We start from the raw sequence: 55,564 nt of genomic DNA, 5'->3' as shown, positions 1-55,564 counted from the left end.
GTGCATCACTGATCTTTTGAATGGCTTCCAGCTGATGACCGCAGGAAGCGCATTGGTAGTCGTACATGGGCATGGGGCGTCTCGGCAATCAGATAACGGCATCACTGCTGCCCGAGCCCGGGACGGGCCATGCAGCAAAGAGCGGGATTATATCCGTTAAATCGAGCCTTTGCAGCCGTGGACCGGTCAGCGCCCCAGCCCATGCCGTCTCGCCAATCCACCGAGACGTCCGGGCAAGCCTAGAGGGCCCGGGACAAACCGCCCAACGTCAGCAGATGGACGACACAGACCACGCGAATCAAACCACTGAAATTCTTCACCCCGCCGTAGCGCAGATGAACCTCCATGTCCACATTGGACAGCAAGGCATTGACTGTACATTCATGGGTATTGGCAATATCGGCCAGTACCTTCCAATAAACCTCCTCCAGACGCAAGCAGGTGGCAAAACCATTCAAACGCACCGAACGCGAAACTGGCTTCGCCAATCCAATATCGAAATCCAGCAACAGGGGATCCACCCGGGTCTTGCGCAAACAACCGGAACTCCCCACCTCATGCCCTACCCACTGAACCATTTTCATCGCACTCCGTCGCTGCACACCTTTGAATAAAGGCGCTCCTGGCAAACCTCCTGACATAAAACATTAAGTAAAAAACCCTATCCAGCAGACTGCACCACAGCCTCCGTAGGAAGAGTCCATTAATAAGGAAGAACAACGAAAAGACTGGGGCCGCGACCAGGCGAAGGCCTGCGCCATCGCGAAGATGCCGGGCTCGCCGGCACGCGGTGCGAATGAAGCGCGACGGCTTCATCCGCACCGGCGCGGGCTCAGCCTTCGAGCAGGGCGCGCAGCATCCAGGCGGTTTTCTCATGCACCTGCATGCGCTGGGTCAGCAGGTCGGCGGTCGGTTCGTCACTGACCTTGTCCAGCAACGGAAAGAGACCCCGCGCCGTGCGGGTGACCGCTTCCTGGCCTTGCACCAGTTGCTTGATCATCTCCTCGGCACTCGGCACCCCTTCTTCTTCCTTGATGGAGGACAGACGGGCGTAGGTGGAATAGGTCCCCGGCGCGGGAAAACCCAGGGCGCGGATACGTTCGGCGATCAGATCGACGGCCAGGGCCAGTTCGTTGTATTGCTCTTCGAACATCAAATGCAGCGTGCGGAACATCGGCCCGCTGACATTCCAGTGAAAGTTGTGGGTTTTCAGGTACAGCACGTAGGTGTCCGACAACAGACGGGAAAGACCTTCAACAATGGATTTACGGTCTGCTTCGCTGATACCGATATCAATAGCCATATGTATCCCCTTGGTCAGAATGGATCATCGTCTTCGCAGGTGCAGGACCACTCTAGCAAGCGCCTACGACTCGCGCAGCCGCGACGACTGCGACAAATCCGCCACGGCGACCACCGGCAGGCGTCTGGCCCGCGGGCCGCGTCGGCACCGGCCCTGCCCCACCGCAAACTCTCCGACAGCGGCCCGGCGCCGAAGTTTGAGAAGGCATGGGCTTTGCTGTTAAATAGAGACTGTGTCGTGGCTGTCGATTCTCTGGCAGCGGCGCATAGGCGGATGCCCACACGTGCCCAACGCCTCACCTTTTTTCCAGAAGCGAACCGTGTGCCACCCGCTCTTCCTTGTGATCCGTCTTGAGTGAGTCAATCAAAATGTTGAAAATCGTCCACCTGCTAACGGGCGCCGTTGCCCTGCTGCTGTCCTTTATCCCCAGCCTGCGATCCGAAGCCCTGCCTTACCTGCAACAACCCGATGCGCTGTACCTGGCATTCTTCGGCTTGCTCAACCTGACCCTCGCGCCAGTCATTCCTTACTGGAACAAGGGTCCACGGCATCAACTGCAAATCCTGGTCAGCATCCTGCTGATCATCGCCGTGGCACTACAAATCCTCACCCTGCTCGCCCCATTGACCCTGATCGGCGGCCAACCCGCCGTGCTTCCGAGTCTGCTGGCCGCCGTGATTGCCGTATTGCTGCACCTGGCGGTGAGTTTCTACAAGAAATCTTCCCCGGCGGCGGCTTCCCACAACTACGACATGAGCAATCGCGATACCGGTACCGTGAAGTGGTTCAACACCTCCAAGGGTTTCGGCTTTATCTCGCGGGATTCCGGCGATGATATTTTCGTGCACTTCCGCGCCATCCGTGGCGAAGGCCATCGCGTCCTGGTCGAAGGCCAGCGCGTGGAGTTCTCGGTGATGAACCGGGACAAGGGCTTGCAAGCCGAGGACGTGATCGCGGCCCTGCCGCGCCGCTGATCGGCCACAAAAAAACGCGAGGCAGCCTGACTGCCTCGCGTTTTTTTATGCCTACGGATTGCTGTCAATAATGCGGCGGTGGTGCTTCTTCCTCAAAGGAATCGAACTGCCCCATCATTTCTTCATGACGCTTGAGCAAAGCGGCCATCTGCAGTTGCAGGCGCTCGACCACCCGTTGCTGCGCCACCAGCACATCATTGAGCGCCTGGATGGTGTCATCCTGAAACGCCTGGCGACTTTCCAGTTCGGTCATGCGATCTTCAAGGTTCATACGTCCGCCTGTACAAAACGCGAATCATGCTGGAACGCCACGCGCAACTGCTCGCGAATCACCATGACCTCCTCCTCGGTATAAGGCCGGGCCGGCTGCTTGCCCCAGACCGGTGCCGGCCAGGCCACATCGTCACGGCGACGAACGATCACATGCATATGTAACTGACTGACCACATTGCCCAAGGCCGCGACATTCATCTTGTCCGCCTTGAAGGTGACCTGAAGCAGTTGCGCCAGCTCCGTGGTCTCGCGCCACAGCTGCTGTTGATCGGCAGCCTTCAGTTGGAACACTTCACTGATATCCGCGCGCCGTGGCACCAGGATGAACCAGGGATAGTTCGCATCATTGGACAGCAGCACGCGGCACAACGGCAGGTCGCCCATCGGCAAGGTGTCTTGTTGAAGGCGCGAATCGAGAACGAACACCGTGAATACTCCTGCGTGACGGATAGGTTTGCGCCCGGCAAAAGCCAGGCGACAGGCCGTCAGGATACCCGTGATCGGCCACCGATTCACGGCCCTCGGCCGCGATGGTGGCAAATGGGCGAATACGGGGCAGCGCCTGCTCCAGAATGGAACAGGGCGCACTTTTTCAGGATAACAAACACCACAAAATTACACAGCAGCCAGAAAAAAACCCAGCCGGCCATAAAAATGTCACTTTTTTCTGAAATCCTCTGCCTACGTCATGGAGGGTGAGAGCTGACTCCAGGGACAAAAAAGCCGCCTTGCCTGCAGCCAATGTCCGCATCGAAACTGTAAATCGGCTTTTTGCACCAAAACCGCACACTACGACTACTATCAGTGCACGCTTCAGTCACCGACTACCCAGTCGGAGTGTGGACCGGTAACGTTTTGGGCTTTCCATGGATTTTCAAAGGATTAGCAGCACAAGGAAAAGCACTACGTCAAGCGCTGGCGTAAACGCCAACCGCCCTAGGTTTCACAAGGGTTTCAGCCTGATGACGGTGCCAGGTAAATTTTTTCTCACGATTTTTTCACTTTGTGCATGCTTGTTGCATTGGTAAGTGAATAGTCGCGACAGAGGGTCGGCCCGGACGCTGAAGCCCCTGCGACACCGAGACAACGCAGTGCAGTGCGCCCATGGAGAATTCAGGGCTTGAACATAGATCATTTGCTTCTATGCTCATTCCGCTGAAAACAGCGCTGAAGTTGTGCAGCCGCTGTACAAAGGCTGTGAATTTGCGACATGGAGCTAGCTTTTTGCGACAGGCTCGTAAAGAAGCCGCAAGGATAGGTGTGCAAGTATCGCCAAGTTTGTCAGCGTGATATAAGTTTGCGCCGACACAAAAAAGAAAGAGCCGCCCAGACAAAAATACAGGTGGGACGGCAGTACTCTTCCTAAAACCAAAGGAGCAAATCACGATGCGCGTGATGAAGTGGAGCATGATCGCCCTGGCTGTTACCGCAGCAGGTTCCCAAGTGGCTATGGCCGACCCGTTCGTAACCCCTCAGTCTGACGCCAAGGGTTTCGTTGAAGGCGCTTCGGCTGGTGTGGTTCTGAAGAACTACTACTTCAATCGGGACAAGAAAGATGGTGGTGTCGACCAAAAAGACTGGTCCCAAGGCGTGCTCGGCAAAGCCAGCTCTGGCTTTACCCAAGGTACCGTTGGTGTAGGTGTCGATGTCTTTGGTGATGCCGGTTTCAAACTTGACGGTGACAACACCCATGTGGGTAGCGGCAACCTGAGCCACGGAGCAGATGGCGTCAATAATAGCTTCGGTAAAGCAGGCGCGGACGTCCGCGTTCGCATCTCCAAAACCCAGCTGACATTCGGCGACTTCACCCCTACCACTGCGCCAGTATTCGCCGTTGGCGGGAGCCGTCTGTTCCAGCAAACCGCTCGTGGCTTCCAACTGCAAAGCAGTGAAGTCAAAGACCTCGATCTCGAAGCTGGCCATTTTTACGCTGGTAGCAGCACGGACTACACCTCGCTGCAGGGCAACCTGTTTGCCACCTATGCCGGTGTTACAGCCAAGAGCATCGACTATGTGGGTGGTAAGTACGCCATCAACGAGAACCTGACTGCTTCCCTGTACGGCGCCAAGCTCCAGGATGTCTGGAACCAGTACTACACCAACGTCAACTACACCCTGCCACTGGCTAGCGATCAGAGCCTGAACTTCGACTTCAACCTCTATCGCACAACCGATACCGGTGCGGCGAAGGCAGGTGATATCAGCAACACTGCCTACTCCCTGGCAGCTGCTTACTCCTTCCTCAAAGCACACACTTTCACCCTGGCCTTCCAACAGGTACACGGTGACACGCCATTCGATTACATTGGCTTGGAGCGTGGCAAGGGTAACCAGGGTGGTGACTCGATTTTCCTGGCTAACTCGATTCAGTACTCCGACTTCAACGGCCCAGGCGAGAAATCCATCCAGGCCCGTTATGACATTAAAATGGCTGAGTACGGTATCCCAGGCCTGAGCTTCATGGCTCGTTATGTCCACGGTCAGGGCATCGACGGCACCAATATATCCGCTAACAGTGCGTATCGTAATACCGACGGCACCCCTCTCTATGGCAAAGACGGTCATCACTTCGAAACCAACCTGGAAGCCAAGTATGTTGTCCAGTCTGGCCCTCTGAAGGATCTGTCCTTCCGTGCACGCCAAGCTTGGCACCGTGGCAACGCTGCCGACGGCGAAGGCAACATCAACGAGTTCCGTTTGATCACCGAGTACCCAATCACCATCCTGTAATCGCCTGATTACTTGCTTGATGATGTAATACTCGCTTGAAGAAAGGCCCATCCTGATGATGGGCCTTTTTTTGCGCCCAATATGGGCGTATATCTTGTAAGTCATTGAGTTCCACCCCCATAACTACCGCGTTTCTTGCCAACTTAACCTTACCGCATCACAAGGGTGGGTTTGCGCCGTGTAGCCATCATCAAATCATGCGATTTCTAGCCGAACCTTAAGCTAGATAAGAACTAAAATATCAGTTCAAACCCACCAACCAAAACAAGGGTTCAAAAATGAATCCGGCAACCTCTTTCTCTACCTCAAACAGCAATGAAGCCCTATCTGAAACACCTATGATATCGGCGTCCACGCGCCCACCTCCCCAACGCCGCACCCATTTTGATTCACACTTTCCTAATTACGACCAATTTGTCGCGAAAAAGTCATAAATCACCACTACGATTGCGCAGGCACAGCGCCGACAGTAGTATGTAATTGAAGCTCTGAAAGTTACCTTTCTTCCCTGTACTGCCGCCCAGGCCAGGTGTCGGCTGATTGTTTACATAATAGATGTCATACCTTGCCATTGCGCCAAGTTGGTTCGCTGTGCCTGATCTTCCGCCGTCAAACTCCCCTCTACCGGATACCGAAAAGGAAGTGATATGCCACGTCAAACATTCAAAGTCCTTGCTCTAACAGCAGCCATCTCCACGGCTCTAATCTGCGCACAAAATGCATCGGCCGCCTCGGCGGAACTTGTCGCAGCGGCCAAGGCAGAGGGCGAACTGACGGTGATCGCCCTGGCGAACTCCTGGTGCGGATATGGCGACCAGATCAAGAACTTCAAAGCCAAGTATGGCCTCAAGGTCAACGAACTGAACCCGGACGCCGGTTCGGGCGACGAACTCGAAGCCATCAAGGCGAACAAGGACAACAAGGGGCCGCAAGCGCCCGACACCATCGACGTCGGCTTGTCTTTCGGCCCCCAGGCCAAGGCTGCCGGTTTGCTGCAGCCCTACAAGGTCGCCAGCTGGGCGACCATCCCTGACTCGGTGAAAGATCCGGAAGGCTACTGGTATGGCGACTACTACGGCGTGCTGGCTTTTGAAGTCAACACCGACCTGATCAGCTCGATCCCGGCCGACTGGAGCGACCTGCTCAAGGCCGATTACAAGAATTCCGTGGCCTTGGCGGGCGATCCGCGCTCCGCCAACCAGGCCATCCAGGGCATCTATGCGGCCGGTATTGCCGCCGCGGGTGGGGATCCCACCAAGGCCGCCGCGGCCGGCCTGAAGTTCTTCGGCGATCTGAACAAGGCCGGCAATTTTGTCCCGGTGATCGGCAAGGCCGCCTCCCTGGCACAAGGCACCACCCCGATCATCATCCGCTGGGACTACAACGCCCTGGCCGACCGCGATGCACTCAAGGGCAACCCCAATGTGCAAGTGGTCGTGCCCAAGTCGGGCGTGGTCGCGGGCGTGTATGTGCAGGCCATCAGCGCTTATGCACCGCACCCGAATGCCGCCAAGCTGTGGCTGGAATACCTGTATTCGGACGAAGGCCAGGTGGGCTGGCTGAATGGCTACTGCCACCCGATCCGCTTCAACGACCTGGTGGCCAACAACAAGCTGCCCAAGGCCATGCTCGACAAGCTGCCACCCGCGGAAGGCTATGCCAAGGCCGTGTTCCCTACTCTGGACCAGCAGAACTCGAGCAAGGAAGCCATCACCAAGCAGTGGGACACCCTGGTCGGCGCCAGTGTGAAGTAACCGGCCTTCGATGGCTTTTTGTACTGGCATGGCCTTCACCGGCCACGCCAGTCATTTCATGGATTGGATGGCGGCTTGAAAGGCGGGCTTCACTTGACTGATACCTTGAGTTCTGCAAAACCCGCGACACCGTCCATACCGGGCAGGTCGCTCAATTGGCACTGGCTGGGTGTGCTGCCCTTTCTGGTATTCGCCATCCTGTTTTTGATCTTGCCCACCGGCTATCTGATGATAGGTGCGTTCCAGGACGCATCAGGCCATTTCACCCTGGCCAATATCGCCGGCCTGGCCGACCCGAACGTGGTCAGCGCCTACTGGATCAGCTTTCGCATCAGTGCCGCGTCGGCCCTGGGCGGCGGAATCATCGGCTTCCTGCTGGCCTGGGCGGCCGTCCAGGGCAAACTGCCCGAGTGGATTCGCCCGACCCTCATGACGTTTTCGGGCGTGGCCTCCAACTTCGCCGGCGTGCCGCTGGCCTTCGCGTTCCTGGCCACGCTGGGGCGGGTGGGTCTGGTGACCGCGCTGATGAACAAGTACCTGGGCTTCAACCTCTATTCCACCGGTTTCAACATCCTCAGCTTCACCGGGCTGACACTGACCTATCTGTATTTCCAGATCCCCTTGATGGTGCTGATCGTGTCCCCGGCACTGGAAGGCCTCAGACGCGAGTGGCGCGAAGCCTGCGATTGCCTGGGTGGCACCGCCTACCACTACTGGCGCTATATTGCGTTGCCGGTGCTGTGGCCGAGCATCATGGGCGCCATGCTGCTGCTGTTTGCGAACGCCTTTGGCGCGGTGGCCACCGCCTATGCGCTGACCGGCAGCTCCTTGAACATCGTGCCTATCCTGCTCTATGCGCAGATCCGCGGTGACGTGCTGCACAACCCGAACCTGGGCTACGCCCTGGCGCTGGGCATGGTGGTGATTACCGGGGTATCCAACGCGGGCTATATCTGGCTGCGCAGCAAATCGGAAAAGGGCCGCAAATGAAATCCACCTCGCGTTTGGGTGCCTGGATCGCCATCGGCCTGGGCACCAGTTATTTCCTGATTCCACTGCTGGCCACCTTTGAATTCAGCCTGCGCATGCTGCGCGGCGAATACAGCTTCGAAGCCTACCGGGTGGTGTTTAGCGACCCTCAGTTCCAGGCCACGTTTGGCTATTCGATCCTGATGGCGCTCATCACCATTGTGGTCGGCGTGCTGCTGGTCGTACCTACCGCCTACTGGGTGCAATTGCGTCTGCCCAAACTGCGCCCGCTGGTGGAGTTCATCACCTTGCTGCCCTTGGTAATCCCGGCCATCGTCATCGTATTTGGCTATCTGCGCATCTTCGGCAGCAACTCGTGGATACCGCTGACCGGCAACGAGCGGTCCACCGACTTCCTGCTGGTGTGCAGCTACGTCACCTTGTCGCTGCCCTATATGTACCGCTCGATCGATACCGGCTTGCGCACCATCGATGTGCGCACCCTGACGGAGGCCGCCGAGGCGCTGGGCGCGGGCACTTTCACCATTCTGTTCAAGGTGATCTTCCCGAATCTGCGTTCGGCGATTCTGTCCGGTGCGTTCCTGACTTTTGCCGTGGTGATCGGCGAGTTCACCATGGCCAGCCTGTTGAACCGTCCCGCGTTCGGGCCTTACCTGCAACTGGTGGGCGCCAACAAGGCGTACGAGCCGTCCGCGCTGGCGGTAATGGCCTTCATGATTACCTGGGCCTCCATGGGCTTGATCCAGGTGTTCGGGCGCAATGCCAAGAACGCAAGACCTTAAGCACATCCCTGGGTGGCATGCGTTCTGGCTACTGAGCCGAGTAGTAACCCCTACATTGACGGAAAAAACATCCCATGGCTTTCCTTGAAATCTCCCACCTGAAAAAAGCCTTCGGCGCTCAGACCGCGGTGCATGACTTCACGATGGACATCGCCCGTGGCGAGTTCATCACCTTTCTGGGCCCATCGGGTTGCGGCAAGACCACGATTTTGCGCATGCTGGCCGGGTTCGAGGGCCCCTCGGGTGGCACCATCAAATTCGATGGCAAGGATGTGACCCACACGCCGACCAACCAGCGTAATATCGGCATGGTGTTCCAGTCGTACGCGCTGTTCCCCAACATGACGGTGGCCGAGAACATCGGCTTTGGCCTGAAGGTGGCCAAGATGCCAGCGGAGCAGATCCATGAGCGCGTCACCGAAATGCTCAAGCTTATCGGCCTTGCGGCCCTGGGCGCGCGCTATCCCTCGCAGCTGTCGGGCGGCCAGCAACAGCGCGTGGCCTTGGCCCGCGCGCTCGCCGGCAAGCCCCAGGTGCTGTTGCTGGACGAGCCCTTGTCCGCGCTGGACGCCAAGATCCGCGTGTCGCTGCGCGAAGAGATCCGTGCCGTACAACGCGAACTGGGCATCACCTCGGTCTTCGTGACCCATGACCAGGAAGAAGCCTTGTCGATCTCGGACCGCATTGTTGTACTGAGTGAAGGCCGGGTTGAACAAATCGGCACGCCGAGCGAGGTCTACAACTTTCCGCGCACCCGTTTTGTAGCCTCCTTTGTCGGGACGCTGAATCTGCTGTCCGGCGTGGTGGTGGATGCCGCGACGGGCCAGATCTCCGTGGGCGGTCAGTCTTTGGTGACATCGAACCCTATCGTTGATGCCTTCGTAGGCCAAACCCGCGCGCTGGCGATCCGACCCGAGGCCATTGTGCTGGAGCCGCCGACCCCGGGGCGCAACTCGCTGGCGGCGACGGTGGAAGACGTTGATTTTCTGGGCGCCGTAGTGCGTATCCGGGTACGCATGGATACGGTGGTCATCTCACTCGACGTGTTCAACGATCCACACCGTGCGCTGCCCCAGCGCGGCGAGAACATCACCCTGGGTTTCTCATTCGATAATCTTTTGGTACTGGAAGAAACGGCCTGAGCATGACGACCGACAACTTTGTATTGCCCGCGCAACCCGCGGGCTGGTCTGCGGCCAACCGCCGGGCCATCAACCAACTGCTGCAAACCTGGGGTTGCCGCAGTGCCGACTACAACCCGGCCAAAAAACCCTATGCGGTGTTCGACTGGGACAATACCTGCATAATGAACGACACCGAGGAATCGCTGTTGTTGTACCAGGCCGAAAACCTGCTGTTCAAACTGACACCGAGCGAGTTTGCCGAAGTCCTGTGCCAGGATGTGCCAGGTGGCTGGTTCCATGCCGATCACACCAATCTGGACGGCCAGCGTATCTCGATGGAAGACCTGGCGGCCGACATCAACGACGCCTACCAATGGTTGTACACCCACTGCGCGGTACTGGCTGGCACCCAGCCCCTGGAGGAAATCCATGCCAGCGCGCAATTCCAGAACTTCCGCGCCAAGTTCTACTTTTTATACGGTGCGTTGTGCGATACCTACCCGATGGAAGTGGGTTACAAGTGGATCATTTATTTCTACAAGAACTTCACCACGGCCGAACTGCAGGCGATGGTGTCCGACTCCATTGAACACAACCTGGGCGAGGCATTGCGCCAGGCGCCTATCCACAGCAGCACAGAGATGCCTGGCCGCGCGGGCCGGGTTGCGCCGGTGCACTTCCACGGCATGCGCGTGCATGCCGAAATTGTGGTCTTGATTGCAACTTTGCGGACCAACGGTTTCGATGTCTACATCTCCACGGCATCAATCGACGACGTGGTGCGGGTTTTTGCCTGCGATCCGAAATACGGCTACGGGCTGCCGCCGGAAAATGTCCTCGGCCTGAAGCTGGAAATGATCGATGGCAAATACACCAATGTGTATAAAAAGGACTGGCACTTCAACTGGGGACCGGGCAAGACCGTCGGTATCCAGAATGTGTTTGTCGCGCAAAAAGGCTATGGTCCAGCCCTGGTGTTCGGCGACAGCGATGGCGACGCCTGGATGATGAAGGACTTTGCCGATACACGCCTGGGGGTGATCATCAACCGCCAGCAAAAAGGCCTGATTGGGGAGAACAGCCAGCAGGCGGCCGCCACCCTGGGCCGTTCGGACGCCCGCTTTGTGCTGCAAGGCCGAGACGAGCACACCGGCTGCTTCAACGCCGATGAAAAAACCTTGCGCTACGGCCACACGGAAGCCCGCTTGCTAGCCTGAGCCCAGGCAGATTTGATGCCCGGCCCAGCGGCCGGGCATCAAGACCTCGATTACTTCGCCTGCTCTTCCGAAAACATCCGCACCACGTGCTGCGGAAACGGAATCTCGATGCCCACCGCTTTCAGACGGTCGCGCACCTGCTCATTGAACAGGAAGGTGACATCGCCGTAATCGGCGGTATTGACCCACACCCGCAAGGACATGGTGATCGAATGAGCCCCCAGCGCGGACACCACCACCACCGGCGCCGGATCGGCCAACACCCGCGGATCCTTGGCCATCTCCAGCAGCACCTCGCGGGCCTCCTGCAGATTCGACTGGAAATCCACGCCGACATCGAACACAACCTTGCGGGTGGCTTGGCGGTTGGCGTTGGTGATGATGCCGTTCGACAGATTGCCGTTGGGCATGATCACCGTCTGGTTGTCGCCGGTACGCAGGATGGTGTGGAAAATCTGGATGCTGTCGACCGTCCCGGTCACCCCTTGCGCGGTGATCGTGTCACCCAGGCGAAACGGCCGGAACAACAGAATCAACACCCCACCGGCGAAATTCGCCAGGCTGCCCTGCAACGCCAGACCAATGGCCAGGCCTGCCGCACCGATGGCCGCGACAAAGGAGGTGGTCTCCACACCGATCATCGAGGCGACGCTGACAATCAGCAGCACCTTGAGGATGATATTCGCCAGGCTGCTGATAAACCCCTGCAGCGCCAGGTCGGCATTGCGCAACGCCAGCAGCTTGCCCACGCGGCGGGTCAGGTTGTTGATCAACCACCAACCGATACACAGGGTGACGATAGCCAGCAGCACACGGCTGCCGTATTGCATGATCATCGGGATCCAGGCCTCGGAGGCCTTCACCAACTGATCCACTTGTGCATTCAAATCCATTGTTCTCTCCGGTTACCATGCGATGACCCGACGAAACGATGCCTGCCGCGCAGGGCGACCCACCGTTTCACCGTGGCTGGGCCCTCCGACGCCGATAACTCCCAGAGGTTCCCTGACAGCCTAGATCAGTCGCGGAAATTGTTGAATTGCAGCGGCACATCGAATTCCTTGGCCCGCAGGTTGGCAATCGCCTCCTGCAGATCGTCACGCTTCTTGCCGGTAACCCGTACCTGCTCGCCCTGGATGGCGGCCTGGACCTTGAGCTTGGCGTCCTTGATGTGCGCGACGATTTTCTTCGCGGTGTCCTTGTCGATACCTTCCTTGAAGGTCGCTTCCTGCTTCATCAGCTTGCCGGACGCGTAGGCGTCCTTGATTTCCAGGCATTTGACGTCGATCTTGCGCTTGACCAGGGACATGCGCAGGATCTCCAGCATGGCTTCGAGCTGGAACTCGGCTTCGGCGGTCAAGGTGATGGTCTGCTCCTTGTCCTTGAACTCGAAGGAGCCTTTGCCCTTGAGGTCATAACGACGGTCCAGTTCCTTGACGGCGTTCTCGACGGCGTTGGTGACTTCGTGCTTGTCCAGTTCGGATACCACGTCGAACGACGGCATCGTATTTCTCCAAAATAAAATCGGCGCCGCTCAATACCGATGGAGCGCGCCTGGTTTGACGGTTAAAATCCGCGAGCATTATAGCGGTTCTTCCCACTCATTCACTTGTGAGTCACCCATGCCGAACCCGGATCTGAGCATTTTGCTGGTGAGTGATGAGAATCTGGCCAGCAGTACGCTGGGCAGCAGCCTCCAGCGCGCGGGTTATCAGGACATCCGTCAGGCCAATGACGGCGTCCTGGCACTGGAGCAACTCGACCAGCGGGCCGCCGGCCTGCTGATCTGCGCGGGAAGCGCAGGTCTGGCGCTTGCCGCCAAGGTCCGACAAAGGGACGAGATGAACGATCACAACACCTACGTGATCCTTATCAGCGACCAATCGCCCTCGATCCTGCTGGACGAGACCTCGGACAACGACATCGACGACCTGCTCGCCCCGGCCGATGTCGAGCGCCATCTGCTGACCCGGGTGCTCGCCGCCGACCGCCTGTGCAACACCTTGCAGCGCCTGCGCCAGGAAAACCGCCTGTTGCGCCAGAACATCGCCAGCCTCGAACAGCGCAATCTGGTGGACTCCCTGACCGGCCTGGGCAATGCCCGCTACCTGCGCCAGAAGCTCAGCGACAGCCTGCGCCAGGTCCAGGCCCGCGGCGGAGCCATCTGCTACCTGCTGATCGGGATCGAACAGGCCGAGTCGCTGCAACGCCAATATGGCAACGACCTCTACGACGAGCTGCTGCAAGCCATCGCCCGCCGCCTGCAACAACTGGTGCGGCCACTGGATGTACTGGCGCGCCTGGACGAGCGGCATTTCGTCCTGATGACCTTGCCGGCCGACCTGCAGGAATGCGCCCCGAGCAGCTTCAAGCGCCTGCATGAAGGCCTGAACCTCAAGACCTTCATGACCAACGCAGGTCCCATCGAGCTCAAGGCCGGCATCAGCCTGATCGGCCTGGACAGCAAGTGCTTCCCGCTGGACCCGCAAACCCTGTTCGATGAGTCCGAGCACCTGTTGCTCGAGTCCTATGCCGGCGGCGTGGTCAGCGCCAAACGCCTGCCGGCGCGTAGCTGATGAGCACCCACTGGCATGTACTGGGCGCCGGTAGCCTGGGTAGCCTGTGGGCCACCCGGTTGGCCAGGGCCGGCCTGCCGGTGACATTGATTCTGCGCGATGCGGCGCGGCTGGCGGCGTACGAAGCGGCAGGCGGCCTGACCCTGGTCGAACAGGGTCGGGAACAACGTTTTGCGATTCCGGCCGAAACCCTCGACAGCCCTGCGCCCATCCAGCGCCTGCTGGTCGCGTGCAAGGCCTACGATGCCGAGGCCGCAGTCACCCGCCTCGCGCCGCGAATCGCCCCCGGCGCAGAGCTGGTGTTGTTGCAAAACGGCCTCGGCAGCCAGGACGCGGTCGCGGCCCGCGCACCCCACGCCCGCTGTCTGTTCGCCTCCAGCACCGAGGGCGCCTTTCGCGACGGCGACTGGCGCGTGGTGTTCGCCGGTCACGGTTTCACCTGGCTGGGGGACGTTGCCCATCCGCAACCACCGTACTGGCTCGATGACCTGACACTGGCCGGCATTCCCCACGAATGGAACACCCAGATCCTCACCCGACTCTGGCGCAAGCTGGCGCTCAACTGCGCCATCAATCCGCTGACGGTGCTCTACGATTGCCGCAACGGCGGCTTGCTGGAACACCATTGTGAAGTCGCCACCCTCTGCGCCGAACTGACCGAACTGCTCGAATGCTGCGGCCAGCCGGCCGCCGCCCTGGACCTGCAGAGCGAAGTGGAACGGGTGATCCAGGCCACCGCGGCGAACTACTCCTCCATGCATCAGGACGTCACCCAGGGGCGGCGCACCGAGATCGGCTACCTGCTGGGTTATGCCTGCGCGGCGGCGGCCCGCCATCACCGCAGCCTGCCGCACCTGAGCCGCCTGTATAACCGGCTGGTGGCCCATCTGATGGCAAAGGGCGTGCCCAGCACCTGAGCTCGTCAACATAAGCCGTCCCGCGCAAAAGACCGGGCTCAAGCGACGGTTTGATACACTTATGGACGGCACGGCAGTCGAACCCCGCCCGCCGCCATTCGCCTCTCGAAACAGGACAACCGATGCCTCTGCGCCAGCGCCTCGAAAACCTGCCGGTCGGCCAAAAACTTCTCGCCGCCCTACTGGTCCTGCTGACCACCGTATTACTGGTCGCCAACCTGACGTTCATCAGCGCCGCCTACTGGATCTCCCAGGAGAGCATGGCACCCCAGGCCTTGCAGACCATCGGCCGACTGATATCGAGCCCGAACCTGATCAGCCAGGCCCTCGACTCGCCGGAAGCCGCCGAAGCCCTGCTCAAGGAACTCGACAGTTACTCGCCGCTGCGCGCCGCCGCGATCTATGACGGTCCGGGCAATCGCATGGCGCAGCTGCAACACGGCGATCACCTGAAACTGCCGGAGCGCTTTCGCCATATCGAAGCCTGGCGCCTGACCGAGTTTCGCAGCAACCAGGTCATCGAGATGCCGCGCCCGGGCTCGGCGCCCGGACACCTGTTGCTGGTGGCCAGCAGCGAACTGCCGGTGGCGTTCTACACCGGCACCCTGACCGCCAGCCTCGGCATCCTGACCTTCAGTATCCTGCTGTGGCTGATCATCGCCCGCCAGATCAAGCGCCTGATTACCCGACCGATCCACGAACTCGAAGAGCTATCGCGCCAGGTCACCCGGGAAGAGAACTACTCATTGCGGGCCTCGCGCGGCAACCACGACGAAATCGGCAGCCTGGCCGAAGCCTTCAATACCATGCTGTCGCGCATCGAGGCCCGGGAGCAGCAGCTCAAGCGCGCCCGCGATGACGCCCAGGGCGCCTACGACCAGGCCCAGGGTCTGGCCGAGGAAACCCGCCACACCAACCGCAAGCTGGAACTCGAAGTCCAGGTGCGCAGCAAGATCGAGAAAAAGCTCACGGGCTTCCAGAACTACCTCAACAGCATCATCGACTCCATGCCCTCGGCCCTGATCGCCCTGGACGAGCAACTCTATGTCACCCAGTGGAACCAGGAAGCCAGCGCCCTCTCCGGCACGCCGCTGGACGAAGCGCTGAACCAGCCGATCTTCCTCGCCTTCGAACCGCTCAAGCCGTTCCTGCCGCAGCTCAAGGAAACCGTCGAGCAACACAGCGTGGCGAAGATCGAGCGGGTGACCTGGATCAAGGACGACGAAGCCCGCCACTATGCCCTGACCTTCTACCCGCTGATGGGCGGTGCCGGACGTGGCGTGGTGATTCGCATCGACGATATCTCCCAGCGCCTGTCGCTGGAGGAAATGATGGTGCAATCGGAAAAAATGCTCTCGGTCGGCGGTTTGGCCGCGGGCATGGCCCACGAAATCAACAACCCCCTGGGGGCCATCCTGCACAACGTGCAGAACATCCGCCGACGCCTGTCCAAGGAGCTGCCGAAGAACCTCGAATACGCGCAACAGGCCGGCATCGATCTGGACACCGTCAACCGCTACCTGCAAAGCCGCGAAGTGCCGCAACTGCTCGATGGCATCCAGCAGGCCGGCGCGCGGGCGGCGAAGATCGTCACCCATATGCTCAGCTTCAGCCGGCGCAGCAACCGTGAAATGGCCCCTTGCGACCTGCCGGCCCTGATCGACCAGGCGGTGGAAATCGCCGGCAACGACTTCGACCTGACCATCGGCTTCGACTTCAAGGGCCAGGCGATCATCCGCCAGTTCGACCCGCAACTGGGCCCGGTCCCGGGCACCGCCAACGAGTTGGAGCAGGTGCTGTTGAACCTGCTGAAAAACGCTGCCCAGGCCATCCACCAACGCGAGGACGAACGCGAACCCGGGCGCATTACCCTGCGCACCCGCCTGAATCCGCCCTGGGCAGAGATCCAGGTCGAGGACAACGGTGTCGGCATGCCGGAGCATATCCGCAAGCGCACCTTCGAACCCTTCTTCACCACCAAGGAAATCGGCCAGGGCACCGGGTTGGGTCTGTCGGTGTCCTACTTCATCATCACCAATAACCATAAAGGCCAGATGGAAGTGCAATCGGCGCCGGGCGCGGGCACCTGCGTGACCCTGCGCCTGCCGTTGGCCGGTAGCCAGGCGGCGCTTCCCGAACTGAGCAAAGCGGAGTCTTGAGCATGGGTTTTCGTCTGTCGAAAATTTACACACGTACCGGCGATGCCGGGGAAACGGGACTGGGCGATGGACGTCGGGTGCCGAAGGACCATCCGCGGATCGAAGCCATCGGCGAGGTCGATATGCTCAACAGCCAGCTGGGACTGCTATTGGCCGGGTTGGCGGAGCTGGTGGTGATTCATCCGGAGTTGAATGAGCTGATCGAAGTGCTGGCACCGGTTCAACATCGGTTGTTCGATCTGGGCGGTGAACTGGCGATGCCGACCTACCAGGCCCTCGATGCGGCCGAGATCCAGCGCCTGGAAACCGCCATTGATCGCTGGAACGAAGAGTTGGGCCCACTGGAAAACTTCATCCTGCCGGGTGGCTCGATGCTGATTGCCCAGGCCCATATCTGCCGCAGCCAGGCCCGTAGCGCCGAGCGGCGTTGCCAGCAGTTGAATGCCGTTGAACCTTTGGGAGGGGTTGGCCTGGCTTACATCAATCGGCTGTCGGACTTGCTGTTTGTGGCGGCAAGGGTAATTGCACGGCGCGAGAAGATTGCCGAGATATTGTGGGAGGCGGCGAAGAAGCCGGTCTCCCACTGATCTAGAGCCGTGCTTATTGCGGCCAGAATGCCCGAATACCGGCCACGCCCTGTGCGCCGGTTTCCCAGGCACGCTGCAATTCGTTCGGCCCAACCCCGCCCAGCAGATACACCGGCTTGTTGAAGCCCGAGATCAACTGCCCGGCCTGCTCCCAACCCAGCGGCTGCGCCTCCGGATGGGTCTGCGTCGGTTGCACCGGCGACAGCGTGACAAAGTCCACGCCCATCTGTTCGGCCAAGGCCAGCTCTTCAGCGTTATGGCACGAAGCGGCCAACCAGCGCTCCGCCGGCAACGGCCGCCCGGCACTGGCGTACTTGCGCAACTGCGCGGACGTCATGTGCCAGCCCGCCGACGGGAAATCCCCCAGCCATTCGAAAGGCCCCTTGAGCATCAGCTGTGCCTTGCCCGCACACAACCCCACCGCGTCCACCGCCAGGTCGCGGTACTTCGGGTCATAACCGTTGGGCGCCCGCAGTTGAACCAGCTTGATCCCACCGGCAATCGCCTTCTGGATCCCCTTGAGCAACTGCGGAGTCTCCAGGCCATCGGGAGTAATCAGATACTCCGCCGACAAACGGGCGGCGGCGACAATCGGCTGGTTGGCCGCCGGAAACTCGTAGTCCGCCAGCTCCCGCGCACTGACCCAGGCCAGCGGCTGCCCCTCGACACCGTGGGGGTCGCCGGTAAAAGCCGAAACCTCCCAGACATCCAGCAAGACCTGCTTGTCCGGATAATCGTGCCGCACCTTGATCAACGGTCGGGCAGCACTGACCACGATGCCCAGCTCTTCCTGAAGCTCGCGGGCCAGGGCCACCTGGACGGCTTCGCCGTCCTCGACCTTGCCGCCGGGAAACTCCCAGAGACCGCCCTGGTGCTGGGTATCCGCCCGACGGGCAATCAGGATGCGACCGTCAACACCCCGGATGACCGCCGCCGCCACATGAACGCGTTTCACGTTGAAACCTCCTGCTCGAACCTGTGGATCAGGTGCGGTATTCCGCGTTGATCTTCACGTACTCGTGGGACAGGTCGGTGGTCCAGATGGTTTCACTGCACTGGCCGCGACCCAATTCGATACGAATGGTGATTTCTTCCCGAGCCATGACCGCCGAGCCCTGCTCTTCGGTGTAGCTCGCCGCACGAGCGCCACGGCTGGCGATGCAGACTTCGCCGAGGAACACGTCGATCTTGCTCACATCCAGGTCCGGCACACCGGCGCGGCCGACGGCGGCGAGGATACGGCCCCAGTTCGGATCGGAGGCAAAGAGCGCGGTCTTGATCAGTGGCGAATGCGCCACGGTGTAACCGACATCCAGGCATTCCTGGTGATTGCCGCCGCCGTTGACTTCGACGGTGACGAACTTGGTCGCGCCTTCGCCGTCACGAACAATGGCCTGGGCCACATCCATGCACACTTCGAACACGGCCTTTTTCAGCGCGTCGAACAACGGGCCGCGAGCCTCGGTGATTTCCGGCAGCCCGGCCTGACCGGTGGCGATCAGCATGCAGCAGTCGTTGGTCGAGGTGTCGCCGTCGATGGTGATGCGATTGAACGACTTGTTGGCGCCGTCCAGCATCAGGCTGTGCAGGACCTCACGGGAGACCTTGGCGTCGGTGGCGATGTAGCCGAGCATGGTCGCCATGTTCGGACGGATCATCCCCGCGCCCTTGCTGATCCCGGTGACGGTAATGGTCACGCCGTCATGCTGGAACTGGCGGCTCGCACCCTTGGGCAGGGTGTCAGTGGTCATGATGCCGGTGGCGGCAGCGGCCCAGTTATCCACGGACAGGTCATCCAGGGCCGCCTGCAAGGCGCCTTCGATTTTCTCTACCGGCAACGGCTCGCCGATCACCCCGGTGGAGTACGGCAGCACGGCGCTTTCATCGACACCGGTCAGCTCGGCCAGCTTGGCGCAGGTCCGCGCGGCGGCGGCCAGGCCCGGCTCACCGGTTCCGGCGTTGGCATTGCCGGTGTTGGTCAACAGATAACGCACGTTGCCCTGGACGCGCTGCTTGGCCAGGATCACGGGTGCCGCGCAAAACGCGTTGAGGGTAAACACCCCCGCCACCGTGGAACCTTCAGCGCAGCGCATCACCACCACATCCTTGCGCCCAGGGCGCTTGATACCGGCCGAGGCGATACCGAGTTCAAAACCGGCAACCGGGTGCAACGTAGGCAAAGGACCAAGACCAACAGCCATGAAAGCGCTCCTTTTAATGTGATATCTGCACTGCCGTCACAAGGGCAGTGTTTCAAATGGAAAAACGCCGCGACGGCTAATGCCGGTCGCGGCGCAGGTATTTCAGTATCCGGTAAAGACCTTAGCTGATCTGACCATGGCAGTGCTTGTACTTCTTGCCCGAACCGCAGTAGCACAGTTCGTTACGGCCCAGCTTCTGCTCGTTGCGCACCGGCGCGGTGGCCAGGGCGACATCGACTTCTTCACCGAGGATTTCCGGCGCGTCCAGGCCTGGGGCTTCAGCGTGCTCGAACTGCATGCGCTGGGCCAGGGCTTCGGCTTCCTGACGCAGGCGCGCTTCTTCTTCGATCGGATCTTCGCGACGCACCTGGACGTGGGAGAGGACACGAATCGAATCGCGCTTGATCGAGTCCAGCAGCTCGGAGAACAGGGTGAACGACTCGCGCTTGTATTCCTGCTTCGGGTTCTTCTGCGCATAACCACGCAGGTGGATGCCGTGGCGCAGATGATCCATGGTCGACAGGTGGTCTTTCCACAGGTCGTCGAGCACACGCAGCACGATCTGCTTCTCGAAGGTGCGCAGCGCTTCGGCACTGGCCTGCTCTTCTTTTTCGTTGTACGCCAGCAGCAGCTCGCTGAGCAGCTTCTCGCGCAGGGTCTCTTCGTACAGGTGATCGTCTTCGTCGAGCCACTGCTGGATCGGCAGTTGCACGCCGAAATCGTTCTGCAGGGCCGCTTCCAGACCCGCCACGTCCCACTGTTCTGGCAGCGACTGTGGAGGAATATGGGCGCTGACGGTGGCGTTGAGCACGTCCTGACGGAAGTCGGCGATGGTTTCACCGATATTGTCGGCGGCCAGCAACGTGTTGCGCATGTGATAGATCACTTTACGCTGTTCGTTGTTGACGTCGTCGAACTCGAGCAGTTGCTTGCGAATGTCGAAGTTGCGGCCTTCGACCTTGCGCTGGGCCTTTTCGATGGCGTTGGTCACCATGCGGTGCTCGATCGCCTCGCCTGGCTGCATGCCCAGGGCCTTCATGAAGTTCTTCACCCGGTCCGAGGCGAAGATACGCATCAGGCTGTCTTCCAGGGACAGGTAGAAACGGCTGGAACCGGCGTCACCCTGACGACCGGCGCGACCGCGCAGCTGGTTGTCGATACGACGGGATTCGTGACGCTCGGAAGCGATCACCTGCAAGCCGCCCGACTCGAGCACCTGCTGGTGGCGTTTCTGCCAGTCGGCCTTGATCTGGGCGATCTGCTCAGGCGTCGGGTTTTCCAGGGCCGCCACTTCGACTTCCCAGTTACCGCCCAACAGGATGTCGGTACCGCGACCGGCCATGTTGGTGGCGATGGTCAGGGCGCCAGGGCGACCGGCCTGGGCGATGATTTCCGCTTCTTTCTCGTGGAACTTGGCGTTCAGGACCTTGTGCTCGATGTTCTCCTTATTGAGCAGGCTGGACATGTGCTCGGAGGTCTCGATGGTCGCCGTACCCACCAGCACCGGACGGCCCTGGGCCAGGGACTCCTTGATGTCGGTGATGATCGCCGCGTACTTCTCTTCGGCGGTGAGGAACACCAGGTCGTTGTAGTCCTTGCGCGCCAATGGCTTGTTCGGCGGGATGACCGTCACTTGCAGGCCGTAGATCTGGTGGAACTCGAATGCTTCGGTGTCCGCGGTACCGGTCATGCCGGACAGCTTGGTGTACAGGCGGAAGTAGTTCTGGAAGGTGGTCGAGGCCAAGGTCTGGCTTTCGGCCTGGATATTCAGGTTTTCCTTGGCCTCGATGGCCTGGTGCAGGCCCTCGGACAGGCGACGGCCGGGCATGGTCCGGCCGGTGTGTTCGTCCACCAGGACAACCTGGCCTTCCTGGACGATGTATTCGACGTTGCGGTTGAACAGCTTGTGGGCACGCAGGCCGGCATACACGTGGGTCAACAGGCCCAGGTTGTGCGCCGAATAGAGGCTCTCGCCCTCGGCCAGCAGGCCGACCTGGGTCAGCATCTCTTCGATGAACTGGTGACCGGCTTCGTTGAGCTCGACCTGACGGGTCTTCTCGTCGACGGTGAAGTGGCCTTCCTTGGTCACCACGCCTTCCACTTCCTCGACGTGCAGCTGGAGGCGCGGGATCAGCTTGTTGATCTCGGTGTACAGCCGCGAGCTGTCTTCGGCCTGGCCGGAGATGATCAGCGGGGTGCGGGCTTCGTCGATCAGGATGGAGTCGACTTCATCGATCACGGCGAAGTTCAGCTCGCGCTGGAACTTCTCTTCCATGCTGAACGCCATGTTGTCGCGCAGGTAGTCGAAACCGAATTCGTTGTTGGTGCCATAGGTGATGTCGGCGGCGTAGGCGGCACGCTTCTCTTCCGGCGGCTGGAACGGCGTGACCACGCCGACCGTCAGACCGAGGAATTCATAAAGCGGGCGCATCCAGTTGGCGTCGCGGCGGGCCAGGTAGTCGTTCACCGTGACCACGTGCACACCCTTGCCGGACAGCGCGTTGAGGTAAACGCCCAGGGTCGCCACCAGGGTTTTACCCTCGCCGGTGCGCATTTCCGCGATCATGCCTTCGTGCAAGGTCATGCCGCCGATCAACTGCACGTCGAAGTGGCGCATGCCCATGACCCGCTTGCCGGCTTCGCGGGCGACCGCAAAGGCTTCGGGCAGGAGTGTGTCGAGGGTCTCACCTTGGGCTATGCGGGCCTTGAACTCTCCGGTCTTGGCACGCAACTGCTCGTCCGAAAGGGCCACCATTTGCTCTTCGAAGGCATTGACGATCTGTACCGTCTTGAGCATGCGTTTGACTTCACGCTCGTTCTTGCTTCCAAAAAGTTTCTTTAACAAAGGCGCAAACATATCGGCAGGTTCTTCCACACATAGGGATGGAGGGCGGCCCCGTGAGTCGCCCGAGCAGCCCTCATGGCCGCATGCGAACGAGTATTCTACCCGGAAACGATGGTGAGGAAAGTGGCGTTAATCCACGATGCTGGCACAGCGCTGTGACGGGGCCACTCTAAAATAAGGTCTTTTTCCCGAACTTCAAGCCATCGAGTGCAGACGTTAACCGCGGACTTTAGGGCCAAAGACGATTCACATCAATGGCCGCGGGCAGAGCGGGCGCTTCTGCTACCATGGCGACTCTGTTTCTTCAGGTGTCTGAACCATGGCATTTCGCCCCCTCACGGCCCGGGCTCCCGCCGCCCTGCTTCGCGAAGCCAAGCCGCTGAAAGCCATTTTCGGCCATGCCCAACGCCTTGCGCATTTGCAGCGCCTGGTGGAAAGCCAACTGCAACCCGCCGCCCGCGAGCACTGCCACGTGGCGTCGTGGCGCGAAGGCAGCCTGTTGCTGATCGTCACCGACGGGCACTGGGCGACCCGCCTGCGCTACCAGCAGAAACGCCTGCAACGGCAATTACAGGCGTTCGAGGTGTTCGAGAGCCTGACCCGCATCCTGTTCAAGGTGCAGCCGCCGACCGTGCCCCAGGGCGCGGTGGGCCACACCATGGATTTGTCGGTGAGCGCAGCGCAAACCATCCAGGACACCGCCGACGGCATCAGCGACCCGAACCTGCGCGCCGCCCTGGAGCGCCTGGCCAGCCACGCCAAGCCCAAGACCTGAGCCGGCGGCCTCGCCGCCTCCCCGACGACCTGATCGCCTGTTCCTGGAAGGCTTCAGCGCGCTCCATCCCGAGAAACCCGCCAGGGCTATCCGTCCGGCGGGACGCAGTTGCCCTGGTTAATCTTTGCGTCGATTCAGTCGATAGCAAGAGGCCAACCCAGAAAACAATCAAAAACAATCCGGCTTTCCCCCAAGAAGAGCCCCCAAGGAGCAGAGGAACAGCTTAGGTTCAACGCTGCCCAGCGCGCACCACCGGCCATCGCCTACCTGGACACCCAAAACTTCAGCGGACCTTGAACGCCATGAACAAAAACCTCAAATTCAGTCACAAGATCCTGCTGGCCGCGTCGCTGATCGTACTCGCGGCCTTTGCGCTCTTCACGCTGTACAACGATTACCTGCAACGCAATGCAATCCGCGATGACCTCAACAGCTATCTGCATGAAATGGGTGGTGTCACCGCCAACAATATCCAGACCTGGCTGACCGGCCGCAGCCTGCTGATCGAAAACCTGTCCCAGTCGGTCGCCCTCAATGCCGACCCGGCCAACGTCTCCAACCTGCTGGAACAGAAGGCCATCACCTCGACCTTCATGGGCGCCTACCTGGGCAACAAGGACGGCAGCTTCATGATCCGTCCGGACAGCAAGATGCCCGACGGCTACGACCCCCGCGCCCGCCCCTGGTACAAGAGTGCCGAGAACAGCAGCGGCTCGGCCCTGACCGAACCCTATATCGACCTGGCGTCCGGGCAGTTGGTGATTTCCATCGTCAACACCGTGCGCAAGGCCGGCCAGAGCATCGGCGTGGTGGGCGGCGACCTGAGCCTGCAAGCCATTGCCGACAGCCTCAACGCCTTGAGTTTCGACGGTAACGGCTACGCCTTCCTGGTCAGCGCCGATGGCAAGATCCTGGTGCACCCGGACAAGGCCCTGGTAATGAAAAGCCTCAGCGACGCCTATCCCCAGGACACCCCGCGCATCGGCAACGAGATCAGCGAAACCGTGGCCAACGGCAAGACGCGCATCGTCGCCTTCGCCCCGATCAAGGGCCTGTCTTCGGTAAGCTGGTATGTCGGCGTGTCCGTGGACAAGGACAAGGCCTTTGCGATGCTGAGCAATTTCCGCAGCTCGGCCGTGATCGCCACCACCATCGCCGTACTGATCATCATCGCCCTGCTCGGCCTGTTGATCCGTGCGCTGATGCAACCGCTGCACGTGATGACCCGTGCCATGCAGGATATCGCCGACGGCGAAGGCGACCTGACCCGGCGCCTGACGATCGAGTCCCAGGACGAGTTCGGGATCCTCGGTAGCGCCTTCAACCGTTTCGTCGAACGCATCCACACCTCGATCAGCGAAGTCTCCTCGGCAACCCAACAGGTCAACGAAGTGGCCCTGCGGGTGGTCAGCGCCTCGAACTCGTCGATGCTCAACTCCGATGAACAGGCCAGTCGCACCAACAGCGTCGCCGCGGCCATCAACCAGCTGGGTGCCGCCGCCCAGGAGATCGCCCGCAATGCCGCCCAGGCCTCGACCCAGGCCAGCGACGCCCGCGGCCTGGCCGCGGACGGTCAGCAGGTGGTGGAACGCAGCATCAAGGCCATGCACCAGTTGTCGGAAATGCTTGCCACGTCAAGCACCAACATCGAGTCGCTGAACAGCAAGACGGTGAATATCGGGCAGATTCTCGAAGTGATCACCAGTATTTCCCAGCAAACCAACCTGCTGGCCCTCAACGCCGCCATCGAGGCGGCCCGGGCCGGTGAGGCCGGACGCGGCTTTGCGGTGGTCGCGGACGAGGTGCGCAACCTGGCTCATCGCACCCAGGAATCGGCGCAGCAGATCCAGACCATGATCGAAGAATTGCAGGTTGGCGCCCGAGAATCGGTCGGCACCATGGGCCATAGCCAGCGCCACAGCCTGGAAAGTGTGGAAATCGCCAACCTGGCCGGCGAACGCCTGAGCAGCGTGACCCAGCGGATCAGCGAGATAGACGGCATGAACCAATCCGTCGCCACGGCCACCGAAGAGCAAACCTCGGTGGTCGAGTCGATCAACGTGGACATCACCGAGATCAACACCCTCAATCAGCAAGGTGTGGAGAACCTGCAGTCAACCCTGCGGGCCTGTACCGACCTGGAACAGCAGGCTGCGCGATTGAAGCAGCTGGTGGGCAGTTTCAGGATTTAAGCGACGCAGAAGAGTCTGCGGGCTTGTCTGCTTCGGACTCTTCCTGCAACTGCTGCCAGAGTTCGGCGGCACCGGGAAACTCGGTGCCGTCTTCAGGAGTCATTGCGTCGGTGTCGTAACGGCTCAGACAGCCCTCACCCACGGTCGGCGGCGCCTTGGAGGTTGCCTTGTCGAGTGTATCGCTCATCGCCACACCTCCAGGCTCGTCAACGGGCTGTCAGAACACCACGGTCTTGTTGCCATGCACCAGCACACGATCTTCCAGGTGATAACGCAGGCCACGGGCCAGCACCATCTTCTCGACATCGCGACCGAAACGCACCATGTCTTCGATGCTATCACTGTGGCTGACACGGACCACATCCTGTTCGATGATCGGCCCCGCATCCAGCTCTTCGGTTACATAGTGGCAAGTTGCCCCAATCAACTTCACGCCACGCAGGGACGCCTGATGATAAGGCTTGGCACCGACGAACGATGGCAGGAAGCTGTGATGGATATTGATGACCTTATGCGCATACTCGCGGCACAGTGCCGGCGGCAGGATCTGCATGTAGCGCGCCAGTACCACCACATCGGCTTCGTGATGTTTGACCAGACGTGATACTTCGGCAAACGCCGGCTCTTTGTCCTGCGGGTTCACCGGCACGTGGTAGTAGGGAATACCGTGCCACTCAACCATGCTGCGCAGGTCATCGTGGTTGGAAATCACGCAGGCGATCTGGCAATCCAGTTCGTCACTGTGCCAACGGTGCAACAGGTCCGCCAGGCAATGGGACTCACGGCTGGCCATCAACACCACGCGCTTCTTCTGCTCGGTGTCGGTGATGCGCCAGGTCATGGAAAATTCTTCGGCGATCGGGGCAAATGCCTCACGAAAGGCCTCCAGACCAAACGGCAGGCTGTCAGCACGAATCTCGTGGCGCATGAAGAACCAGCCACTGAGGTTGTCGGAGTGGTGACTCGCTTCGGTGATCCAACCGTTGTAAGACGCTAAAAAGTTACTGACTTTGGCAACGATGCCAACGCGGTCGGGGCAGGCAATCACCAGCCGGAAAGTGCGCATGGGGGGAGAACTCCAGAACTTCGCAAAGGTCGCCATTCTAGCCAGTACGGAAAAAAACTGCAGTATTCGTTGCACCGCCGGCCCACTCCTGTCCCGGCACCCGTTTCTCCCCTCGCTTGTAGTGGGCTTTCTCCGAGTGACGCGACGCAGCGCGCCGATAATTCAAACATCGTCACAACAAGACGGCTCTTGGCTCGCGCAGCAAAAACATCTAAGTCGGCGACAAGGACACACCTAAGTTTCAAATTAAATGCAATAAACCACCTATTAAATGTTTACTTGCTCAAATACTCTGACTACTATTGCGTCACTGTACCCCTGTCGTCCTGACTCAACATAAGGTAGTGTCCATGTCCCTGATCCAGAAATACCACGCCACCCAGGAAGCCATCAAAGAACTGCAAGCCCAAATGGCCGCCATGGAAAAAGACGGTGCCCTGAAAAAAGAAATGGAATTCGAAAGCAAACTGCGCACTCTGCTGGGCGAGTACAACAAGGCGCTGCCAGATGTCATCAACATCCTGGACCCACAGGCCAAAGCTGGCAAAGCCGTACGTGGCGCCGTGAAAACCACCGGCACCAAGCGCGCGCGCAAGGTCAAGCAATACAAAAACCCGCACAACGGTGAAGTGATCGAAACCAAAGGCGGCAACCACAAGACTCTGAAAGAGTGGAAAGCCAAGTGGGGCGGCGACGTGGTTGAAAGCTGGGCTACCCTGCTGGGCTAAGCCAAGCCGGTCACGGACGCTATTCGCGACCTACAAAAAACGCCAGTTCACTGGCGTTTTTTTATTGTCCGCAATTTAATCGTGGGCGTGTTTAACCGACCGTCACGTTAAAGCGTGCGCACAAAGAGTGTGCATAGTCCTGCCACTGCTCCAGTACCTGACGCTGCACCGGTGTTGCATTCGGCAAACACTTCATGAGGTGCTCGGTAAAATCCGCCAGGGTATTCGGCGCGCCCCACGCCGCCTCGGTCAGACGCTGTCGGCAGAATGTCCGCCAACGTTGTTGCTCTTCTTCACTCAGGCTGGTGGGAAAGTTGCGTGCCCGGTAACGAAATAATAATTCCGGCAACCGCTCATCATCGAAAGGCCATTGCCCGCGCGCCAACTGCTCGGGCTCCGCACTGCGAACTTGCTCACACAAACGCCGGTCGCGGTCGCCGATAAAGCCATCGTATAACTGCTGCTCCGGATCCTCGCTGGGGGCAAAATCTTCGCCGGCATAAAGGGCCTGGACTTTATCCCGCCAAACTTCCTGGGCCTCACTCAGTTGCTGGCGGCGCGCCTCATAAAGCGCCATGTCCAACTGCAAACGTTTCTGGTCTTCGCCACGCAATACCTTTAGCGGCGCCACCACCGGGCAACGATTGACATGAATCAACTTGAGCGGCACCGGCAGTTGTCCTTCGGCACGCGCCTCATGACGGATGTACAGCTGCTGGCGCAAGGTTTCGGCATCCAGATCGAATAACGGCTGCGGATCCTGGGATAGATCACAGACAATCAAGGCATTGCGGTTACGCGGGTGCCAGGCCAACGGCAGGACCACCCCCAGGTAATGACGCGCGGCCGAGAAGCGTCCGGAAATATGCACCATCGGCTGTAACAGACGAATCTGATCCATGACCCGCTGTTTGCTGCGCAACTGAAACAGCCAGTCATATAACTTCGGCTGTTTCTCGCGGATCAACCGCGCCAGAGCAATGGTGGCACGCACATCGGACAAGGCTTCATGGGCGTGACCATGATCGATGCCATTGGCCGCGGTCAGGCGCTCGAGCTTGAGGGTCACCCGTCCGTCCTCCTCGGGCCAGACGATGCCTTGCGGACGCAGTGCATAGGCCGCCCGCACCACATCGATCAGGTCCCAACGGCTGTTGCCACCCTGCCACTCCCTGGCATAGGGATCGAAAAAGTTTCGATACAGGCTGTAACGGGTGACTTCGTCGTCAAAACGCAAGGTGTTGTAGCCAGCACCACAGGTCCCCGGAAGGGACAACTGGGCGTGCACGCGGGTCATGAAGTCGGCCTCGACCAAGCCCTGCGTGGCAAGTTGCTGCGGAGTGATGCCGGTAATCATGCAAGCCGCCGGGTGCGGCAGGATATCCTCGCTGGGCCGGCAATACAGGTTGACCGGTTCATCGATCTCGTTGAGCTCGGCATCGGTACGGATGCCCGCCACCTGCAAGGCGCGATCAGAGCGCGGGTTGATCCCGGTGGTTTCGTAGTCGTACCAGAAGATGGAGGTCACGGCGGGTTCCTGAACAGAAGACCGACGCAGTCTAGGCGCTCAGCGCCCCCTCGGACCAGCATCCCGTAACAACTGGGCGCAGCAACTTCGATACCGTTCATTACAGAGTTAAGTTGCTTAGCCGGACGCCGCTGGCTAGGATCGGGCCTCTGTCCGCAAGGACCGGCCATCTTGTCGTCGATTTCAGCACCGAAAAGGAAGACTGCGCTGCAAACACCCCTGGACACCTACTATCGCGTCGAAACCCCGGAAGGTATCGACCTGCCCCTGCGTCCGGCCGGCCTGCCCGTGCGGGCAGTGGCGTTCGCCATCGACCTGGGCGTGCGCGGCGTGCTGCTCGGCGTGCTGCTGAGCAGCCTGATGCTGCTGGGCAAGCTCGGCCTGGGTCTCGGCTCGATCGTGCTGTTCCTGGTCAGTTGGTGGTACATGGTGCTGTTCGAAGTGCTGAACCAGGGCCGCTCGCCGGGCAAGCAGATGATGGGCCTGCGGGTCGTGCATGATGACGGCACGCCAATCGGCTGGGCCGCTTCCTTGACCCGTAACCTGCTGCGTTTTGTCGACATGCTGCCGTTCGGTTATTTCCTCGGCGCCGTCAGTTGCCTGCAACACCCGACTTTCAAGCGCCTCGGCGACCTGGCCGGCGGCACGCTGGTGGTCTATCGCGAACAGCCGTTGCCACGTCCCAGCCTGCCCCAGGCGACACCCCGTAGCGCGCCTTTCATCCTGCATCTGGCGGAACAACGCGCCGTGCTGAGTTTCGCCGAACGCCAGGGCGACCTCAGCGCCGAACGCACCCGCGAACTCGCGGCGCTGCTGGCCACGCCCCTGGGCGTGCCGGCCTCCCGGGCCGCGGCTGAATTGAACGGCATTGCCCACGGACTGCTGGGCCCGCTATGAAACAGAGCCTCTTTGAAAGCCGCCATCAGCCCGAGTGGCAACGTTTTGCCCAATGGCTCGAGCAGATGGAGCGCGGCAAGGCGAAAGCCACCGACTTGCGCGAATTCCCAGCCCATTACCGCCGCCTGTGCCAACAACTGGCCCTGACCCAGGAACGCGGCTACAGCAGCCATCTGGTCGATGCCCTGCAACAGCTGGCCTTGCGTGGGCACCAGCAGCTCTATCGGCATCGCAGCCACCTCGGCGCCTCGGTGCTGGGGTTCGTCTTCGCCGGTTTCCCCCGCCTGGTGCGCGAACAATGGCCGTTCGTCCTGGTCGCCGGGGTGCTGTTCTTCGCCAGCCTGGGGCTGACCGGCCTGCTGATCTATCTGTTTCCGGACCTGGTCTACAGCATCGTCAGCCCGCAGCAGGTCGCCGACATGCAAGCCATGTACGACCCCGCCGCCAGTCGCCTGGGGCGCACCGTCGCGCGAGCCTCCAGTGAAAACTGGGTGATGTTCGGCTACTACATCATGAACAACATCGGCATTGCCTTTCAGACCTTCGCCGGTGGCCTGCTGTTTGGCCTCGGCAGCCTGTTCTTCCTGCTGTTCAACGGCCTGACCATCGGCGCGGTGGCCGGTCACCTGACCCAGATCGGCTACGGGCAGACCTTCTGGTCCTTTGTCATCGGCCACGGCGCCTTCGAACTCACCGCCATCGTCCTGTCCGGGGCCGCCGGCCTGCAACTGGGCTGGGCACTGGTGGCGCCGGGACGCCTGTCCCGTGGCGAGGCCCTGCGCCTGAACGCGCAGAAAAGTATCCAGATGGTCGGCGGGGTGATCCTGTTCTTGCTGATCGCCGCCTTTATCGAAGCCTACTGGTCGTCCATGAGCCATCTCGCGCCACGGCTCAAATACACGGTGGGCGCGGGGCTCTGGCTGCTGGTGGGCGCCTATCTGCTGTTGGCCGGACGGAGCCAGCATGCGCCTGACTGACGCCAGCGTTGCCATTCGCCCCCGCAGCACCTGGGAAGCCATGGACCTCGGCGTGCTGCTGGCCCAGCAACATCGCGGCTTGTTGATGGGTTCCTGGGCACTGGTCACCTTGCCGGTCTTCGCCCTCCTGAGCCTGCTGCTCTGGGAACATCCCTCCATCGCCCTGTTGCTGTTCTGGTGGCTGAAACCGGCATTCGAGCGCTTGCCGCTGTACATCCTGTCCACGGCCCTGTTCGGCGATACACCCACCCTGAAACAGGCAATCAAGGCCTGGCCGCGCCTGCTCAAGCCACAACTGCTGGCGAGCCTGACCTGGCGGCGCCTGAGCCTGACTCGCAGCTTCACCTTGCCGGTGCAACAACTCGAAGGCCTCGACGGCCAGGCCCGCCAGCAGCGCCTGCGAGTACTCCTGCCCCAGAGCCTGAGCGCGGCGCGCTGGCTGACGCTGATCGGCGCGCATCTGGAATATGTCCTGTGGATCGGCCTGATGGCGGTGTTCTATCTATTGTTGCCCCGGCAGATCGATATCGACTGGCACTGGCAGAAACTGCTGTTCGCCGCCCAGCACGAGTGGCTCTGGCTGGAACACCTGAGCAACGCCTTCTACGCGCTGATCCTGATCCTCTGGGAGCCGATTTATATCGCCTGCGGCTTCAGCCTCTACCTCAACCGCAGGACCGTGCTGGAAGCCTGGGATATCGAACTGATTTTCCGCCAGTTGCGCCAGCGCCTGCTGCCGGTGGTCGCCGCACTGCTGCTCGGCGTCGGCCTGTTGTCGATGCCCTTCGCGTCACCGGTCATGGCCGCCGAACCACCGGCACCAGACACACCAAGGCTGCTCAAGCAACCGCTGACCAGCCAGGCCTCCCAGGACGCGATCAAGGCACAGTTGCAGGCACCGCCGTTCAAGAACCCGGAAACCGTCACCCGCTGGCGACTGGGCGAAGCGTCCGCCAAGACTGGCGACAAAGCCTCTTCCGGCTGGCTGAAGGCCCTGCTGGAGCGTTTTGACAGCCGTATCGTCGGCACACTCGCCCAAAGCCTGGAGATTCTGCTCTGGGCGGCGCTGTTCGGCTTGCTGGCCTGGTTGGCCTGGCGCTATCGGAATGGCTTGCAAACCTTTGTCGGCCGGCGCCCGAAGCCACGGGCCAAAGCCGTCCCGAGCGCCACGCCGCAACTGTTCGGCCTGGCGCTGGACATCGACAGCTTGCCCGGTGATATCGCCGCCAGCGCCGAGGCCCTCTGGCCCCAGCAGCCGCGCGAAGCCATGAGCCTGCTCTACCGTGGTCTGCTCAGCCGCCTGCTGCATGACTACCAACTGCCCTTGAAAAGCGCCGATACCGAAGGCCAGGTCCTCGAACGGCTCGGTCAGTTACCGGAACCCGCTCTGCAGGCCTTCAGCCAGGAACTGACCCGCCACTGGCAGAACCTCGCCTACGGGCATCGCCTGCCAACAGCCCACCAGCAACAGGCGCTGTGCGAAAACTGGCGACAGTTGTTCGGTCCGGGAGCCGTCCGATGAACCGGCGCCTGTCCTGGCTGATCGGCCTGGCACTGCTGGCGGTACTCGCAGGCGTCGGCCTCTACCTCTATCACAAGGCCACACCCTACACAGAGGTCATCGATCACGGCCCTTCGCCCGAAGCCCGCGCCAACCCTTACCTGGCCGCCGAGCAGTTTCTGCGCCAGCGTGGCCTGAAAGTCACCCATGCCAACAGCCTGGATATCCTGCCCGGCCTCGACCCGCGCGGGCGGAACCTGATGCTGCTGGGCGAGCGCTCGAACATGACCCCGCGCCAGGCCGACCAGTTGCTCAACTGGGCCCGGGCCGGTGGGCGGCTGCTGTTCGTCGCCGAGGCCCTGTGGAATCCCAAGACCGGCAGCAGTGGCGACCTGCTGCTCGACCGCGTGCAGTTGCACCAGTTGCTGAGCAAGGACCTCAAGGGCGACGGCCCGGAACCGGAAGACGAGCGTTACCCGCTGTTGACCCGCATGTACCTGGAAGACGAAGACGCTCCGGCCTACTTCAGTTTCGACACCGCGTTCCACTTGTCCGACCCGAAGAACCTGGCGCAATCCTGGGCCAACAGCGCCACCTCCACCCACTTGATGCAACTGGAGTACGGCGCCGGTACGGTCACCGTGCTGACCGACGCCGACCTCTGGACCAACCACGCCATCGGCCGTTACGACAACGCCTGGCTGCTCTGGTACCTGGCCCAGGACAGCGACGTGACCCTGCTGTTCAATACCGACCACGACAACCTGCTCACCCTGTTGTGGCGCTACTTCCCCCAGGCCCTGGTCGCCCTCGCCACCCTCCTCGGCCTGTGGTTGTGGCATGTCGGCCTGCGCCAGGGACCGCTGCAGGCCCCGGCGTCCCGGGCGCGCCGACAATTGCAGGAACACCTGCGGGCCAGCGCCGACTTCCTGCTCCGTCGCAGCGGCCATGAAGCCCTGCTACAGGCCTTGCAACAGGACATCCTGCGCCGGGCCCGCAAGCGTCACCCCGGTTTCGAACGACTCGGCGTTGCCGAACAATGGCAGGTGCTCGCGCGCCTGACCCGCCAACCCACCAGCGCCATCAGCCAGGCCTTGCGCCCGCGACCCAGGCAACGCCTTTCCAGCGTCGACTTCAGTCGCCAGGTCGCCCACCTGCAAACCCTCAGGAATGCCCTATGAGCGAACAACAAGCCGAACCGACCAGCCCGGTTGACGCCGAGGCCCATGCCCAGCAGCAGCGCCATCGCGCCAGCCAGTTGGCCCAGGCGGTGCGCCACGAACTGCAAAAGGTGCTGATCGGCCAGGACAGGGTGATCGACGACGTGCTCACCGCACTGATCGCCGGTGGCCATGTGCTGCTCGAAGGCGTCCCCGGGCTGGGCAAGACCCTGCTGGTGCGGGCCCTGGCGCGCTGCTTCGGCGGCGACTTCGCCCGTATCCAGTTCACCCCCGACCTGATGCCCAGCGACGTCACCGGCCATGCGGTCTACGACCTGCAGACCGAACAGTTCAAACTGCGCAAGGGCCCGCTGTTTACCAACCTGCTGCTGGCGGACGAAATCAACCGTGCCCCGGCGAAAACCCAGGCGGCGCTGCTCGAAGCCATGCAGGAACGCCAGGTCACTCTCGAAGGTCGCGCCCTGCCCATCGCCCAGCCGTTCATGGTGCTCGCCACCCAGAACCCGATCGAACAGGAAGGCACCTATCCGCTGCCCGAGGCCGAACTGGACCGTTTCATGCTCAAGCTGCGCATGGACTACCCCGATGCCCAGCAGGAGCTGGACATGGTCCGCCAAGTGACCCGCTCGACCAAGGCCGACATGCTCGAAGTACAACCCCTGCGCACCCTGTTGCAGGCCAAGGATGTATTGGCCTTGCAGCGGATCGCCAGCGAGTTGCCGCTGGACGAGCAGGTCCTCGACTACGCCGTGCGCCTGGCCCGGGCCACCCGCAGCTGGCCGGGCCTGACCCTCGGTGCCGGACCGCGGGCCTCCATTGCCCTGGTTCGCGGCGCCCGGGCCCGAGCCTTGCTGCGCGGCGGTGAATTCGTGATCCCGGACGATATCAAGGGCTGCGCCCTGGCCGTACTGCGGCATCGGGTACGAATCGCCCCCGAGCTGGATATCGAAGGGCTGTCGGTCGACCAGGTGCTCAAGCAACTGCTTGACCAGGTCCCGGCACCGCGCCAGTGAGGCCCGCGCGTCCATGAGACCTTCACGGCTGCTGTTGATCTGGCTGGGTGTCCTGCTGGCGCTGGGCATTGGCCTGGGCACCCTCAGGGCCCTGGGCGTCGAGCTGCCCGAGCGCCTTGGCTCGATTGGCTGGGGCTTGCTGCTGGCCTTGCTGCTGTTGAGCCTGCTGGATGGGGCTCGACTCAGGCGCTTGCCCTCGCCGCACGTGAAACGCAAGCTGCCCGGCAGCCTGGCATTGGGGCGCTGGGGCGAAGTGCACCTCGAACTCAGTCACGACCACCCCACGCCCCTACGGGTGCAGCTCTTCGATCACGTTCCCGATGGCCTGGCGTTCGCCAACCTGCCCCAAGCCATTACCTTGCAACCGGGCGAAGGCAGCGAGCTGACCTATCGCGTGCGGCCCTTGAGCCGTGGCCATTTTCGCTACGCGCGTTGCGAAGTCAGCCTGCCCAGCCCGTTGGGCCTGTGGTCCGAGCGACGCTACCTGGCGCTGGCCGATGCGACCCGTGTCTACCCGGATTTCGCCCGCCTTTATGGCGCCCAGTTATTGGCCGTCGACAACTGGCTCAGCCAACTCGGCGTACGCCAACGCCAGCGTCGCGGCCTGGGCCTGGAATTCAACCAGTTGCGCGAATTTCGCGAAGGCGACAGCCTGCGTCAGATCGACTGGAAAGCCACCGCCCGGCAACGCACGCCGATTGCCCGGGAATACCAGGATGAGCGCGACCAGCAGATCGTCTTCCTGCTCGATTGCGGGCGGCGGATGCGCAGCCAGGACGGTGAGCTGGCGCACTTCGACCATGCCCTCAACGCCTGCCTGTTGCTCAGCTATGTGGCCTTGCGCCAGGGCGACGCGGTGGGCCTGTGCACCTTTGCCGGCGAGCAGCCGCGCTTTCTCGCCCCGGTCAAGGGCCAGGGTCAGCTCAATGTGTTGCTCAACAGTGTCTACGACCTGAACAGCACCCAGCGCCCGGCGGACTACCAGGCCGCAGCCAGCCAACTGCTGGCCCGACAGAAACGCCGGGCCCTGGTGGTACTGGTGACCAATCTGCGCGATGACGACGATGAGGCACTGCTGACCGCCGTCAAACGTCTTGGCCGCCAACATCGGGTGCTGGTGGCCAGCCTGAGGGAAGAAGTGCTCGACCAATTGCGCCAGGCGCCGGTACAGACCCTGCCTGAAGCCCTGGCCTACTGCGGCACCGTGGATTACCTGAATGCCCGGGCCACTCTTCATGAACGACTGGCCGCCCACGGCGTACCGGTACTCGACGCCCGCCCGAGCGAACTCGGGGCCGATCTGGTCAGCCGCTATCTGAGTTGGAAAAGAGCCGGAACCCTTTAGGACCCCAGCCCTGAAGTCCCGCGCTAAGCGGAAGCCTCCAACGGATGGAAGCTGAAGTAGTGCTGCAACGCCGCCACCAGTTGCAGATACTCCGGGGATGACTCACCCAGCGTAAACCCCGAGTCGTAATAACCGGGAGTGGTCTCCTCATGGCACCACAGACAGCGGCCGGTCAGATCAATCATTTGCTGGGTGCCATCGCTGAGTGGCAGCTTCAGTTGCAGCTCGAACTCGGCGTCGACCAGCAAGGGTAACTGACTGATCAACATCAGCCCCTCTTCGCAGACATTGCCCAGGTAGCCAATGGGCTTGCCGGTATAACGATTGAACACTTGCAGAAAATAAGGCAGTTGATGCCGCTCGATTCGACGGTCAGTAGGCATGGCAATGATCGCTGTATAGGCCATTCAGCATGGCTGCGCTAATGCTTCGGAGCAGACGAACGGTCCTGCTCTCCCTTGGCCTCGGCGCGATAACGGCAAATCGCCTTCTCGCAAACATCTACCGAGCCATGGTTTTCAATTCAAAAGAATTGATAAAACTGAAACCATACACTCAAAGACTAGCGCAAAGCTGGCAGAGAGCCAGCTGATATTTCAACCATCATGACAAAGCGGCGAACTACAAAGCGGCGGGACTCGGCTGAGCCGGCATTGCCCCCTCAGCGTGTCCCAGCTGGCGCAAGGTTTCCAGGCGCGCCCGAGCGCGGTATGCATACTCGCTGTAAGGGTATTGGGTGAGGATGAACTGATAGGTCTGTATCGCGTCGACGAACAGTTTCTGGCGCTCCAGGCACTGGCCGCGCAGCATCGACACTTCCGGCTGGATGTACTGCCGGGTACGGCTCTCACGGTCAACCTTGGACAACTGCAGCATGACGTCTTCACAGTTGCCGCGATCATAGGACCGATAGGCATTGTTCAGATGGCTGTCCATCGACCAGCGGGTGCAACCGACCACACTGGCTGCCAGGGCTAAAACGAGCAAAATTCGCATGGGGGGTCTCCTGTTCTTGCTAGTGTATCGACCCGCTGGCGAAAATCTCCAGAGTGTTCGCCAAACAACCTATTCGAAAAAAATCATTCGCTGAAAAGTAGTGCAAATGAACAATGACTACAGCAGAGGAGCATAGTAGCCTTTCGCTGCGCTTGAACTCAGGAGTCTCTGCATGTCCGTTCGTCGTACTAAAATCGTCGCCACACTGGGCCCGGCCAGCAACTCGCCGGAAGTTCTCGAACAGCTGATCCTCGCTGGCCTGGACGTTGCCCGTCTGAACTTCTCCCACGGTACTCCCGACGAGCACAAGGCTCGTGCCAAGCTGGTGCGCGACCTCGCGGCCAAGCACGGGCGCTTCGTCGCGCTGCTGGGTGACCTGCAGGGCCCGAAGATCCGTATCGCCAAGTTCGCCAACAAACGTATCGAACTCAAGGTCGGTGATCACTTCACCTTCTCCACCGGCCATCCGCTGACCGAGGGCAACCAGCAGGTCGTCGGTATCGACTACCCGGACCTGGTCAAGGATTGCGGCGTCGGCGACGAACTGCTGCTCGACGACGGCCGCGTGGTCATGCGCGTTGAAACCGCGACCGACACCGAGCTGCACTGCGTGGTGTTGATCGGTGGCCCGCTGTCGGACCACAAAGGTATCAACCGTCGCGGTGGCGGCCTGACTGCCCCGGCCCTGACCGAAAAAGACAAGGCCGACATCAAGCTCGCCGCAGAAATGGAAGTGGACTACCTCGCGGTATCCTTCCCACGCGACGCCGCCGACATGGAATACGCCCGTAAGCTGCGCGACGAGGCCGGCGGTACCGCCTGGCTGGTGGCGAAGATCGAACGTGCCGAAGCCGTGGCCGACGACGAAACCCTCGACGGCCTGATCATGGCCAGCGACGCGGTGATGGTTGCCCGTGGTGACCTCGGTGTGGAAATCGGCGACGCCGAACTGGTGGGTATCCAGAAGAAAATCATTCTGCATGCGCGTCGCCACAACAAGGCGGTGATCGTTGCGACCCAGATGATGGAGTCGATGATCCTCAACCCGATGCCGACCCGCGCCGAAGTGTCCGACGTAGCCAACGCCGTACTGGACTACACCGACGCCGTGATGCTCTCGGCCGAAAGTGCTGCCGGTGCCTACCCGCTGGAAGCGGTGCAGGCCATGGCGCGTATCTGCGTCGGCGCTGAAAAGCACCCGACCAGCAAGACCTCCAGCCACCGTATCGGCAAGGTCTTCGAAAGCTGCGACCAGAGCATCGCGCTGGCGGCCATGTACACCGCCAACCACTTCCCGGGCGTCAAGGCCATCATTGCCCTGACCGAAAGCGGCTACACGCCGTTGATCATGTCGCGGATCCGTTCCTCGGTACCGATCTACGCGTTTTCCCCGCACCGTGAAACCCAGGCCCGCGCGGCCATGTTCCGTGGCGTCTACACCGTACCGTTCGACCCGGCCTCGCTGCCGCCTGAGCAAGTCAGCCAGGCTGCCGTGGACGAGTTGCTCAAGCGCGGCGTGGTCGAGCAAGGCGACTGGGTCATCCTGACCAAGGGCGACAGCTACCACACCATCGGCGGCACCAACGGCATGAAGATCCTGCACGTGGGCGACCCACTGGTTTGATCCTCGCAACCCAGCCGTAAAAAAGCCCCGCCTCTCGCAAGAGGACGGGGCTTTTTCATGCCTGGGAGAAAAACCGCCGCGGAGGCCGTGTAGGCTTTTTCTTTTTTCACTGTAGTGTCGGCACATAGATCAGCTGACAGGCTAGCCTTGTCACTTGACCGCCGGATGCACACCAAAGCCTCGGCAAGGAGAAGCGCTATGAAAGACCGAAACTGTCCTCCCATCACCCGCCCCCCCTTCAGCCGGATGATGGACATCCAGATGATCGCCACAACACTGGGGGGCGCCAGCCTGGCCGGCATGCTCTTCCCCAACATGGGAGGTGCACTGCTGGCAGGCTTGCTGCTGGGCGCCCTGGCCGGATTATGGGTCACAACACCCACCTGACACTACCGACCCAAGGAAGGGTGCCATGACACTGGAACAGACCTCTTATTCGATTATCGCCGGCCTGATTCTTATCGCCCTCTATCTGGGACGATCCCTGTATTACCGAAAACCCGCGGAACTGATCCACGCGGTGATTATCATCACCGCCTGCCAGGGAGTCGTGGCGGCCATCGCGCTGGGTTCACTGACCTATTTTTCCAGCGCCCACGAACTGGGGATTTTGCGAGAACAGAAGGACAGTATCCTGGTCGGCGCACTGGCGCTGACGTGGGTGTCGGTGATCTCCGCCTATTCGAGTCTCATGCAACCCGGGCATCGAGCAAAGTCGTCCGGGAAACCTTGACGCTCAACGCCGGGTCATGAAACCCGAAAGCGCCGTAATCGCCTCGGGCGAGCGCAGCCGCTGGATAAACAACACAGCTTCAGCCTCGACCACCTGGCGCAGTTGCTCGCGATCCGGGTCCTTCATCAATTGCTTGCTGACCTGCACCGCCGCCGAGGCCAGTTGATCGAAGCGCAGCGCCACTTCCCGCGCCTTGGCCAGCGCCAACTCGCCACTGGGCAAGGCCTCGGTGGCCAGGCCCCAGGTCGCCGCCTGCTCGCCGCTGAAGCCCTCGCCCAGCAGCAGCAACTGCGCCGCCCGGGCATGACCGAGCAGACGCGGCAGCAACAGGCTGGAGCCGAATTCAGGGCATAACCCCAGATTGACGAACGGCATGCGCAGACGGGCATCCGCGCTGACGTACACCAGGTCGCAATGCAGCAGCAACGTCGTGCCGATCCCCACGGCCGGGCCCGCAACAGCGGCAATCACCGGCTTGCGGCAATCGAGCAGGCTACGCATGAAGGCAAAAACCGGGCTGTCGAGAGCACTCGGCGGCTCTTCGAGAAAGTCGGCGATATCGTTGCCGCTGGTGAAACACTCACTGCTGCCGCAGATCAACACTGCATTGATCTCGGGATCAGAATCCGCCTCCCGCAGCGCCTCGCCCAACTGGCTGTACATGGCGCGGGTCAGGGCGTTTTTCTTGTCGGCACGGTTCAGGCGCAAGGTCAGCAGGCTGCCTTGGCGCTCCAGCACAATCGCGTCAGTCATTGGAACTCTCTTGTTGTGGGGACCCGGCGCTCAGGCGTGCGGCACGAACACATCGGCCAACAGTTGATTGCGCGGCAGCCCGGACAGGTACAGACGTTTGGCAAACGCCTCGACACTCGCCGGGGCACCACAGAGTAGAGCCAGGGTTTGCCGGGAGACAAGACGCAGTTTGGCCAGAAAGTCCGGCAGTTCGGCCCCCGTCACATAGTCGACGCTCAGGTTGGGAACCTGCGCGACCAGTTCATTCAGCGCCGAAGCCAGATAATGCTCGGCACCCTCGTGGGCCAGGTGAACCAGACGGATCGGCCCTTCATGGCCTTGGCGCAGCGCCTCGCGCAACACTCCCCATAACGGCGCCAGCCCCGTACCAGCCGCCAGCAACCAGAGCGGCCGGGCATGCCAGTCCGGGTCGTAATGCAAGGCTCCGCCACGCAATTCGCCCAGGCGAATCGGCGCGCCGAGTTGAAGCTGTCGCGCCGCATCGCTGAAGGCGCCGGGCTGCCGGCAATCAAGATGAAACTCCAGATAGCGGTCCTCTTCAGGCAAGCTGGCCAGGGAATAAGGCCGAGCGACGCCCTGTTCCGTCCACAGCACCAGATGCTGGCCTGCGCTGTAGCGCAAGGGCCGCTCGGGCAGCAGGCGCAGACGCAGGACCGTCGGGCTCAGCCATTCCAGCTCAGCCACCGTTGCCGACAAACCGTCACGACGCGGGTCGAAGACCTCGACCTGGAGGTCTTCGCGCACCTGGCACTGACAGGCCAGCCGCCAGCCGCGCTCGCGCTGGGCGAAAGCCAGGGCCTCCGGCCGGTTGTCCTGCGTCTCGCCGTGTACGCAACGTACCAGGCAAGCATGGCAACTGCCCGCCCGGCAGCTGTAGGGCACCGCCACGCCTGCCTGGTTCAAGGCATCGAGCAGGTTGCTGCCGACCGCCACCGACCAGCCCCGTTCGCCCACCCGCAGCTCAGGCATCGGTGTATTCCCAGGCCGCGCAGCAGCGATTACGGCCGTCACGTTTGGCGCGGTAGAGCGCCTGGTCGGCGCGCTGCAAGGCATCGTCGAGGTCGTCTTCCACTCCCACCAGCGTCATGCCGACCGACAGGCTCAGGTTATTCACCGCCATCCCCATCAGTTCCACCTGGGTAAAGGCCAGACGCAAGCGCTCGCAACAGGAGGTCAGGCGCTCGGGATCAGCATTGGGCAACAGCAACACGAATTCTTCTCCACCGTAGCGCGCCAGCACATCGCCGTCGCGCACACAGGCCATGGCCACCGCGGCGAACGCCTGCAAGACCTGGTCGCCGGCAGCATGCCCGTGCATATCGTTGATCCGCTTGAAATGATCGAGGTCGATCAAGGCCAGGCCATGGACCACATCCGCGTCCATCAGCTCCAGTTCACGGGAAGCCAGGCGCAGGAAATGCCGTCTATTGTAAAGCCCGGTCAGTTCATCGGTCGCCACCAGGTCTTCCAACTGGCGCATCATCCCGCGCAGGGTGTCCTGGTGGGCCTGCAAGGCAAAGCGGCGCTGGCGCATACGCTGACGGGAGGCTTGCACATAGCTGGCGTAGAGACACAACCACAGCAACACGACGAACAGCACGCACACCTGCAGCAACGCCAGGCCCGGGTCCGGCAACTGGAAGTGGTAACCCTCCCAGAGATTAAGCGCGGCAAACGAAAAGAACACCAGCACCGCACAGCGCACGAATTTGCGTTGCGGCAGATGAAACATGCCAAACAGCAGCACCAACGGATAAAACACCAGGAAGGCGCCGCGGGCCTGTTCGAGGTTGGCCATCAGGTAGGTCTGCCAACCCAGGCCTATGAGCACTTGCAGCTCGGTCAGGCTGGGATCGCGAAAATGCCGGTTGCGGCCACTGATAAACAGCCAGCCGAGTACGCCCTGGCTGAGAATCACCAGGCCGCTGCCTATCAGGCCCGTGGTTACGCTGGCCTCATAGTTATCGGTGAAAATCGCTACCCACAACAGCGACAACAGCAGTAGATAGGTGCCGGCAGCCAGGGCAAAGCGTTTGCGTAACAGAGTCTGTATGGCTTTATGGGTCAATCTTTGACTCACTTTGCGCTGAGGGCTCAAGGGGTTTCCTTCCCGTACAGGCCACTTGCCACTCTAGTGATCTGGATCAAAAATAACTATTCAATTTTTTGCCACTCGTACACTTTAATCTGGACGAGAGGACAAGATAAGGACGCAAGAAAAGTGCCGACGCTCCTGCGACCTTGGTTTGACCACTGACGGATGTGCCGGGCTCAAGGGCGGGTTATACTGCCGCGCCTTATTTTGTGCCGGTCATGCGTGCCCGGCCCGTCTCAAAAGATGTTTTCGACAGACCAGATGCAAACCGGTCGCAAACACCTTATTTCCATGTTCCCGTCTTTATAGAGGAGCGCGACCCATGACCGTGATCAAGCAAGACGACCTGATACAGAGCGTTGCCGACGCCCTGCAGTTCATTTCCTACTACCACCCCGTGGATTTCATCCAGGCCATGCACGAGGCCTACCTGCGGGAAGAGTCGCCGGCGGCCCGCGACTCCATGGCCCAGATCCTGATCAACTCGCGCATGTGCGCCACCGGCCACCGGCCGATCTGCCAGGACACCGGGATTGTCACCGTGTTCGTGCGCGTGGGCATGGATGTGCGCTGGGACGGTGCCACCATGGGCCTGGACGACATGATCAACGAAGGCGTGCGTCGCGCCTACAACCTGCCGGAAAACGTCCTGCGTGCTTCGATCCTGGCCGACCCGGCCGGTGCGCGCAAGAACACCAAGGACAACACCCCGGCGGTCATCCATTACTCCATCGTTCCGGGTAACACCGTGGAAGTGGACGTCGCGGCCAAGGGCGGCGGCTCCGAGAACAAATCGAAAATGGCCATGCTCAACCCGTCCGACTCGATCGTCGACTGGGTGCTGAAGACGGTGCCAACCATGGGTGCCGGCTGGTGCCCACCGGGCATGCTCGGCATCGGCATCGGCGGCACCGCCGAGAAAGCCGCGGTCATGGCCAAGGAAGTGTTGATGGAGTCCATCGACATCCACGAGCTGAAGAAGCGTGGCCCGTCCAACCGCATCGAAGAAATGCGCCTGGAGCTGTTCGAGAAGGTCAACCAACTGGGCATCGGTGCCCAGGGCCTGGGTGGTTTGACCACCGTGCTCGACGTGAAAATCATGGATTACCCGACGCACGCGGCGTCCCTGCCGGTGTGCATGATCCCCAACTGCGCCGCCACCCGCCACGCGCACTTCGTGCTCGACGGCTCCGGCCCGGCCTCGCTGGAAGCGCCACCGTTGGACGCCTACCCGGAAATCGTCTGGGAAGCCGGTCCGTCGGCCCGTCGCGTCAACCTCGACACCCTGACCCCGGAAGACGTGCAGAGCTGGAAGCCGGGCGAAACCGTCCTGCTCAACGGCAAGATGCTCACCGGCCGCGACGCCGCGCACAAGCGCATGGTGGAAATGCTCAACAAGGGTGAAACCTTGCCGGTGGACCTCAAGGGTCGCTTTATCTACTACGTCGGCCCGGTTGATCCGGTGCGTGAAGAAGTGGTCGGGCCGGCCGGTCCGACCACGGCAACGCGCATGGACAAATTCACCCGGCAGATCCTCGACCAGACCGGCTTGCTGGGCATGATCGGCAAATCCGAGCGCGGCCCGACCGCCATCGAAGCGATCAAGGACTACAAGGCCGTGTACCTGATGGCCGTGGGTGGCGCTGCCTACCTGGTAGCCCAGGCGATCAAGAAATCCAAGGTCGTGGCCTTTGCCGAACTGGGCATGGAAGCGATCTACGAGTTCGAGGTCAAGGACATGCCGGTCACGGTCGCGGTCGACTCCAAGGGCGAGTCGGTGCATATCACCGGCCCGGCGATCTGGCAGAAGAAGATCCACGACAGCCTGGCGGTGGAAGTGCAGTAAGCGCTTTTGTTGCAGGAATAGAAGCGGCCCGGTTGATCCGGGCCGCTTTTTTATTGCCTGCGATCTTGGGGAACACGCGGTACCTGTAGAGCTGGCCTGCCGGCGATGAGGCCCTTGAGCCTTGCGGTGCTTGATCGTCCGCCATCGCCGGCAAGCCAGTTCCTACATTCAGGCGTGACTGGAGACAGGCCAGAGCTGCAAGGTGTCATCCACACGCTTGCGCGCCAGTTCGATCAGGCGCCCCACGCACAGCTGCCATAACGCATGAAGCGGACATGAAAAAAGCGCCCGCCAAATGGATATGGGCGCTTTCTGTGCGCCTGGAAGTCAATCGGGCTGCTAAACCCGATCACTGAAATAGCAGTGACGGACCAGAGCCTAGTCCCGTGATTTTCCTGGCGCAAGCGATCTGGATTTTCTAGGAAACTTCAGTCAAGAGAAAGAGAAACGTCCTCCAATAGCCGAAAAACAGCCCCCCATTGCACCTCTATCCAGCGTGCCCACAGTCACCACCGCGCGCATGCACTCGCGCAACCACCCCAATGCCTGATCCCCATCCCGGCGCTGGTGCCAGACAAAAATAAAGTCGAACGAGGGGATTTCGAAAGGCGGCGGTACCACCACCAGCCGCTCATGATCGATATTACGCAAGTTGCGCGAAGCCACGGTCAAAATCAGGTCCGTACCGGCAATCAACTGCGGCGCCACACCCCAATGCGGCAAGCTGATCGCCACTCGCCGACGCTGATGAATCGCACTCAGCGCCCGCTCGATTTCCGCCGTCCCGCTGCCACGCATTTCCAGCAACACATGCGGCCGCGACAGGTAGCCCGGCAGATCAAGCACGCCCTCTGCAGGCAAACTGTCCCGGTCCACCAGGCAGGCGTAGTGTTCGCTGAACAGATGGGTACTGCGCAACGCCGGCGAAAAATCCGGGAACACCCCGGTGGCCGCATCGATATCGCCATTGAGCAACAGCTCCAGCATGCCCTCGCGACTGGCCTGGGTGATCTGCAGGTCGATCCCCGGCGCATCCCGCCGCAACCCCCGAACCAGACCCGGCAACAACATCGCCGCGCCATAGTCGGACATCGCCAAGCGAAACGTGCGCTTGGCCGACGCAGGATCAAAACCTTGCGGAGCCAGCAGGTCCTGCACTCGCCCCAACGCATCGCTCAACGGTAACGCCAGTTCCAGTGCCCGCGCCGTCGGCACCAACCCGCCGCCGACTCGCACCAGCAGCGGATCACCCAGCAAGTCGCGCAGGCGCGCCAAGGCATGACTGACCGCCGGCTGGCTCAGGTGCAGGCGCTCGGCGGCACGGGTCACGTGCTGCTCGGCGAGCAAGGCGTCGAGGATCACCAGCAGGTTGAGGTCGATGCGACGAAGATCATTCATCCGATGCATGTTCTGGATATTTTCTTGGAATTTAAATTTGCCCCGCGAATACCTTAGAGTCCAGCAAAACCTGTTGGAGAATGATTATGAGTACCTTGAGCTGGGCTGGCCTGCTGGCCCTGGCCGCCATCGCCGGCGCAGTCGTGCCGTTTCAGAGCGCAATCAACGCGAACCTCGGCCGCGGCCTCGGTCACCCGTTATGGGCGACACTGGTCTCGCTGCTGGTGAGCATGGCGGTGTTGTTGCCGGTGATGCTCGCACTACGCTTGCCGTTCCCGAACCTGGAATTTGCCACCAGGGCGCCGACCTGGATCTGGCTCGGCGGCGTATTCGGTGTGTGTTTCGTGGCCTTGGCAGTGTTGCTGGTGCCCAAGCTAGGGGCAGGAGGATTTGTCGCCCTGGCGCTGGCCGGGCAAGTGGTCGCCTCTTTGGTGCTCGACCACTTCGGCCTGTTCGGGCTGGTGGAACGCCATATGAGCGTACCGAGAATGGTCGGTGCCGTGCTGCTGATCGCCGGCGTGACGATGATCCAGTTCACCGCCACCCCAAAAAACACTTCGCCAGCCGCCGCCACCCAGCCAAGCCTCAACCTCGCGAAGACAGTTGATTGATCGCCTTGGGATCGAGAATCGGCTGCGGCCCACCATTTCGGGCCACCGCCAACATCGCCCGGCCAATGGTTTCGGTGGTCTGGATGGTGTCCGGCCACAACCGCCGCAACACACTCATCAACGGCCCGGCCAGCGTGTAGACCGCCTGGTAGAGCGCAGTCTTGGAGCGCACGCCATGCAACGGCTGGATCGCACCGGGACGCATCAGGTAAACCGCCTTGAACGGCAAGCGTTGCAAGGCGTTTTCGGTACGGCCCTTGACCCGCGCCCACATGCTGCGGCCCTTTTCACTGCTGTCGGTGCCCGCCCCCGTGACATAGACAAAGGTCATGTTCGGATTGAGCCGCGACAAGGTCTCGGCCGCGGCCAGCGTCAGGTCGTAGGTCACCCGGGTGTATTGCGCCTCGTCCAGGCCCACCACCGAGATACCCAGGCAGAAGAAGCAGGCATCGAAGCCCTGCAACTCGGCCTCGATGCCCTGGTAGTTGAACAGGTCGGCGTGCACCACCTGGCTGAGCTTCGGATCGGTCTGGGTCACCGGCGTACGGCCAATGACCCGGACCTGCTGCACATCGCCCGCCAGCAGGCATTCACGTAATACACCCTGGCCGACCATGCCGGTGGCACCGAACAACAAGACGTTCATGGACGACCTCTCAATGGGTTGGAAATGCTGGCAGCTCGACAGGAGCACTGTAGTCGGCGGCGCGACTGACCTCCAGCCAACGCTCGCCCGCCTCGGCACGGGCGGTCTCGGCCTGCTCGCAGTACTGCAAGGCATCGTTGCCGATCAACAGGTGCAGCGGCAGTTGCTCGTGATAGGCCAGCTTCAGCAGGATCTGCGCAATCCGATCCGGATCGCTCGGCTCATTGCCGGCGTAGGTACCGAGCAATTCCTGGATCGCACCGACGCTAGGCAGGTAGTCGTCGATGATCGTGGGTGTGCCCTGGCCTGCACGCACCGCCCAGTTGGTGCGCATGCCACCCGGCTCCACGGCACAGATCCTGATCCCCAACGGCGCCACTTCCTGCGCGACCACTTCGGTAAAACCACCCACCGCCCACTTCGCCGCCTGATAGGCGCTGAGCCCGGGCATGCCCAGACGCCCACCCACGGAGGAGATCTGCAGGATGTGCCCGCTGCGTTGCGCGCGCATCACCGGCAATGCGGCGCGGGTCAGGTTGACCACGCCGAAGAAATTGGTCTCGACCTCGGCGCGGAACGCCTCTGCCTCCGTCTGCTCGAAAGGTGCGAGATGACCGTAACCGGCATTGTTGACCAGTACGTCGAGCCGACCAAAGGTATCGACCGCCACCTTCACCGCCGCTTCAGCCGCCGCTGCATCCGTGACATCCAGAGCCACCACCCGCACCTGATCGCCATAACGCGCCACCAGATCATCCAGCCGCCGTGGCTCCCGCGCCGTCGCCACCAGGCGTTCCCCCGCCGCCAGTACCGCCTCGGCGACATTGCGACCCAAACCGCTGGCACTGCCGGTAATCAACCAGACCTTAGACATGCTTGTACTCCTTACGACTATTGAGATTAATATTGAGTGAGCACTCACTCATTTTCAACGCAAAGCTTCAATACAAGAAACAGCCTCGCCTACTCCTTGGCGGTAGCACTCCAGAACGCCTGGAAACCGGCTTCGGCATAACGCTCGGCCTGGTCGGGTTCGCGGCGGATAAAGTCGATGGTGGTATCGGCCAGGGCGCCCATGATCGCCGAGACAAACGCCGCCGGCTGGTCGCGGAACAGGCCGCTGGCAATGCTTTCCTGCATCATCTCGTTGACCTCGCAGAAGTCCTGCATCCCCAGCAACTTGCTCTGTTCGGTAACCTGCGCGGACATCCCGAGCAAAGCCACCACCTTGCGTTTCTGCGGTTCGGCGACGCCCCAGTCGACATAACTCTGCCAGGCGTGCCGGGCGCGCTTCTTCACCGTTTCCGTGCGCGGGTAACCGGGCATCATCACATCTCGCAACTCGGCCTTGATATGCAGGTAGAGTTCGTTGAGCAACACGTCCTTGGAACTGAAGTAGTTGAACAAGGTGCCCTCGGCGACCCCGGCGAGCCGGGCGATCTTCAGCGTCGGACAACCCAGGCCCTGCTCGGCGAACACCTCGATGGCGGCACTGAGGATGGCGTTGCGTTTGTCTTCACTTTTGGGACGGGCCATGGGGAGCAGCGTTCAACTTATAAATGAGTAATCACTCAATTAAACCTGTCTGAACGCGGGTTTGCAAGCCCGCTGGTCGTGACAGCGCCCTCCCCGACCGGGGAAGGCGCTGGGTGATGGGGTTTTGCCTCAGAACGCGCTGCGGAAAATCTCTTCGATCTGCCGCTGATCCGCCGCCCGTGGATTGGTCAGGCCGCAAGCGTCCTTCAGGGCATTGGTGGCGAGGATCGGGATGTCCTGCAACTTGGCGCCCAACTCCCGCAGACCGGCCGGAATCTCGACATCCTTGGCCAGACTGCGAATCGCCGCAATGGCCGCCTGGGCACCCTCCTCTGCACTCATGCCACGAATGTCGGCACCCAGCGCCTTGGCCACATCACTCAGGCGTTGCGGACAGACCAGCGCATTGAAACTCTGCACATGGGGCAGCAGCACCGCATTGCACACGCCATGGGGCAAGTCGTAGAAGCCGCCCAACTGGTGCGCCATGGCATGCACGAAACCCAGCGAGGCATTGTTGAACGCCATGCCCGCGAGGAACTGCGCGTAGGCCATGCTTTCCCGGGCCTGCAGGTCGGCGCCATCAAACACGGCCTGGCGCAGGTTGGCGCTGATCAGTTCAATGGCTTTGATCGCGCAGGCGTCGGTGATCGGCGTCGCCGCCGTCGACACATAAGCTTCGATGGCATGGGTCAGGGCATCCATGCCGGTAGCGGCGGTCAGTCCCTTGGGCATGGCAACCATCAGCGCCGGGTCGTTGACCGACAGCAACGGCGTGACGTTACGGTCGACAATCGCCATTTTCACGTGGCGCGATTCATCGGTGATGATGCAGAAACGGGTCATCTCACTGGCGGTACCGGCGGTGGTATTGATGGCCACCAGCGGCAGTTGCGGCTTGGCTGAGCGGTCGACGCCTTCATAGTCGCGGATATGCCCGCCATTGGTGGCGCACAGGGCGATGCCCTTGGCACAGTCATGGGGCGAGCCGCCGCCCAGGGACACAATGAAATCGCATTGGCCAGCCTTGAGTGCCACCAAGCCCTTCTCGACGTTGTCGATGCTCGGATTCGGTTTGGCGCCATCGAACACGACCGAATCGATATCCTGCATCGCCAACAACCCGGCAATCCGTGCGGCGACGCCGGCCTTGGCCAGCCCGGCGTCGGTAACGATCAGCGCTTTGCGAAAGCCATGCTTGCGGATCGCGCCCATGGCTTCGTCCAGGCAATCAATGCCCATGATATTCACGGCGGGAATAAAAAATGTGCTGCTCACAGTAGGTCTTCCTTTAGCTGACGGACTCCCGTCAGCTTCAGTCGAAGACCCACCCCTGACCTTGACCTGACGCAAGGAAAACCTGGATCCACAACACCGTTTGTCAGGCGCCGTTTATCTGGATCAGCCCACGTCGGCGATAAGCCTCGATATCAACGCCAAAGGCCCCGGACGAACAAACCTGGCGAATCGCATAGGGCCGGCCCATGGCATCGAAGGTGCTGTCGGCCAGATCGATAAGCTTCTCCGGGCAGCGCCGCTTGTCGGCTCCGAGAACGCGCAACAGACGCGGCTTGAGTCGATTGCAGGGCGGCGCGCCGAGGATGATCGCGACTTCGTCATTGGTCATCTCGACGATTTCGCCGCTGGGATACAGGCCGATCAGGCGAATGAACGCGCTGACAATCTGCTCGTCGAAATGGCTGTTGGCCGCTTTGAACAGGATGCGCAGGGACTCGAGGGTCGAACGCCCCTTGCTGTAGACCCGGTCACTGCTGATGGCATCATAGGCGTCAGTCACCGCGACGATCCGCGCATAAAAGGGAATCCCCTCGGCACTCAAGCCATGGGGATAGCCCGCCCCGTCCACCCGCTCATGGTGCGACAGCACCACATCGAGTGCCGCCAACGGCACGCCGGTCTGGCTGGTGAGCAAGGTATAGCCTTCCATGGGGTGGTTTTTCATGATGGCGTATTCCTGCTCCGACAACGCCGACGGCTTGTTCAGGATCTCTCCGGGAACCTTGAGCTTGCCGACATCGTGGAGCATGGCTCCGACCCCGACTTCTTCCAGTTCCGAGGCCGGCAAGCCCAATTCGCGGCCCAGAGCAATGGACAGCATTGCCACCCGCAGCGAATGCTCGGCGGTGTAATCGTCCTGGAACTTGATGCGGGTCAGCCAGAGCAAGGCCGAAGGGTTGCGCAGGATACTGTCGACACAGTCCTTGACCACCGCTTTCACGGCGCCAACCTGAATCGGCTCGCCCATCTCTACGGCCTCAAGGATGCGCCAGGACTGTGCCCGGGCCGAGCCCCAGGCGAGCTGAGCCTCGGCCATTTCCACATTGAAGTCGACCGGCTCGGCGAGCACCGGGCATTCAACCGGGCTGTCGGCCGACGGCGTATGAGCACTGGCAACCGCTACCCAGGCATACTTGCAGTTCTCGCGCAGCAACCGCAGTTCCTCCTCACGGCGTATACGGAACTCACGAAAGGAAAAGGTGGTTTCCTCCCACGGCCGATCCAGTGCTTCGATCTGCATGCCGATGGCCAGCCGGGCCACCTCGATCTTGATACAGCCTTTACAGATATCCGGGTCCATTTCACGTCTCCGAACGGATGCGTCAAATAAAGAGTCGGGGGCGACCGCCTGGGACTCAAATCGAGAACTGCGTGACCACCTTGTTCAATTCCACCGCGAGCTTGGACAGCTCATGACTGGCCGCCAGGGTCTGGCTCGCCGCCGATGAGCTCTGGATCGACAGGTCGCGGATACTGATCAGGTTCTGGTCCACCGACCGGGCGACCTGGGCCTGCTCCTCGGAAGCGGTCGCGATCATCAGGTTGCGGTCGTTGATCTCGCTGATGGCCTGGGCAATTTCGGACAAGGCCGAACCGGCTTCATGGGCAATCAACAGCGTCTTGTCCGCCTCTTCATTGCTACGTTGCATCGAGACCACCGCCTGCCCGGTCCCGTTCTGGATGGCACCGATCATCTGTTCGATTTCCTGGGTTGAAACCTGGGTACGGTGCGCCAGGGCCCGCACCTCATCAGCAACCACGGCAAAGCCACGGCCCTGTTCACCGGCCCGGGCGGCTTCGATGGCGGCGTTGAGCGCCAGCAGGTTGGTCTGTTCGGCGATGGCCCGGATCACATCCAGCACCTTGCTGATGTTCTGGGCCTGCTGCGCCAGGGATTCGACTTCCTGCCCGGTGGCCTTGACGGTCGAACTCAGGGTTTCGATGGAGGCAATCGTGCGGTGCACACGGTCCGCCCCGGTACGGGTCGAGACTTCGGAACGCTGGGTGGACTGCGAGGCCGCCACGGCATTGCGGGCCACTTCCTCGACCGCCGCGGTCATTTCATTGACCGCCGTGGCGGCCTGGTCGGTCTCCAGGCTCTGGCGTTGAATACCGCGATTGGACTCGCCGGTCACCGCGCTCATTTCTTCCGCGGCCGACGCCAACTGCGTGGAGGAGTTGCTGATATGCCGCAGGGTATTTTTCAGGCTGGCCTGCATGGCCGCGGTCGAGGCCTGCAGCTCGGCCAATTCGTCCTTGCCGTCCACCTGTACTTCGGTGCGCAGGTCGCCCTCGGCGATCTTCCGGGTCGAGCCGAGCAACAAGCGCAACGGGCCGGTCAGGCTGCGGGTAAAGATAATCGCCAGCAATACCGTCAAGACGCAAGAAACGACAATGATGGCGATAGTCAGATAAAAACCGCCGTCGAACTGCTGCTGGGCCGTGATACCGGACTGCACGGCACCATCGTCATTGATTTTTTCCAGCGCCTCGATGTTGGTTTGCAGCTCATTGACCAAAGGCGGGATCACGTTATTGAGCAGAACAAGCGCCGCTTCGGCCCCCTTCTCGCTGGCGATCTGCAACGTCTCGGCGAGTTTCTGCTCATAGAGGTTGGCATTACGCTGTACCGTCTCGTAGACCGCTTGCTCCTCGGGGCTCGAGACCAGCGGTGCATAGGCCTTGATCTGCTGATCGAGTGTGGCCTTAAGTTCCTGGATACGGGCGGCTTCGGTCTGTTTCATCTGGGCATCGGTGGCCGAGACCAGACGAAAGCTCTCCAGGCGTATCCGATAGAGGGTCAACTCGACCCGCCCGGCCTGTCGCAGGCTGGCCATCCAGTTATCCTGCAAGTCGACCGCTGCCTCGCGAATCAGATGCATTTTCCATAACGCCAGCACGCCCAGGGCAATCAACAGCAGTGTGACAAAGGCAAAACTCAGAAAAGCGCGTGTGGCTATTTTCAGGTTTCTGACTGACATATCGATCACCCTTTATTCGGCATTCCATTGCACTGGAAAAAACACCCAAAAGAGATATCACTACGATATCACTGGAAAAGACACCTCGTGGAAAAAATCTCCCGGCACGGAATGAGGAAATGACTCTAGAGGGCCCGTGTTAAAGTCCACCGTTGATTCTCCTCAGATTTGGCAACCGACGAATGGCAACGATGGAACTCCAGGCATTTGATACAACATTAGAAGACTGGAACGCCCTGCGTGCAGAAATCGCCTGCAGCGGCCTGTTGATCGGCAACGGCGCAAGCCGGGCGATGTGGCAGGCATTTGCCTACGACTCGCTGTTCGAGCTGGCCCAGACCACCCGCAACCGTCCGCTGGGGCTGAGCGAGCTGGCGGTGTTCAAGGCCCTGGAAACCAGCAACTTCGAACAGGTGCTCAGCGCCCTGAAAAGCACCATCCGGGTCAATGCGGCGCTGACCATCAGTTCGTCGTCGCCGCGCAATCGCTACTTCGCGGTCAAGGAAGCGCTGATCCATGCGATCCGCTCGGTGCATATCCCCTGGATGCGGGTGCAGCCCGAGAGCCTGGCGCTGATCAATGCCGAACTGAGTCGCTACCGCACCCTTTACTCGACCAACTACGACCTGCTCACCTACTGGGCGATCATGCAGGCACCCGAGCCGTTCGACGATCTGTTCCGCACGGACGACTCGACCTTCGACCTGGGCGACCTTGATGCCCGTGGCACCCGCGTCCTGTACCTGCACGGCGGCCTGCACCTGGTGAAGAACCTCGACGGCAGCACACGCAAGCTGACCTCTTCGGAAAGCACCCTGCTGGGCAGTTTCGCGATCAATACCCTGGGCGATGTGCCGTTGTTCGTCAGCGAGGGGAATGCGCAGGACAAGCTCAAGGCGATCCGTCATTCGGATTACCTGTCGTACTGCTACGGGCAACTGGCCGGGCATCAGGACGCCCTGTGCATCTTCGGCCACAACCTCGGCGCGCAGGACCGGCATATCGTCCAGGCCCTGCTGGATGCGCGAATCCAGACCCTGGCGATTTCGATCTACCCACGCAGCCAGGCCTTTATCCAGCATCAGAAGCGCCACTTCACCCAGCTGTTCGAGGGCCGGGAAGTGACGCTGCGGTTTTTCGATGCCAAGAGCCATCCGCTGGGTAACCCGCAACTGCAGGTCCCTCCCGAGGCCTGAGATACCCGCCCGATGAACAGCAGGAAGTCGTCAGAATGAGCCGCGTCATCGACATCACACTCGATGGAAACAGCATCGATGCCCAGGCCGCGAGCTGGTTCGCCCGTCACCGCGACACGCCCGAACAGTCACCGGACAGGGCGTTCGAAGAATGGCGGGCAAAGCCGGAGCATGCCCGGGCCTATGCCGAGTTCGAAGCACTCTGGGCGGACCTGGCGCAACTGCGCCAACTGAACCAGCCGGCGTTGCCGGCCCCCCGGCGCAAGAACCTCTGGCGACCGGCCCTGGCCACGGCGGCCGCGCTGTTGTGTGCGTTGCTGAGCGCCAATCTCGGCGCACCAAATACCCCGTACCGGCATCAGGTCGCCGCCCATGCCCAGGGCACCCGCACCCTGAAACTGCCGGACGGCAGCACCCTGTACATCAACGCCAATACCCGACTGCGCATCAACTTCCGCTCCCGGCAACGGGATATCTACCTGGATCAGGGCCAGCTCTACCTGGAAGTGGCCGCCGACAAGGAACGCCCATTGTGGGTGCATGCCGGCAACGCCCGGGTACGAGTGGTGGGCACCGCTTTCGATGTGCGCCGCGGCCAGCGCCAGTTGGTGGTCAGCGTCGCCCACGGCCAGGTGGCTTTCGAGCCGGAAGGCGATCCGAGCAGCGCCACCCTGCTCGAAGCCAGGCAACGGGCGATCTTCGACTACGCCAAAGGTACGCTGCAACAGCAAACCCTGAGCAGCGAGGAAGTCGCCGATTGGCGCAGCGGCCACCTGGCCTTTCGCAACCGCGAACTGGCCAGTCTGCTCGATGAACTGAGCCTCTACCGCAGCAAACCGGTGCAACTGGCGGACGGCCCGCTGGCGCACTTCAAGGTCTCCGGCAACCTCGACGTGACAGACCCGGACGCTCTGCTCAATGCCCTGCCCGCCTTGATCCCGGTGAAAACCGTGGCCCTGGACGACGGTCAGGTCAGGATCGAAAGCCGCAAATAGCCGCCGGCCGGGATCGCGTTATTTTTCACCCCGCGTTCGAACGGACCACACTGAGTTCCGTTACCTGGGCCCGACGCTGGCTCAGGTAGCGGGTGCAACTGACCCGCAGGAAGGAGGCGAAATTCAGCACCTCCCCGCGAAAGTCCATCACTTCCTCGTAGAGCCGGGTGATCAACTGGTTGGTGGTCATGCCGTCGGCCTCGGCGATCTCGCCGAGGATGTCCCAGAACTGGTTTTCCAGGCGCAAGGTGGTCACCACGCCACGGATGCGCAGCGAGCGGGAACGCGATTCGTAGAGAATCGGATCGGCCTTGACGTAGAGCTCACACATGACCCAACCCTCCCTTACAAGGTGATCCTGGTACCCAGCAATCCGAGGAACGCCGCCAGCCAACTCGGATGCGCCGGCCAGGCCGGAGCGGTGGCGAGGTTGCCCTGGACGTGGGCCTGGGTCACTTCGATATCGATATAACGACCACCGGCCAGCCGCACTTCCGGAGCACAGGCAGGATAGGCGCTGCACTCACGACCGTCGAGAATCCCCGCCGCCGCCAGCAACTGCGCGCCATGACAAACCGCGGCAATCGGCTTGCCGGCGTGGTCGAAGGCCTGCACCAGTTGCAGGACTTTGTCGTTCAGCCGCAGGTATTCCGGCGCACGGCCACCGGGAATCAGCAACGCATCGTAGTCGGCGGCATCGACCTTGGCGAAATCAAAGTTCAGTGCGAACAGATGCCCCGGCTTTTCACTGTAGGTCTGGTCGCCCTCGAAGTCATGGATCGCGGTGCGCACGGTCTGGCCGGCGCTTTTTTCCGGGCACACCGCATGCACCTGGTGACCGACCATCAGCAGGGCCTGGAACGGCACCATCACTTCGTAGTCTTCGACGTAATCGCCAACCAGCATCAGAATCTTTTTCGCGGCCATGGGGTGAACTCCTCTGGTTAAACACTTGGGCAGACAAGAGTAGTCAAGGTAGACCCTATACACGCAGGCAGGTAATCACCGGCTACTACGCAGGCGGTCCCACGAAAAACTGTATGGACAACTCTCTACCCAGCTGTAGCGGCGAGCCGTCGGGGCTTTATGGCTAGATGACAGTCCCTGTTTCCCTGATGACTGGCCAACGTTTATGTCCTCCCGTGAAAACACCGGCATGCTGCTCGGCCTGCTGGGTGTAGTGATCTTCAGCCTGACCCTGCCCTTCACCCGCGTCGTGG

Annotated in this window: 55 protein-coding genes (2 of these 55 only partly in view); 28 read left to right on the top strand and 27 right to left on the bottom strand. The window is 61.2% G+C overall.

The features are described from left to right. The 3 genes from M5C71_RS10970 to M5C71_RS10960 all read right to left on the bottom strand — a co-directional run. Positions 1–73: the start of a zinc ribbon domain-containing protein gene (locus M5C71_RS10970; RefSeq protein WP_100938824.1), read on the bottom strand. 149 nt of this gene lie to the left of the window's left edge; only the first 73 of its 222 coding nucleotides appear in the window; it begins with the start codon at positions 71–73; its stop codon lies beyond the left edge, outside the window. 166 nt (positions 74–239) lie between these two features. Next, the gene (locus M5C71_RS10965; RefSeq protein WP_100939203.1) at positions 240–578 is read right to left on the bottom strand and encodes a ribbon-helix-helix domain-containing protein; all 339 of its coding nucleotides are present in this window, start codon (positions 576–578) and stop codon (positions 240–242) included. 254 nt (positions 579–832) lie between these two features. Then, positions 833–1,303 (bottom strand): Dps family protein, encoded by a 471-nt coding sequence (locus M5C71_RS10960; protein ID WP_100938823.1) that lies wholly within the window; start codon positions 1,301–1,303, stop codon positions 833–835. Positions 1,304–1,671: 368 nt separating this feature from the next. Between M5C71_RS10960 and M5C71_RS33655 the strand changes: the two genes are divergently transcribed. Further along, positions 1,672–2,277: a cold-shock protein gene (locus M5C71_RS33655; RefSeq protein ID WP_103496683.1), complete on the top strand. Its 606-nt coding sequence runs from the start codon at positions 1,672–1,674 to the stop codon at positions 2,275–2,277. A gap of 64 nt (positions 2,278–2,341) precedes the next feature. On the opposite strand, the gene M5C71_RS10950 is transcribed toward M5C71_RS33655, so the two are convergent. Both M5C71_RS10950 and M5C71_RS10945 read right to left on the bottom strand, forming a co-directional pair. Further along, positions 2,342–2,548 (bottom strand): SlyX family protein, encoded by a 207-nt coding sequence (locus M5C71_RS10950; protein ID WP_248767812.1) that lies wholly within the window; start codon positions 2,546–2,548, stop codon positions 2,342–2,344. Continuing rightward, positions 2,545–2,976, bottom strand: coding sequence for an HIT domain-containing protein (locus M5C71_RS10945; RefSeq protein WP_248767811.1), 432 nt, complete (start codon positions 2,974–2,976; stop codon positions 2,545–2,547). The genes M5C71_RS10950 and M5C71_RS10945 overlap by 4 nt, the downstream gene beginning before the upstream one ends. 960 nt (positions 2,977–3,936) lie before the next feature. Here M5C71_RS10945 and M5C71_RS10940 point away from each other — a divergent pair. The 6 genes from M5C71_RS10940 (at position 3,937) to M5C71_RS10915 (ending at position 11,147) form a co-directional block, all read left to right on the top strand. Continuing rightward, positions 3,937–5,280: an OprD family porin gene (locus tag M5C71_RS10940; protein WP_248745078.1), complete on the top strand. Its 1,344-nt coding sequence runs from the start codon at positions 3,937–3,939 to the stop codon at positions 5,278–5,280. A 647-nt stretch (positions 5,281–5,927) separates the two neighbouring features. Further along, on the top strand, positions 5,928–7,034 hold the full coding sequence (locus M5C71_RS10935) for an ABC transporter substrate-binding protein (protein ID WP_248767810.1): 1,107 nt from the start codon (positions 5,928–5,930) through the stop codon (positions 7,032–7,034). Between the two features lie 93 nt (positions 7,035–7,127). Then, the gene (locus M5C71_RS10930) at positions 7,128–8,024 is read left to right on the top strand and encodes an ABC transporter permease subunit (RefSeq protein ID WP_218586076.1); all 897 of its coding nucleotides are present in this window, start codon (positions 7,128–7,130) and stop codon (positions 8,022–8,024) included. Then, complete coding sequence (locus M5C71_RS10925) at positions 8,021–8,806, top strand: ABC transporter permease (protein ID WP_103496678.1); 786 nt, start codon at positions 8,021–8,023, stop codon at positions 8,804–8,806. The genes M5C71_RS10930 and M5C71_RS10925 overlap by 4 nt, the downstream gene beginning before the upstream one ends. A 74-nt stretch (positions 8,807–8,880) precedes the next feature. Then, positions 8,881–9,948, top strand: coding sequence for an ABC transporter ATP-binding protein (locus tag M5C71_RS10920; RefSeq protein WP_103496677.1), 1,068 nt, complete (start codon positions 8,881–8,883; stop codon positions 9,946–9,948). A 2-nt stretch (positions 9,949–9,950) separates the two neighbouring features. Next, positions 9,951–11,147 carry a haloacid dehalogenase-like hydrolase gene (locus M5C71_RS10915; protein ID WP_248767809.1) on the top strand — a complete coding sequence of 399 codons (1,197 nt, stop codon included), beginning with the start codon at positions 9,951–9,953 and terminating at the stop codon, positions 11,145–11,147. A 50-nt stretch (positions 11,148–11,197) separates the two neighbouring features. Here the strand turns inward: M5C71_RS10915 and M5C71_RS10910 are convergent, their stop codons facing one another. Next, positions 11,198–12,040: a mechanosensitive ion channel family protein gene (locus M5C71_RS10910; protein ID WP_103496675.1), complete on the bottom strand. Its 843-nt coding sequence runs from the start codon at positions 12,038–12,040 to the stop codon at positions 11,198–11,200. A gap of 125 nt (positions 12,041–12,165) precedes the next feature. Next, the gene (locus M5C71_RS10905; RefSeq protein ID WP_103496674.1) at positions 12,166–12,651 is read right to left on the bottom strand and encodes a YajQ family cyclic di-GMP-binding protein; all 486 of its coding nucleotides are present in this window, start codon (positions 12,649–12,651) and stop codon (positions 12,166–12,168) included. A 118-nt stretch (positions 12,652–12,769) separates the two neighbouring features. Here M5C71_RS10905 and M5C71_RS10900 point away from each other — a divergent pair, with 118 nt between their 5' ends. From M5C71_RS10900 to M5C71_RS10885, 4 genes are all read left to right on the top strand, one after another. After that, on the top strand, positions 12,770–13,723 hold the full coding sequence (locus M5C71_RS10900) for a diguanylate cyclase (protein WP_103496673.1): 954 nt from the start codon (positions 12,770–12,772) through the stop codon (positions 13,721–13,723). Further along, positions 13,723–14,640, top strand: a complete 918-nt coding sequence (locus M5C71_RS10895) for a putative 2-dehydropantoate 2-reductase (RefSeq protein ID WP_152738147.1) — start codon at positions 13,723–13,725, stop codon at positions 14,638–14,640. Before M5C71_RS10900 ends, M5C71_RS10895 begins: the two co-directional genes overlap by 1 nt. Positions 14,641–14,762: 122 nt before the next feature. Next, positions 14,763–16,799 carry an ATP-binding protein gene (locus M5C71_RS10890; protein ID WP_103496671.1) on the top strand — a complete coding sequence of 679 codons (2,037 nt, stop codon included), beginning with the start codon at positions 14,763–14,765 and terminating at the stop codon, positions 16,797–16,799. 2 nt (positions 16,800–16,801) lie between these two features. Further along, a complete protein-coding gene (locus M5C71_RS10885; protein WP_103496670.1) occupies positions 16,802–17,386 on the top strand; it encodes a cob(I)yrinic acid a,c-diamide adenosyltransferase in 585 nt (194 codons plus the stop codon). 13 nt (positions 17,387–17,399) lie between these two features. On the opposite strand, the gene M5C71_RS10880 is transcribed toward M5C71_RS10885, so the two are convergent. From M5C71_RS10880 to secA, 3 genes are all read right to left on the bottom strand, one after another. Next, complete coding sequence (locus tag M5C71_RS10880; protein WP_248767808.1) at positions 17,400–18,341, bottom strand: Nudix family hydrolase; 942 nt, start codon at positions 18,339–18,341, stop codon at positions 17,400–17,402. Between the two features lie 28 nt (positions 18,342–18,369). Beyond that, positions 18,370–19,587: a bifunctional glutamate N-acetyltransferase/amino-acid acetyltransferase ArgJ gene (gene argJ / locus M5C71_RS10875; protein WP_103496668.1), complete on the bottom strand. Its 1,218-nt coding sequence runs from the start codon at positions 19,585–19,587 to the stop codon at positions 18,370–18,372. A 121-nt stretch (positions 19,588–19,708) separates the two neighbouring features. After that, the gene (gene secA, locus M5C71_RS10870) at positions 19,709–22,444 is read right to left on the bottom strand and encodes a preprotein translocase subunit SecA (RefSeq protein WP_103496667.1); all 2,736 of its coding nucleotides are present in this window, start codon (positions 22,442–22,444) and stop codon (positions 19,709–19,711) included. A gap of 307 nt (positions 22,445–22,751) precedes the next feature. On the opposite strand from secA, the gene M5C71_RS10865 reads away from it, so the two are divergent. Together M5C71_RS10865 and M5C71_RS10860 are read left to right on the top strand one after the other, a co-directional pair. Beyond that, a complete protein-coding gene (locus tag M5C71_RS10865) occupies positions 22,752–23,207 on the top strand; it encodes a DciA family protein (RefSeq protein WP_152738144.1) in 456 nt (151 codons plus the stop codon). Between the two features lie 302 nt (positions 23,208–23,509). Then, the gene (locus tag M5C71_RS10860; protein WP_248767807.1) at positions 23,510–25,399 is read left to right on the top strand and encodes a methyl-accepting chemotaxis protein; all 1,890 of its coding nucleotides are present in this window, start codon (positions 23,510–23,512) and stop codon (positions 25,397–25,399) included. Here the strand turns inward: M5C71_RS10860 and M5C71_RS10855 are convergent. Both M5C71_RS10855 and purU read right to left on the bottom strand, forming a co-directional pair. Then, complete coding sequence (locus M5C71_RS10855; RefSeq protein WP_103496664.1) at positions 25,389–25,586, bottom strand: hypothetical protein; 198 nt, start codon at positions 25,584–25,586, stop codon at positions 25,389–25,391. The two genes, M5C71_RS10860 and M5C71_RS10855, sit on opposite strands and share 11 nt — an antisense overlap. A 30-nt stretch (positions 25,587–25,616) precedes the next feature. After that, entirely contained in the window at positions 25,617–26,465 is an 849-nt protein-coding gene (gene purU, locus M5C71_RS10850) for a formyltetrahydrofolate deformylase (protein WP_103496663.1), read from the bottom strand. Positions 26,466–26,815: 350 nt separating this feature from the next. Here purU and mvaT point away from each other — a divergent pair, with 350 nt between their 5' ends. Further along, positions 26,816–27,193 carry a histone-like nucleoid-structuring protein MvaT gene (mvaT, locus tag M5C71_RS10845; protein ID WP_103496662.1) on the top strand — a complete coding sequence of 126 codons (378 nt, stop codon included), beginning with the start codon at positions 26,816–26,818 and terminating at the stop codon, positions 27,191–27,193. 91 nt (positions 27,194–27,284) lie between these two features. Here the strand turns inward: mvaT and sbcB are convergent, their stop codons facing one another. Then, positions 27,285–28,721: an exodeoxyribonuclease I gene (gene sbcB / locus M5C71_RS10840; RefSeq protein WP_103496661.1), complete on the bottom strand. Its 1,437-nt coding sequence runs from the start codon at positions 28,719–28,721 to the stop codon at positions 27,285–27,287. A 171-nt stretch (positions 28,722–28,892) separates the two neighbouring features. Between sbcB and M5C71_RS10835 the strand changes: the two genes are divergently transcribed. The 6 genes from M5C71_RS10835 to M5C71_RS10810 are packed head-to-tail and all read left to right on the top strand — an operon-like array spanning position 28,893 to position 35,635. After that, complete coding sequence (locus tag M5C71_RS10835; RefSeq protein ID WP_248745086.1) at positions 28,893–29,618, top strand: RDD family protein; 726 nt, start codon at positions 28,893–28,895, stop codon at positions 29,616–29,618. Next, positions 29,615–30,595, top strand: coding sequence for a stage II sporulation protein M (locus M5C71_RS10830; protein ID WP_152738129.1), 981 nt, complete (start codon positions 29,615–29,617; stop codon positions 30,593–30,595). Before M5C71_RS10835 ends, M5C71_RS10830 begins: the two co-directional genes overlap by 4 nt. Further along, positions 30,582–32,117 (top strand): DUF4129 domain-containing protein, encoded by a 1,536-nt coding sequence (locus tag M5C71_RS10825; protein ID WP_248767806.1) that lies wholly within the window; start codon positions 30,582–30,584, stop codon positions 32,115–32,117. Before M5C71_RS10830 ends, M5C71_RS10825 begins: the two co-directional genes overlap by 14 nt. Next, positions 32,114–33,277 (top strand): DUF4350 domain-containing protein, encoded by a 1,164-nt coding sequence (locus M5C71_RS10820; RefSeq protein ID WP_248767805.1) that lies wholly within the window; start codon positions 32,114–32,116, stop codon positions 33,275–33,277. The genes M5C71_RS10825 and M5C71_RS10820 overlap by 4 nt, the downstream gene beginning before the upstream one ends. Continuing rightward, complete coding sequence (locus M5C71_RS10815; protein WP_100938794.1) at positions 33,274–34,290, top strand: MoxR family ATPase; 1,017 nt, start codon at positions 33,274–33,276, stop codon at positions 34,288–34,290. The genes M5C71_RS10820 and M5C71_RS10815 overlap by 4 nt, the downstream gene beginning before the upstream one ends. Before the next feature lie 13 nt (positions 34,291–34,303). Beyond that, complete coding sequence (locus tag M5C71_RS10810; protein ID WP_248767804.1) at positions 34,304–35,635, top strand: DUF58 domain-containing protein; 1,332 nt, start codon at positions 34,304–34,306, stop codon at positions 35,633–35,635. Positions 35,636–35,658: 23 nt separating this feature from the next. On the opposite strand, the gene M5C71_RS10805 is transcribed toward M5C71_RS10810, so the two are convergent. Together M5C71_RS10805 and M5C71_RS10800 are read right to left on the bottom strand one after the other, a co-directional pair. Next, positions 35,659–36,018 (bottom strand): PilZ domain-containing protein, encoded by a 360-nt coding sequence (locus M5C71_RS10805; protein WP_103496684.1) that lies wholly within the window; start codon positions 36,016–36,018, stop codon positions 35,659–35,661. A 238-nt stretch (positions 36,019–36,256) separates the two neighbouring features. Then, on the bottom strand, positions 36,257–36,631 hold the full coding sequence (locus tag M5C71_RS10800; protein ID WP_103496655.1) for a hypothetical protein: 375 nt from the start codon (positions 36,629–36,631) through the stop codon (positions 36,257–36,259). A 172-nt stretch (positions 36,632–36,803) separates the two neighbouring features. Between M5C71_RS10800 and pyk the strand changes: the two genes are divergently transcribed. From pyk to M5C71_RS10785, 3 genes are all read left to right on the top strand, one after another. After that, positions 36,804–38,255: a pyruvate kinase gene (gene pyk / locus M5C71_RS10795; RefSeq protein WP_152738119.1), complete on the top strand. Its 1,452-nt coding sequence runs from the start codon at positions 36,804–36,806 to the stop codon at positions 38,253–38,255. A 198-nt stretch (positions 38,256–38,453) separates the two neighbouring features. Beyond that, positions 38,454–38,642: a hypothetical protein gene (locus M5C71_RS10790; RefSeq protein WP_152738117.1), complete on the top strand. Its 189-nt coding sequence runs from the start codon at positions 38,454–38,456 to the stop codon at positions 38,640–38,642. A 25-nt stretch (positions 38,643–38,667) separates the two neighbouring features. Beyond that, positions 38,668–38,988, top strand: a complete 321-nt coding sequence (locus M5C71_RS10785; RefSeq protein ID WP_152738115.1) for a hypothetical protein — start codon at positions 38,668–38,670, stop codon at positions 38,986–38,988. 3 nt (positions 38,989–38,991) lie between these two features. Here M5C71_RS10785 and M5C71_RS10780 read toward each other — a convergent pair whose 3' ends face one another. Genes M5C71_RS10780 through M5C71_RS10770 form a run of 3 tightly spaced genes read right to left on the bottom strand, consistent with a single transcriptional unit; the run spans position 38,992 to position 41,809 of the window. Then, a complete protein-coding gene (locus M5C71_RS10780) occupies positions 38,992–39,741 on the bottom strand; it encodes an enoyl-CoA hydratase (RefSeq protein ID WP_103496651.1) in 750 nt (249 codons plus the stop codon). 30 nt (positions 39,742–39,771) lie between these two features. Then, positions 39,772–40,710, bottom strand: coding sequence for an iron-sulfur-binding ferredoxin reductase (locus M5C71_RS10775; protein ID WP_248767803.1), 939 nt, complete (start codon positions 40,708–40,710; stop codon positions 39,772–39,774). Next, positions 40,703–41,809, bottom strand: coding sequence for a GGDEF domain-containing protein (locus tag M5C71_RS10770; RefSeq protein ID WP_248767802.1), 1,107 nt, complete (start codon positions 41,807–41,809; stop codon positions 40,703–40,705). The genes M5C71_RS10775 and M5C71_RS10770 overlap by 8 nt, the downstream gene beginning before the upstream one ends. 349 nt (positions 41,810–42,158) lie before the next feature. Here M5C71_RS10770 and M5C71_RS10765 point away from each other — a divergent pair, with 349 nt between their 5' ends. Further along, positions 42,159–43,682 (top strand): fumarate hydratase, encoded by a 1,524-nt coding sequence (locus M5C71_RS10765; protein ID WP_100938784.1) that lies wholly within the window; start codon positions 42,159–42,161, stop codon positions 43,680–43,682. 432 nt (positions 43,683–44,114) lie between these two features. Here M5C71_RS10765 and M5C71_RS10760 read toward each other — a convergent pair whose 3' ends face one another. Continuing rightward, the gene (locus tag M5C71_RS10760) at positions 44,115–45,089 is read right to left on the bottom strand and encodes a LysR substrate-binding domain-containing protein (protein ID WP_248767801.1); all 975 of its coding nucleotides are present in this window, start codon (positions 45,087–45,089) and stop codon (positions 44,115–44,117) included. Positions 45,090–45,166: 77 nt separating this feature from the next. Here M5C71_RS10760 and M5C71_RS10755 point away from each other — a divergent pair, with 77 nt between their 5' ends. Further along, on the top strand, positions 45,167–45,691 hold the full coding sequence (locus M5C71_RS10755) for a DMT family transporter (RefSeq protein WP_103496646.1): 525 nt from the start codon (positions 45,167–45,169) through the stop codon (positions 45,689–45,691). On the opposite strand, the gene M5C71_RS10750 is transcribed toward M5C71_RS10755, so the two are convergent. The 6 genes from M5C71_RS10750 to M5C71_RS10725 all read right to left on the bottom strand — a co-directional run bounded on the left by M5C71_RS10750 (position 45,666) and on the right by M5C71_RS10725 (position 52,153). Continuing rightward, positions 45,666–46,337 carry an NAD(P)H-binding protein gene (locus M5C71_RS10750; protein ID WP_103496645.1) on the bottom strand — a complete coding sequence of 224 codons (672 nt, stop codon included), beginning with the start codon at positions 46,335–46,337 and terminating at the stop codon, positions 45,666–45,668. The genes M5C71_RS10755 and M5C71_RS10750 overlap by 26 nt on opposite strands. A gap of 10 nt (positions 46,338–46,347) precedes the next feature. Beyond that, positions 46,348–47,211 carry an oxidoreductase gene (locus M5C71_RS10745; RefSeq protein WP_248767800.1) on the bottom strand — a complete coding sequence of 288 codons (864 nt, stop codon included), beginning with the start codon at positions 47,209–47,211 and terminating at the stop codon, positions 46,348–46,350. 89 nt (positions 47,212–47,300) lie between these two features. Then, the gene (locus M5C71_RS10740; RefSeq protein ID WP_103496643.1) at positions 47,301–47,873 is read right to left on the bottom strand and encodes a TetR/AcrR family transcriptional regulator; all 573 of its coding nucleotides are present in this window, start codon (positions 47,871–47,873) and stop codon (positions 47,301–47,303) included. 129 nt (positions 47,874–48,002) lie between these two features. Then, entirely contained in the window at positions 48,003–49,151 is a 1,149-nt protein-coding gene (yiaY, locus tag M5C71_RS10735; protein WP_103496642.1) for an L-threonine dehydrogenase, read from the bottom strand. Between the two features lie 103 nt (positions 49,152–49,254). Beyond that, positions 49,255–50,472 (bottom strand): HD-GYP domain-containing protein, encoded by a 1,218-nt coding sequence (locus M5C71_RS10730; protein WP_103496641.1) that lies wholly within the window; start codon positions 50,470–50,472, stop codon positions 49,255–49,257. Positions 50,473–50,527: 55 nt separating this feature from the next. Beyond that, positions 50,528–52,153 carry a methyl-accepting chemotaxis protein gene (locus M5C71_RS10725; protein WP_247263324.1) on the bottom strand — a complete coding sequence of 542 codons (1,626 nt, stop codon included), beginning with the start codon at positions 52,151–52,153 and terminating at the stop codon, positions 50,528–50,530. Positions 52,154–52,344: 191 nt separating this feature from the next. Between M5C71_RS10725 and M5C71_RS10720 the strand changes: the two genes are divergently transcribed. Continuing rightward, positions 52,345–53,349 (top strand): DUF4917 family protein, encoded by a 1,005-nt coding sequence (locus M5C71_RS10720; RefSeq protein WP_103498161.1) that lies wholly within the window; start codon positions 52,345–52,347, stop codon positions 53,347–53,349. 35 nt (positions 53,350–53,384) lie between these two features. Next, positions 53,385–54,344, top strand: a complete 960-nt coding sequence (locus M5C71_RS10715) for a FecR domain-containing protein (protein WP_103498160.1) — start codon at positions 53,385–53,387, stop codon at positions 54,342–54,344. A 25-nt stretch (positions 54,345–54,369) separates the two neighbouring features. On the opposite strand, the gene M5C71_RS10710 is transcribed toward M5C71_RS10715, so the two are convergent. Together M5C71_RS10710 and M5C71_RS10705 are read right to left on the bottom strand one after the other, a co-directional pair. Continuing rightward, positions 54,370–54,675: a ribbon-helix-helix domain-containing protein gene (locus tag M5C71_RS10710; protein ID WP_103498159.1), complete on the bottom strand. Its 306-nt coding sequence runs from the start codon at positions 54,673–54,675 to the stop codon at positions 54,370–54,372. A gap of 14 nt (positions 54,676–54,689) precedes the next feature. Continuing rightward, positions 54,690–55,271 (bottom strand): DJ-1/PfpI family protein, encoded by a 582-nt coding sequence (locus tag M5C71_RS10705; protein WP_248767799.1) that lies wholly within the window; start codon positions 55,269–55,271, stop codon positions 54,690–54,692. 205 nt (positions 55,272–55,476) lie between these two features. On the opposite strand from M5C71_RS10705, the gene M5C71_RS10700 reads away from it, so the two are divergent. Beyond that, positions 55,477–55,564: the beginning of a DMT family transporter gene (locus M5C71_RS10700; RefSeq protein WP_103498157.1), read on the top strand. 824 nt of this gene lie beyond the right edge of the window; the window shows 88 of its 912 coding nt (coding positions 1–88); its start codon is at positions 55,477–55,479; the stop codon falls past the right edge of the window.

Source organism: Pseudomonas sp. MWU12-2345 (genome assembly GCF_023242385.1).
Taxonomy (GTDB): Bacteria; Pseudomonadota; Gammaproteobacteria; order Pseudomonadales; family Pseudomonadaceae; genus Aquipseudomonas; species Aquipseudomonas gingeri_D.
This window is presented reverse-complemented; position numbering and strand designations above follow the sequence as displayed.

What these genes read in the sequence shown, in the direction of transcription:
- M5C71_RS10965 (WP_100939203.1), bottom strand. Translation starts at nt 578, where the DNA reads ATGGTTCAGTGGGTAGGGCATGAGGTGGGGAGTTCCGGTTGTTTGCGC.
- M5C71_RS10885 (WP_103496670.1), top strand. Translation starts at nt 16,802, where the DNA reads ATGGGTTTTCGTCTGTCGAAAATTTACACACGTACCGGCGATGCCGGG.
- M5C71_RS10780 (WP_103496651.1), bottom strand. Translation starts at nt 39,741, where the DNA reads ATGACTGACGCGATTGTGCTGGAGCGCCAAGGCAGCCTGCTGACCTTG.
- M5C71_RS10765 (WP_100938784.1), top strand. Translation starts at nt 42,159, where the DNA reads ATGACCGTGATCAAGCAAGACGACCTGATACAGAGCGTTGCCGACGCC.
- M5C71_RS10825 (WP_248767806.1), top strand. Translation starts at nt 30,582, where the DNA reads ATGCGCCTGACTGACGCCAGCGTTGCCATTCGCCCCCGCAGCACCTGG.
- M5C71_RS10895 (WP_152738147.1), top strand. Translation starts at nt 13,723, where the DNA reads ATGAGCACCCACTGGCATGTACTGGGCGCCGGTAGCCTGGGTAGCCTG.
- M5C71_RS10900 (WP_103496673.1), top strand. Translation starts at nt 12,770, where the DNA reads ATGCCGAACCCGGATCTGAGCATTTTGCTGGTGAGTGATGAGAATCTG.
- M5C71_RS10760 (WP_248767801.1), bottom strand. Translation starts at nt 45,089, where the DNA reads ATGCATCGGATGAATGATCTTCGTCGCATCGACCTCAACCTGCTGGTG.
- secA (WP_103496667.1), bottom strand. Translation starts at nt 22,444, where the DNA reads ATGTTTGCGCCTTTGTTAAAGAAACTTTTTGGAAGCAAGAACGAGCGT.
- M5C71_RS10755 (WP_103496646.1), top strand. Translation starts at nt 45,167, where the DNA reads ATGAGTACCTTGAGCTGGGCTGGCCTGCTGGCCCTGGCCGCCATCGCC.
- M5C71_RS10740 (WP_103496643.1), bottom strand. Translation starts at nt 47,873, where the DNA reads ATGGCCCGTCCCAAAAGTGAAGACAAACGCAACGCCATCCTCAGTGCC.
- M5C71_RS10920 (WP_103496677.1), top strand. Translation starts at nt 8,881, where the DNA reads ATGGCTTTCCTTGAAATCTCCCACCTGAAAAAAGCCTTCGGCGCTCAG.
- M5C71_RS10910 (WP_103496675.1), bottom strand. Translation starts at nt 12,040, where the DNA reads ATGGATTTGAATGCACAAGTGGATCAGTTGGTGAAGGCCTCCGAGGCC.
- M5C71_RS10950 (WP_248767812.1), bottom strand. Translation starts at nt 2,548, where the DNA reads ATGAACCTTGAAGATCGCATGACCGAACTGGAAAGTCGCCAGGCGTTT.
- M5C71_RS10775 (WP_248767803.1), bottom strand. Translation starts at nt 40,710, where the DNA reads ATGCCTGAGCTGCGGGTGGGCGAACGGGGCTGGTCGGTGGCGGTCGGC.
- M5C71_RS10725 (WP_247263324.1), bottom strand. Translation starts at nt 52,153, where the DNA reads ATGTCAGTCAGAAACCTGAAAATAGCCACACGCGCTTTTCTGAGTTTT.
- M5C71_RS33655 (WP_103496683.1), top strand. Translation starts at nt 1,672, where the DNA reads ATGTTGAAAATCGTCCACCTGCTAACGGGCGCCGTTGCCCTGCTGCTG.
- pyk (WP_152738119.1), top strand. Translation starts at nt 36,804, where the DNA reads ATGTCCGTTCGTCGTACTAAAATCGTCGCCACACTGGGCCCGGCCAGC.
- M5C71_RS10815 (WP_100938794.1), top strand. Translation starts at nt 33,274, where the DNA reads ATGAGCGAACAACAAGCCGAACCGACCAGCCCGGTTGACGCCGAGGCC.
- M5C71_RS10790 (WP_152738117.1), top strand. Translation starts at nt 38,454, where the DNA reads ATGAAAGACCGAAACTGTCCTCCCATCACCCGCCCCCCCTTCAGCCGG.
- M5C71_RS10935 (WP_248767810.1), top strand. Translation starts at nt 5,928, where the DNA reads ATGCCACGTCAAACATTCAAAGTCCTTGCTCTAACAGCAGCCATCTCC.
- M5C71_RS10805 (WP_103496684.1), bottom strand. Translation starts at nt 36,018, where the DNA reads ATGCCTACTGACCGTCGAATCGAGCGGCATCAACTGCCTTATTTTCTG.
- M5C71_RS10710 (WP_103498159.1), bottom strand. Translation starts at nt 54,675, where the DNA reads ATGTGTGAGCTCTACGTCAAGGCCGATCCGATTCTCTACGAATCGCGT.
- M5C71_RS10705 (WP_248767799.1), bottom strand. Translation starts at nt 55,271, where the DNA reads ATGGCCGCGAAAAAGATTCTGATGCTGGTTGGCGATTACGTCGAAGAC.
- M5C71_RS10830 (WP_152738129.1), top strand. Translation starts at nt 29,615, where the DNA reads ATGAAACAGAGCCTCTTTGAAAGCCGCCATCAGCCCGAGTGGCAACGT.
- argJ (WP_103496668.1), bottom strand. Translation starts at nt 19,587, where the DNA reads ATGGCTGTTGGTCTTGGTCCTTTGCCTACGTTGCACCCGGTTGCCGGT.
- M5C71_RS10855 (WP_103496664.1), bottom strand. Translation starts at nt 25,586, where the DNA reads ATGAGCGATACACTCGACAAGGCAACCTCCAAGGCGCCGCCGACCGTG.
- M5C71_RS10720 (WP_103498161.1), top strand. Translation starts at nt 52,345, where the DNA reads ATGGAACTCCAGGCATTTGATACAACATTAGAAGACTGGAACGCCCTG.
- M5C71_RS10960 (WP_100938823.1), bottom strand. Translation starts at nt 1,303, where the DNA reads ATGGCTATTGATATCGGTATCAGCGAAGCAGACCGTAAATCCATTGTT.
- M5C71_RS10730 (WP_103496641.1), bottom strand. Translation starts at nt 50,472, where the DNA reads ATGGACCCGGATATCTGTAAAGGCTGTATCAAGATCGAGGTGGCCCGG.
- M5C71_RS10865 (WP_152738144.1), top strand. Translation starts at nt 22,752, where the DNA reads ATGGCATTTCGCCCCCTCACGGCCCGGGCTCCCGCCGCCCTGCTTCGC.
- M5C71_RS10860 (WP_248767807.1), top strand. Translation starts at nt 23,510, where the DNA reads ATGAACAAAAACCTCAAATTCAGTCACAAGATCCTGCTGGCCGCGTCG.
- M5C71_RS10905 (WP_103496674.1), bottom strand. Translation starts at nt 12,651, where the DNA reads ATGCCGTCGTTCGACGTGGTATCCGAACTGGACAAGCACGAAGTCACC.
- M5C71_RS10745 (WP_248767800.1), bottom strand. Translation starts at nt 47,211, where the DNA reads ATGTCTAAGGTCTGGTTGATTACCGGCAGTGCCAGCGGTTTGGGTCGC.
- mvaT (WP_103496662.1), top strand. Translation starts at nt 26,816, where the DNA reads ATGTCCCTGATCCAGAAATACCACGCCACCCAGGAAGCCATCAAAGAA.
- M5C71_RS10785 (WP_152738115.1), top strand. Translation starts at nt 38,668, where the DNA reads ATGACACTGGAACAGACCTCTTATTCGATTATCGCCGGCCTGATTCTT.
- M5C71_RS10810 (WP_248767804.1), top strand. Translation starts at nt 34,304, where the DNA reads ATGAGACCTTCACGGCTGCTGTTGATCTGGCTGGGTGTCCTGCTGGCG.
- M5C71_RS10715 (WP_103498160.1), top strand. Translation starts at nt 53,385, where the DNA reads ATGAGCCGCGTCATCGACATCACACTCGATGGAAACAGCATCGATGCC.
- M5C71_RS10915 (WP_248767809.1), top strand. Translation starts at nt 9,951, where the DNA reads ATGACGACCGACAACTTTGTATTGCCCGCGCAACCCGCGGGCTGGTCT.
- M5C71_RS10890 (WP_103496671.1), top strand. Translation starts at nt 14,763, where the DNA reads ATGCCTCTGCGCCAGCGCCTCGAAAACCTGCCGGTCGGCCAAAAACTT.
- purU (WP_103496663.1), bottom strand. Translation starts at nt 26,465, where the DNA reads ATGCGCACTTTCCGGCTGGTGATTGCCTGCCCCGACCGCGTTGGCATC.
- M5C71_RS10820 (WP_248767805.1), top strand. Translation starts at nt 32,114, where the DNA reads ATGAACCGGCGCCTGTCCTGGCTGATCGGCCTGGCACTGCTGGCGGTA.
- M5C71_RS10940 (WP_248745078.1), top strand. Translation starts at nt 3,937, where the DNA reads ATGCGCGTGATGAAGTGGAGCATGATCGCCCTGGCTGTTACCGCAGCA.
- M5C71_RS10750 (WP_103496645.1), bottom strand. Translation starts at nt 46,337, where the DNA reads ATGAACGTCTTGTTGTTCGGTGCCACCGGCATGGTCGGCCAGGGTGTA.
- M5C71_RS10800 (WP_103496655.1), bottom strand. Translation starts at nt 36,631, where the DNA reads ATGCGAATTTTGCTCGTTTTAGCCCTGGCAGCCAGTGTGGTCGGTTGC.
- M5C71_RS10925 (WP_103496678.1), top strand. Translation starts at nt 8,021, where the DNA reads ATGAAATCCACCTCGCGTTTGGGTGCCTGGATCGCCATCGGCCTGGGC.